This is a genomic window from Nocardia carnea (assembly GCF_029868325.1).
Lineage (GTDB): Bacteria > Actinomycetota > Actinomycetes > Mycobacteriales > Mycobacteriaceae > Nocardia > Nocardia carnea_C.
The window spans coordinates 1-57,671 of the sequence record NZ_JARWNW010000233.1 but is presented as its reverse complement, the minus strand read 5'-3'; the positions used below and the strand labels follow the sequence as shown (position 1 = coordinate 57,671).

50 protein-coding genes are annotated in these 57,671 nt (G+C 67.4%); 25 read left to right on the top strand and 25 right to left on the bottom strand.

Going from position 1 to position 57,671, the window contains the following annotated elements; all coding sequences use genetic code 11:
* The first annotated feature begins 167 nt into the window (after positions 1-167).
* Positions 168-962, top strand: coding sequence for a thioesterase family protein (locus tag QH196_RS19540; protein WP_280417246.1), 795 nt, complete (start codon positions 168-170; stop codon positions 960-962).
* A gap of 270 nt (positions 963-1,232) precedes the next feature.
* On the opposite strand, the gene QH196_RS19535 is transcribed toward QH196_RS19540, so the two are convergent.
* The 5 genes from QH196_RS19535 to QH196_RS19515 all read right to left on the bottom strand — a co-directional run bounded on the left by QH196_RS19535 (position 1,233) and on the right by QH196_RS19515 (position 7,068).
* A complete protein-coding gene (locus QH196_RS19535; protein WP_280417245.1) occupies positions 1,233-3,089 on the bottom strand; it encodes a hypothetical protein in 1,857 nt (618 codons plus the stop codon).
* Between the two features lie 238 nt (positions 3,090-3,327).
* Positions 3,328-4,371, bottom strand: coding sequence for a 4-hydroxy-2-oxovalerate aldolase (gene dmpG / locus QH196_RS19530; RefSeq protein ID WP_280417244.1), 1,044 nt, complete (start codon positions 4,369-4,371; stop codon positions 3,328-3,330).
* A 76-nt stretch (positions 4,372-4,447) separates the two neighbouring features.
* Positions 4,448-5,410, bottom strand: coding sequence for an acetaldehyde dehydrogenase (acetylating) (locus QH196_RS19525; RefSeq protein ID WP_280417243.1), 963 nt, complete (start codon positions 5,408-5,410; stop codon positions 4,448-4,450).
* Positions 5,407-6,270: a 2-keto-4-pentenoate hydratase gene (locus tag QH196_RS19520; protein ID WP_280417242.1), complete on the bottom strand. Its 864-nt coding sequence runs from the start codon at positions 6,268-6,270 to the stop codon at positions 5,407-5,409. The genes QH196_RS19525 and QH196_RS19520 overlap by 4 nt, the downstream gene beginning before the upstream one ends.
* Positions 6,271-6,444: 174 nt before the next feature.
* Entirely contained in the window at positions 6,445-7,068 is a 624-nt protein-coding gene (locus QH196_RS19515; protein ID WP_280417241.1) for a DUF4203 domain-containing protein, read from the bottom strand.
* Between the two features lie 157 nt (positions 7,069-7,225).
* Between QH196_RS19515 and QH196_RS19510 the strand changes: the two genes are divergently transcribed.
* The 5 genes from QH196_RS19510 (at position 7,226) to QH196_RS19490 (ending at position 12,506) form a co-directional block, all read left to right on the top strand.
* Complete coding sequence (locus QH196_RS19510) at positions 7,226-7,993, top strand: IclR family transcriptional regulator (RefSeq protein ID WP_280417240.1); 768 nt, start codon at positions 7,226-7,228, stop codon at positions 7,991-7,993.
* Between the two features lie 17 nt (positions 7,994-8,010).
* Positions 8,011-8,745: an ATP-binding cassette domain-containing protein gene (locus tag QH196_RS19505; RefSeq protein ID WP_280417239.1), complete on the top strand. Its 735-nt coding sequence runs from the start codon at positions 8,011-8,013 to the stop codon at positions 8,743-8,745.
* Between the two features lie 26 nt (positions 8,746-8,771).
* The gene (locus QH196_RS19500; protein ID WP_280417238.1) at positions 8,772-9,401 is read left to right on the top strand and encodes a SagB/ThcOx family dehydrogenase; all 630 of its coding nucleotides are present in this window, start codon (positions 8,772-8,774) and stop codon (positions 9,399-9,401) included.
* Positions 9,402-9,565: 164 nt separating this feature from the next.
* On the top strand, positions 9,566-11,050 hold the full coding sequence (locus tag QH196_RS19495; protein ID WP_280417237.1) for an SDR family oxidoreductase: 1,485 nt from the start codon (positions 9,566-9,568) through the stop codon (positions 11,048-11,050).
* A 94-nt stretch (positions 11,051-11,144) separates the two neighbouring features.
* Positions 11,145-12,506 carry a cryptochrome/photolyase family protein gene (locus tag QH196_RS19490; protein WP_280417236.1) on the top strand — a complete coding sequence of 454 codons (1,362 nt, stop codon included), beginning with the start codon at positions 11,145-11,147 and terminating at the stop codon, positions 12,504-12,506.
* A 112-nt stretch (positions 12,507-12,618) separates the two neighbouring features.
* Here QH196_RS19490 and QH196_RS19485 read toward each other — a convergent pair whose 3' ends face one another.
* The gene (locus QH196_RS19485) at positions 12,619-13,449 is read right to left on the bottom strand and encodes a hypothetical protein (RefSeq protein ID WP_280417235.1); all 831 of its coding nucleotides are present in this window, start codon (positions 13,447-13,449) and stop codon (positions 12,619-12,621) included.
* Between the two features lie 203 nt (positions 13,450-13,652).
* Positions 13,653-14,264, bottom strand: a complete 612-nt coding sequence (locus QH196_RS19480; protein WP_280417234.1) for an NAD(P)H-binding protein — start codon at positions 14,262-14,264, stop codon at positions 13,653-13,655.
* A 400-nt stretch (positions 14,265-14,664) separates the two neighbouring features.
* Between QH196_RS19480 and QH196_RS19475 the strand changes: the two genes are divergently transcribed.
* The 6 genes from QH196_RS19475 (at position 14,665) to QH196_RS19450 (ending at position 20,504) form a co-directional block, all read left to right on the top strand.
* Entirely contained in the window at positions 14,665-15,825 is a 1,161-nt protein-coding gene (locus QH196_RS19475) for a transcription termination factor Rho, short form (protein WP_432279516.1), read from the top strand.
* 49 nt (positions 15,826-15,874) lie between these two features.
* On the top strand, positions 15,875-16,492 hold the full coding sequence (locus QH196_RS19470; protein ID WP_280417269.1) for a TetR/AcrR family transcriptional regulator: 618 nt from the start codon (positions 15,875-15,877) through the stop codon (positions 16,490-16,492).
* A 186-nt stretch (positions 16,493-16,678) separates the two neighbouring features.
* Entirely contained in the window at positions 16,679-18,208 is a 1,530-nt protein-coding gene (locus QH196_RS19465) for a nitric oxide reductase activation protein NorD (protein WP_280417232.1), read from the top strand.
* 140 nt (positions 18,209-18,348) lie between these two features.
* The gene (locus QH196_RS19460) at positions 18,349-19,152 is read left to right on the top strand and encodes a CbbQ/NirQ/NorQ/GpvN family protein (protein ID WP_280417231.1); all 804 of its coding nucleotides are present in this window, start codon (positions 18,349-18,351) and stop codon (positions 19,150-19,152) included.
* Between the two features lie 162 nt (positions 19,153-19,314).
* On the top strand, positions 19,315-20,019 hold the full coding sequence (locus QH196_RS19455) for a hypothetical protein (RefSeq protein ID WP_280417268.1): 705 nt from the start codon (positions 19,315-19,317) through the stop codon (positions 20,017-20,019).
* A gap of 41 nt (positions 20,020-20,060) precedes the next feature.
* A complete protein-coding gene (locus QH196_RS19450; RefSeq protein WP_280417230.1) occupies positions 20,061-20,504 on the top strand; it encodes a hypothetical protein in 444 nt (147 codons plus the stop codon).
* Positions 20,505-20,520: 16 nt separating this feature from the next.
* Here the strand turns inward: QH196_RS19450 and QH196_RS19445 are convergent, their stop codons facing one another.
* The gene (locus QH196_RS19445; protein WP_280417229.1) at positions 20,521-21,375 is read right to left on the bottom strand and encodes a 3-hydroxyacyl-CoA dehydrogenase; all 855 of its coding nucleotides are present in this window, start codon (positions 21,373-21,375) and stop codon (positions 20,521-20,523) included.
* Positions 21,376-21,588: 213 nt separating this feature from the next.
* Between QH196_RS19445 and QH196_RS19440 the strand changes: the two genes are divergently transcribed.
* The 3 genes from QH196_RS19440 (at position 21,589) to QH196_RS19430 (ending at position 23,898) form a co-directional block, all read left to right on the top strand.
* Positions 21,589-22,167: a TetR/AcrR family transcriptional regulator gene (locus QH196_RS19440; protein ID WP_280417228.1), complete on the top strand. Its 579-nt coding sequence runs from the start codon at positions 21,589-21,591 to the stop codon at positions 22,165-22,167.
* A 64-nt stretch (positions 22,168-22,231) separates the two neighbouring features.
* Positions 22,232-23,428, top strand: coding sequence for an NADH:flavin oxidoreductase (locus QH196_RS19435; protein ID WP_280417227.1), 1,197 nt, complete (start codon positions 22,232-22,234; stop codon positions 23,426-23,428).
* 122 nt (positions 23,429-23,550) lie between these two features.
* A complete protein-coding gene (locus tag QH196_RS19430; protein ID WP_280417226.1) occupies positions 23,551-23,898 on the top strand; it encodes a hypothetical protein in 348 nt (115 codons plus the stop codon).
* 90 nt (positions 23,899-23,988) lie between these two features.
* Here the strand turns inward: QH196_RS19430 and QH196_RS19425 are convergent, their stop codons facing one another.
* A complete protein-coding gene (locus QH196_RS19425; protein WP_280417225.1) occupies positions 23,989-25,431 on the bottom strand; it encodes a glutamate decarboxylase in 1,443 nt (480 codons plus the stop codon).
* A 326-nt stretch (positions 25,432-25,757) separates the two neighbouring features.
* Here QH196_RS19425 and QH196_RS19420 point away from each other — a divergent pair, with 326 nt between their 5' ends.
* Positions 25,758-26,180, top strand: a complete 423-nt coding sequence (locus tag QH196_RS19420) for a VOC family protein (protein ID WP_280417224.1) — start codon at positions 25,758-25,760, stop codon at positions 26,178-26,180.
* Between the two features lie 2 nt (positions 26,181-26,182).
* Here the strand turns inward: QH196_RS19420 and QH196_RS19415 are convergent, their stop codons facing one another.
* From QH196_RS19415 to QH196_RS19405, 3 genes are all read right to left on the bottom strand, one after another.
* On the bottom strand, positions 26,183-27,793 hold the full coding sequence (locus tag QH196_RS19415; RefSeq protein WP_280417223.1) for a bifunctional phosphatase PAP2/diacylglycerol kinase family protein: 1,611 nt from the start codon (positions 27,791-27,793) through the stop codon (positions 26,183-26,185).
* A 90-nt stretch (positions 27,794-27,883) separates the two neighbouring features.
* Positions 27,884-28,345, bottom strand: a complete 462-nt coding sequence (gene msrA / locus QH196_RS19410) for a peptide-methionine (S)-S-oxide reductase MsrA (protein ID WP_432278216.1) — start codon at positions 28,343-28,345, stop codon at positions 27,884-27,886.
* 279 nt (positions 28,346-28,624) lie between these two features.
* Entirely contained in the window at positions 28,625-29,440 is an 816-nt protein-coding gene (locus tag QH196_RS19405) for a class I SAM-dependent methyltransferase (protein ID WP_280417221.1), read from the bottom strand.
* A gap of 440 nt (positions 29,441-29,880) precedes the next feature.
* On the opposite strand from QH196_RS19405, the gene QH196_RS19400 reads away from it, so the two are divergent.
* Positions 29,881-31,125 carry a cytochrome P450 gene (locus QH196_RS19400; RefSeq protein ID WP_280417220.1) on the top strand — a complete coding sequence of 415 codons (1,245 nt, stop codon included), beginning with the start codon at positions 29,881-29,883 and terminating at the stop codon, positions 31,123-31,125.
* 97 nt (positions 31,126-31,222) lie between these two features.
* Here QH196_RS19400 and QH196_RS19395 read toward each other — a convergent pair whose 3' ends face one another.
* Positions 31,223-31,573 carry an ectoine synthase gene (locus tag QH196_RS19395; protein ID WP_280417219.1) on the bottom strand — a complete coding sequence of 117 codons (351 nt, stop codon included), beginning with the start codon at positions 31,571-31,573 and terminating at the stop codon, positions 31,223-31,225.
* Positions 31,551-32,510, bottom strand: a complete 960-nt coding sequence (locus tag QH196_RS19390; protein WP_280417218.1) for an alpha/beta hydrolase — start codon at positions 32,508-32,510, stop codon at positions 31,551-31,553. Before QH196_RS19390 ends, QH196_RS19395 begins: the two co-directional genes overlap by 23 nt.
* Before the next feature lie 310 nt (positions 32,511-32,820).
* Between QH196_RS19390 and QH196_RS19385 the strand changes: the two genes are divergently transcribed.
* Both QH196_RS19385 and dhaL read left to right on the top strand, forming a co-directional pair.
* Positions 32,821-33,816, top strand: a complete 996-nt coding sequence (locus QH196_RS19385) for a dihydroxyacetone kinase subunit DhaK (protein ID WP_280417217.1) — start codon at positions 32,821-32,823, stop codon at positions 33,814-33,816.
* Between the two features lie 12 nt (positions 33,817-33,828).
* Entirely contained in the window at positions 33,829-34,506 is a 678-nt protein-coding gene (gene dhaL, locus QH196_RS19380) for a dihydroxyacetone kinase subunit DhaL (RefSeq protein WP_280417216.1), read from the top strand.
* A 211-nt stretch (positions 34,507-34,717) separates the two neighbouring features.
* On the opposite strand, the gene QH196_RS19375 is transcribed toward dhaL, so the two are convergent.
* Positions 34,718-35,389, bottom strand: coding sequence for a DUF3159 domain-containing protein (locus QH196_RS19375; RefSeq protein WP_280417215.1), 672 nt, complete (start codon positions 35,387-35,389; stop codon positions 34,718-34,720).
* A 347-nt stretch (positions 35,390-35,736) separates the two neighbouring features.
* Between QH196_RS19375 and QH196_RS19370 the strand changes: the two genes are divergently transcribed.
* On the top strand, positions 35,737-37,368 hold the full coding sequence (locus QH196_RS19370) for an acyl-CoA dehydrogenase family protein (RefSeq protein ID WP_280417214.1): 1,632 nt from the start codon (positions 35,737-35,739) through the stop codon (positions 37,366-37,368).
* Positions 37,369-37,417: 49 nt separating this feature from the next.
* Here QH196_RS19370 and QH196_RS19365 read toward each other — a convergent pair whose 3' ends face one another.
* On the bottom strand, positions 37,418-38,176 hold the full coding sequence (locus tag QH196_RS19365) for a PaaX family transcriptional regulator C-terminal domain-containing protein (RefSeq protein WP_280417213.1): 759 nt from the start codon (positions 38,174-38,176) through the stop codon (positions 37,418-37,420).
* 143 nt (positions 38,177-38,319) lie between these two features.
* Here QH196_RS19365 and QH196_RS19360 point away from each other — a divergent pair, with 143 nt between their 5' ends.
* The gene (locus QH196_RS19360) at positions 38,320-39,174 is read left to right on the top strand and encodes an oxygenase MpaB family protein (protein WP_280417212.1); all 855 of its coding nucleotides are present in this window, start codon (positions 38,320-38,322) and stop codon (positions 39,172-39,174) included.
* A 215-nt stretch (positions 39,175-39,389) separates the two neighbouring features.
* Here QH196_RS19360 and QH196_RS19355 read toward each other — a convergent pair whose 3' ends face one another.
* Complete coding sequence (locus QH196_RS19355) at positions 39,390-41,696, bottom strand: esterase-like activity of phytase family protein (RefSeq protein ID WP_280417211.1); 2,307 nt, start codon at positions 41,694-41,696, stop codon at positions 39,390-39,392.
* 137 nt (positions 41,697-41,833) lie between these two features.
* On the opposite strand from QH196_RS19355, the gene QH196_RS19350 reads away from it, so the two are divergent.
* Positions 41,834-42,397, top strand: a complete 564-nt coding sequence (locus QH196_RS19350; RefSeq protein WP_280417210.1) for a YdcF family protein — start codon at positions 41,834-41,836, stop codon at positions 42,395-42,397.
* 123 nt (positions 42,398-42,520) lie between these two features.
* Complete coding sequence (locus tag QH196_RS19345; RefSeq protein ID WP_280417209.1) at positions 42,521-42,952, top strand: hypothetical protein; 432 nt, start codon at positions 42,521-42,523, stop codon at positions 42,950-42,952.
* A gap of 64 nt (positions 42,953-43,016) precedes the next feature.
* On the opposite strand, the gene QH196_RS19340 is transcribed toward QH196_RS19345, so the two are convergent.
* Both QH196_RS19340 and QH196_RS19335 read right to left on the bottom strand, forming a co-directional pair.
* The gene (locus QH196_RS19340; RefSeq protein ID WP_280417208.1) at positions 43,017-43,718 is read right to left on the bottom strand and encodes an MspA family porin; all 702 of its coding nucleotides are present in this window, start codon (positions 43,716-43,718) and stop codon (positions 43,017-43,019) included.
* A gap of 273 nt (positions 43,719-43,991) precedes the next feature.
* Positions 43,992-44,972 (bottom strand): alpha/beta hydrolase, encoded by a 981-nt coding sequence (locus tag QH196_RS19335; protein ID WP_432279515.1) that lies wholly within the window; start codon positions 44,970-44,972, stop codon positions 43,992-43,994.
* A gap of 312 nt (positions 44,973-45,284) precedes the next feature.
* Here QH196_RS19335 and QH196_RS19330 point away from each other — a divergent pair, with 312 nt between their 5' ends.
* Complete coding sequence (locus QH196_RS19330; protein WP_280417207.1) at positions 45,285-50,750, top strand: carboxyl transferase domain-containing protein; 5,466 nt, start codon at positions 45,285-45,287, stop codon at positions 50,748-50,750.
* A gap of 172 nt (positions 50,751-50,922) precedes the next feature.
* Here the strand turns inward: QH196_RS19330 and QH196_RS19325 are convergent, their stop codons facing one another.
* The 6 genes from QH196_RS19325 to QH196_RS19300 all read right to left on the bottom strand — a co-directional run bounded on the left by QH196_RS19325 (position 50,923) and on the right by QH196_RS19300 (position 56,332).
* The gene (locus QH196_RS19325; RefSeq protein ID WP_280417206.1) at positions 50,923-51,477 is read right to left on the bottom strand and encodes a hypothetical protein; all 555 of its coding nucleotides are present in this window, start codon (positions 51,475-51,477) and stop codon (positions 50,923-50,925) included.
* Between the two features lie 92 nt (positions 51,478-51,569).
* Positions 51,570-52,163: a hypothetical protein gene (locus tag QH196_RS19320; protein ID WP_280417205.1), complete on the bottom strand. Its 594-nt coding sequence runs from the start codon at positions 52,161-52,163 to the stop codon at positions 51,570-51,572.
* 58 nt (positions 52,164-52,221) lie between these two features.
* Positions 52,222-52,881: a DUF2306 domain-containing protein gene (locus tag QH196_RS19315; RefSeq protein WP_280417266.1), complete on the bottom strand. Its 660-nt coding sequence runs from the start codon at positions 52,879-52,881 to the stop codon at positions 52,222-52,224.
* 291 nt (positions 52,882-53,172) lie between these two features.
* Positions 53,173-54,051 (bottom strand): TIGR03854 family LLM class F420-dependent oxidoreductase, encoded by an 879-nt coding sequence (locus QH196_RS19310; RefSeq protein ID WP_280417204.1) that lies wholly within the window; start codon positions 54,049-54,051, stop codon positions 53,173-53,175.
* A gap of 148 nt (positions 54,052-54,199) precedes the next feature.
* Positions 54,200-55,906: a hypothetical protein gene (locus tag QH196_RS19305; protein ID WP_280417203.1), complete on the bottom strand. Its 1,707-nt coding sequence runs from the start codon at positions 55,904-55,906 to the stop codon at positions 54,200-54,202.
* Positions 55,907-56,065: 159 nt separating this feature from the next.
* A complete protein-coding gene (locus tag QH196_RS19300) occupies positions 56,066-56,332 on the bottom strand; it encodes a metal-sensitive transcriptional regulator (protein ID WP_280417202.1) in 267 nt (88 codons plus the stop codon).
* Between the two features lie 453 nt (positions 56,333-56,785).
* Between QH196_RS19300 and QH196_RS19295 the strand changes: the two genes are divergently transcribed.
* A partial coding sequence (locus QH196_RS19295; RefSeq protein ID WP_280417201.1) for an MBL fold metallo-hydrolase occupies positions 56,786-57,671 on the top strand: 886 nt, incomplete at its 3' end.

Sequence of the window (57,671 nt, the reverse complement as noted above, 5' to 3'; positions counted from 1 at the left end):
ACCGGACAGCGGCCGCGACGTCGTGCGGGGAGGGCGCAGCGCCCCGGCATCCACGGGCCGGTCGGCTCGCCTCCGGGTTTCCGCACCCCGGGAGCGGTCGAAGCGCTGGTACAGGCTCTGGGTAACGTCGGGACCGGTACGACCCAGCGGCGAGAACGGACAACCACGTGAACGAGGCCTTCTACCTGCCCGACCCGGCGGACCCGCGGCGGTTCGTCTCCACCGAGCTCACCCGGGGCCCGTGGTCACCCGACGCCCAGCACGCCGGACCACCGTCCGCCCTCCTCGGCCATGTGATCGAACGGTGCGATCCCCGGCCCGGTTTCCAGGTGGGGCGGGTCGCGGTGGAAATCCTCGGTCCGGTCCCGCTGGCCACGCTCACCGCGGAGGCGCGGGTGATACGGCCGGGCCGCAGTGTCGAGCTGATCGAGGCCACCCTGTCCACCGACCGCGGGCCGGTGATGCGGGCCAACGCCTGGCGGTTCAAACTCGCGGATCCGGATCTGGACCTCCCCGCCCAGTTCCTGCCCAGCGGTTCGCGGCCAGGTCCCGAGCAGGCCCCCGAACCGGAGCGGTTCCCCTCGAACCAGCCGGTGGGCTTCCACACCGGTATCGAATACCGTTTCGCCACCGGCTCGTTCTCGACACCGGGACCGGCCGTGTGCTGGATCCGGCTGAAGTACCCGATCGTCGCGGGCACCACGCCGAGCCCGCTGGAACGCACGCTCGCCGCCGCCGATTCCGGAAACGGGGTCAGTTCCGTCCTGGATTGGAACAGCTACCTGTTCATCAACACCGATCTGACGGTCACCCTGCATCGCCAGCCGGCCGGTGAGTGGGTCTGCCTGGACGCGGTCACCCACCCGCAGCCGCACGGGATCGGCCTGGCCGAATCGGCGCTCTTCGACGAGAAGGGCCCGCTCGGGCGCAGCACCCAGACGCTGTTCCTCGGCCCCCGCTGAGCACGTGCAGGTCCCGCCCCCACGAGAGAACCTGCCGCCACGAAACCCGCCGCCCCGGCCCCACAGGAGGCGGCAGTTCCGTGCCCAGCCAACCCCAAACCGGCGCACCCCACACCCACAGACCACCGCCGCTCCAACCCCAACCACCACAAACCCGCGCACCCCACACCCACAGACCACCGCCGCTCCAACCCCAACCACCACAAATCGGCGCCCCCAGTCCCACAGGACGGCGCTGTTCCGCCCACGTGCCGCGAACCGGTGCGGTTATCACGCCCGCGGGGCCGCCTCCACCGGCAACGCACCGGAGTCGGAGTCGGCGGAGTGCATTTCTTCCGCAGGTACGGATATCCCAGGCGACCGCTGGGATTCGGCCGGGAGCCCGCGGTTCACCGGCGCGAGCGCATAGCCGGCAACCGGTGCGGTCCGACCTGGGTCGGTCCATGGCGTACGGCCCGGGACTGCGGCGACAGGAACCGCGCCGGTCGCGGTGACCGGCGCGGGCCCTGTCGTGGTCGCCGGTCCTGAGGTGGTCGCCGGTCCTGAGGTGGTCGCCGGTCCTGTCGTGGTCGCCGGTCCTGTCGTGGTCGCCGGTCCTGTCGTGGTCGCCGGTCCTGTCGTGGCCGCCGGTCCCGTTGTGGTCGCGGGTATCGAGGCGGGATAGGCGGACGGCGCAACCAGGACTCCGGGTGGCACCGAACCGGCCACCAGCGTGACCGCACTTGTCTCCGGCGACTGCGGATCGGCGGCGCCCGGCTCCCCGGACCGCTCCTCGGGAGGCCGGGTCCACGTTGTCGTCGATACGCCGGACGCGACGATTTCGTCCATACCGGGCGTCGTATACCCGCCCGGTGGCGCCGGCACCGTTCCCGGCGCCTCCTCGCCGGCGGACGTGCCGAGCGGTGGGGAGCCGGGCACCCCTTGCTGATCGGACGGCGTGTCCTCCGGTGTTCCGGAGTTCTGCGGTGGCCCGGAGTCCTGTGGTGTCTCGCCTGGGGTTCCGGGGTATTGCGGTGTCACGCCCGGGGACCCGGGATACGGTGTGGCGCCCGGCGTCCCGGGAGGCGCCGGCACGCCGGGGGGTGCTACCTCCGAGGGGCCGGGTGGCACCGGGACTCCCGGCGTATGTCCGCTCATATGCTCGTCGAACTCCTGCTGCAAAGCGTCGAGCCGCTCGGTGAGCCCTTGGACCGCACCGGAGACCTGCTGGTTCGCGGTAATCGCTTGCGCCAGGATTTCCCGGCCCTGCCCGAAGGCATCGTTCACGATTTCGAGCGCATACGCCGGCACCGACGTATCCGGCGGCAGGGCTTCACCGGCCCGGGCGTTGACGGTGTCGATGAGCGCGCCGACCGCCAGCTGCCCTTCCTCGGAGATCCGGCCCGCACCGTCGGCGATCAGCTGCACGGCTTTGGTGTCGAGCTCGGCGAACCCGGCCATCACGGTGTTGAGCTGCTCCGCCTTCTTCGCGTATTCGGGCACGCCCGCGGTCTCGGTACCGTGTGCCTTTTCCGGTAGTTCCGGTGCGGGCGGGGCGGTTCGCTCACCGTCGCCGAAGCTCTTCCACACCGAGCAGAGATAACCGGGCAGCCCCAGATACATTTCGCCGACGGCACTGGCCCCGGTGAGTTCGGCGGGCATCCGCAGATTCGACATCGCCGCCGGACAGCTACCGTTCCCGATATCGGTGGTGTCGATCGATACGGCCTGCGGGGACTGCGGGGACACCGCGTAGGCGCCGAAACCACCGCCCAGCGCGGCCAGCAGCCCACCCTCCCGTTTGGGCCCGTGCACCAGAACCAACCCCGCCTTATGGTCCACATGCCGTTTGACCGCACCGGCGATCCCGTCGTCGGCGGCCCGGGTAAGCCCCTTTTCCACCCCCTCTTTGACGAGCTTCCCGGCCAGGTTGGCCCCCCAGGCTCCGCCTACACCGCCGATACCGGCGACGACGGCTTCCTCCACCGCATCGCCCATATTCTTGTCGTCGACCAGGATTCCGCCGACGAAGGATCCGGCCATGGCCCCGAGGAATGCGCCCGGCGGCCCGAGGAACCCACCGGCCAAGGCGCCACCGATCAGGCTTCCGGCATCCGCCCCGGTGAAATCCAAGTCGAAAATACCCACCCGGCAAGCTTTTTCGCTATCTCACCGGCGGCTCCGGTTCCTCACAGAACCTTGACGACTATCCCGGGCGACTTTGACAAGCTTTTTCCGGGCCCGGATGCGCCGAGATCCGGATCGTCGGCGTCGAGGAGCTGTGGCAGCCAGGAAGGACGCCGGGGCCCGGCGCGGTCGGCGGAAGAACGCAAAAGGTCGCCGGGGGAACGCGTTACGACGCGCCCCCTCCGGCGACCCCGGCAAATCAGACGGCCTGCTTCTCCCCGTCCCGCTCGGCCACCATCGTCAACGCGATATCGACGATCATGTCCTCCTGGCCGCCCACGAGCCGCCGGCGCCCGGCCTCCATGAGCAGGGTGCGCACGTCGATGCCGTAGCGTTCGCTCGCCGCTTCCGCGTGCCGCAGGAAGCTGGAATAGACACCGGCGTAACCGAGGGTGAGGGTTTCGCGGTCCACCCGCACCGGCCGGTCCTGCAGCGGCCGGACCAGATCGTCGGCGGCGTCCTGCAGGGCGAAGACATCGCAGCCGTGCTTCCAGCCGAGCACATCGGCGACCGCCACGAACGCCTCGATCGGGGTGTTACCTGCGCCCGCACCGTGGCCGGCCAGCGAGGCATCGACCCGGGTGACACCGTTCTCGACGGCCACCACCGAGTTGGCCACCGACAGCGACAGATTCTCGTGCGCGTGGATACCGAGCTCGGTATTCGGATCCAGCACATCGCGGTAGGCGTGGATCCGGTCGCGCACACCGTTCATGGTGAGGCGGCCACCGGAATCGGTGACGTAGACGCAGTGCGCGCCGTAGCTCTCCATGAGTTTCGCCTGCTCGGCCAGTTGGGCCGGTTCGGCCATATGGCTCATCATCAGGAAGCCCGAGACGTCCATCCCGATCTCGCGGGCGGTCGCGATGTGCTGGGCGGCGACATCGGCCTCGGTGCAGTGGGTCGCGACCCGCACCGACCGCACACCCAGACCCCACGCACGCCGCAGATCCTCGGCGGTGCCGACACCGGGCAGCAACAGGCTGGTCAGCCGGGCGTTCTTGATATTCGCGGCGGCGGCCTCGAGCCAGGCCCAGTCGCTGTGCGAACCCGGCCCGTAGTTCACCGAACCACCGGCGATCCCGTCACCGTGCGCGACCTCGATGGCGTCGACACCCGCGGCGTCGAGCGCGGCCACGATCTTGCCCACGTTCTCCGGGGTGATGCGGTGGCGGATGGCGTGCATGCCGTCGCGCAGGGTCACATCCTGAACGAAAACCGAGGGCGTGTCCGTCGAGCTCATCGAGCATTCTCCTTGTCTATTGGCATGAGCGAGGGCCCTGCGTGGTTACGCTCCGCTACCGCCTCCGGGCACTCGCTCATGCGGTCTCCTGGCTGTTCTGCGCGATCCGCTCCGCGACCTGCAGACCGGCCGAGGTCATGATGTCGAGGTTGCCGGCATAGGCGGGCAGGTAGTGGGCCGCGCCCTCGACCTCGAGGAACACCGATACACGGTGGGTCGGGAACAGGGCGTTGTCCTTGGCGAGCAGAGTGTGCACCGGCTGATCCTGCGGGATCGGGTCGATCTGCACTTCCTGCTTGAGGCGGTAACCCGGCACATAGGCCGCCACATCGTCGACCATCTTCAGCACCGACGCCTTGATCTGTGCATGGGAATCCTCGTCGGGGGCGTTGACCAGGCAGAACACCGTATCGCGCATGATCAGCGGCGGTTCGGCCGGATTCAGGATGATCACCGCTTTACCGCGTTCGGCACCGCCCACGGTTTCGATGGCGTGCGCGGTGGTCTCGGTGAACTCGTCGATATTGGCGCGCGTTCCCGGCCCGGCGGATTTCGAGGCGATGGACGCGACGATCTCGGCGTAGGGTACCGGCACGACCCGCGACACCGCGGCCACGATCGGGATGGTGGCCTGGCCACCGCAGGTCACCATGTTCACGTTCTGCGCCCCGAGATGCTCCTCGAGGTTCACCGGCGGCACCACGAACGGGCCGATCGCGGCGGGTGTCAGGTCGATCAGGCGTTTACCCAGGGGGGCCAGCCGGGCGTGGTTCTGCTCGTGCGCCTTCGCCGAGGTGGCGTCGAAGACGATATCGATCTCGTCGAAATTCGGCAGCGCGATCAGGCCTTCGACACCCTCATGGGTGGTCGGGACCTTCATGCGGGCGGCGCGGGCCAGACCGTCGGACGCGGGATCGATACCGACCATCGCGCCCATTTCCAGGAACCGGGAATGCCGCATGACCTTGATCATCAGATCGGTGCCGATATTTCCCGACCCGATGATCGCGACCTTGGTGCGTTTGTTGTTGTCACTCATTGGGAGACCTCCGAAGCGGTGGTGAAGGAAGCCGAAACCGTCCCGAGGCCGGAAATGGCGGCGGTGACGGTGGCGCCGGGGTGCAGCGGCCGCATCGGGCCGAGCGCACCGGAGAGGATCACCTGGCCGGCGCGCAGCGGTTCACCGAAGGTGCGGGCCTGCTGCGCGAGCCAGGACAGGGCGTTGAGCGGGTCGCCGAGGCAGGCAGCGCCGTTACCGGTGGAGACTTCTTCACCATCGATGCTCATGCTCATGGTGACGTCGATGGGATCGAAGTCGTCGAGAGTGCGGCGCTCGGTGCCGAGCACATAGAGCCCGCTCGAGGCGTTGTCGGCGACGGTGTCGGCGAAGGAGATGTTCCAGTCGGTGATCCGGCTGTCGACGATCTCCAGCGCGGCCATCGCCTCGGCGACCGCCGCCCGGCACTGGGCGATATCGAGCGGCCCCTCGGCGAGGTCCGCGCCCAGGAGGAAGGCGACCTCGGCCTCGGCCTTGGGCTGCAGCAGCCGGTCGATCGGGATCACGTCACCGTCGGTATAGGCCATATCGGAGAACAGCACCCCGAAATCGGGCTGGTCCACACCCAGCTGCTGCTGGACGGCCTGCGAGGTGGCACCGATTTTGCGCCCGACCACCGTGACGCCCGCGGTGACCCGGGCGGCATTGAACCGCTCCTGGATCCGGTAGGCCGTGGCGACGTCGTCGGGACTGATCAATCCGTCACGCAGGGGCGCACAGGTTTCGCGGGTCTCCGCGGCGGTGATCAGACGCTGCGCGGCGCGGGCGACGATGGACTCGTCGACACCGGACGCGCTGGTGCTGTCGACAGTGGTTGCCACCACGACCTCCGTTCTCCTCATCGTTGGGTGCTACCAGTGCACACCCTCACGCCGCAGCTGAACAGCGGAATGGTCCACTGACTGGACCACCGGAGCGAGAAAGGGAGATGGCGCCGACAAGCCCGCCGCATCTAGGTCATACGGCACCGGATCGGTCCGACAGCACCGCTGCACTCGCACGATCGCGAGCGCGGATCAACTCGCGGCCGCACCCCCGTCGCGCTGACCCTGGTCTGTTTCGTCCCGGTCGACGACCAGGTGCTGGATCCCCAGCTTCTCGGCGAACAGGTGGCGCTGCGTGACCCAGCCGAGGACCGACAGCGCGATCCAGGCCAGCGTCGAGGTGACCTGCTGCCACCCGGGTTCCGGGTCGCGCAGGAACGCCAGCGAATCGCTCATCCGCGCGACGCCACTGAGCACCATGCCGGCACCGCCGATCGAGGTGAGCCACAGCAGGGCACGAGCCCGGAACTTCTCCGCGAGAAACGCGCCGGCCACGCATACCGCGAGCGCCACAACCATGCTCAGCGCCCAGTTCTTGTCGCCGGGCTGGAGCACCGTCGCCAACTTGGTGCCGATCATCGCGCCGGTGAGGCCACCGATGAAATACGAGGCGAAACGGAAGATCAGCGAGGTCACCACCCACGCCGAGATCGCGCCGATCAACCCCGTCAGCAGTAACCACCAGAAAGAGGCGTTGACCAGGTCGGCGATCAGCCAGCCGATCCCGAATCCGATCGCCAGGATCCCCAGATGGACCGACCGGATGCCGTAGAAGCACAGCAGCGCACCGACCACCGCGACGATGATGCCGTTCACGGGCACTCCTCTCGACTGCCGAGCACAGGCGGGACAGGCGATACTGCCCTCACCCTAGACCTGTCGGGGCCGCACTTCCGGTGGCACGCCAGAACGCCGCGTCGCAGCTCAGCAGTAGAATGGTCCACTGAACGGACCGTCCACGAGGAAGAGCGCCATGCCGGAACGACAGCTCGACGACCGGTCCGTCCTGGGCCGCGCCCTACTGATCCTGGAGGCGTTCGGTGTCGAGGATCAGGCCGTCGGACTGTCCGAGCTCACCCGGCGCACCGGCCTGCCGAAGGCCACCGTGCACCGGATGAGCCGCGATCTGGTCGCGGCCCGCCTGCTCAGCGCCTCCCCCGACGGTTACCGCCTCGGCCGCGGCCTGTTCGAACTGGGTATGCGCGCGGCCACTGAACGCACCCTGCTCGAGGTCGCGGTGCCCTTCCTCCAGGACCTGTTCACCCGGACCAGCGAAACCGTGCACCTCGGTGTCCGCGACGGCGACGAAGTGGTCTACATCAGCAAAATCGGCGGCCACCGCCAGGCCCGCTCCCCCTCCCGCATCGGCGGCCGGATGCCGCTGTACTGCACCGCGATCGGCAAATCCCTCCTCGCCCATTCCGGCCCCGAAACCATCGACCGTATCCTCACGGGTCCGCTGGTCCGCCGTACACCTCGTACCGTGGTGGCCCCGGGGCTGCTGCGCGCCCAATTGGCACAGGCATTGGAATCCGGGGTCACCTTCGAACACGAGGAATCGACCATCGGCATCGCCTGCGTCGCCGCCCCCATCCTCGACGGCAGCGACGAGCCACCCGCGGCGATCTCGGTCACCGGCCCGGTCACCCGCTTCCGCCCGGAAACCCACGCGTCCTCGGTCCAGGCGGCCGCTGCGGGTATCGCCTCTATTCTTGCCCGGCGCGCCCAAACCAACGCTTGAGAACGGAACGCCAGTCCATGACCGCTGAACTACGTTCCTGCACCGTCCACGTCGATACGGGCCGATGGAGCGAAACCGTCCTCACCACGGTGGATCTGCTTGTGCCACGCGGCCTGATCACTGCGCTACTCGGCGGTCCCGGCGCCGGTAAGACGATGGTTGCCTACGCGCTCACCGGCCATTTGCCCGGCACGGCGCAGAGCCGAGGAGAGGTCCTGATCAACGGCGAGGTCGTACCGGGTGACGGCTGGCCGGAATTACGTGGCGGAACCGTCGGCTACGTCCCGCAGGAAGGTGTCACCGCGTTCGACCCCGGCAAGACCGTTGGCGCACAGCTCCGGGAACTGGAACAGCGCCACCGCGCATGGACCGTCCAGCAGGCGTGTGCTGCCGCCCACTACCCGGAATACGCCGCGGACCTGCTCCCGCACGAGAATTCGGGCGGGCAGATCCAGCGAGCCGCACTCGCCGCCGCGCTGATCCCCGCACCTGCCGTTCTCATCGCGGACAGTCCCGCCGCCTCCCTCGACCGGGAAACCGCGTACCACGTGTGGAAATCGCTACGCGACTACGCCGACTCCGGCGCCGCTGTCCTCACCATCAGCAACGATGTACCGATGCTGATCGCCGGCGGATTCGCCGACCGAATGGTGATCATGCACGCTGGACGTGTACTGGCGGCCGGATCACCGGCGCAACTCGCCCGATCGGACGACGCACAGATACGGGCCCTCGTCCGATCCGGTCTGTGAAACATATGCCGTGATCGAATGGGGCGATGACCGAGCATGTGGTTCCGCTGAGAACACCGGGAAAGCAAAGCCCGTTCAGGACATTGTTGTGGCGGCGGCGAAGCACCCGCAGCTTCTCGGCTGGTTCACTGAGCCTCGACGCCCTGGCGTCCATATTGTGGGCGGGCCAGGGGCACACGGCAGACGGACACCGCGTGTGCCCCTCCGCGCATGCGCTGTATCCGCTGACGCTGTCGGTTGTTGCGGGCAACGTCGACGGTCTGGCTGCGGGGGCCTACACCTACGACGCTGAATCCGATCACCTGCATCTGATCGCCGTCGGTGACCATCGTGACATCGTCGCCGAGACCACTCTGGTCGACTACCAATGGCTGAAACAGGCCGCCGCGCTATTGCTTCTGACCGGCGATATCGACTCGGCCAACCACCACTTCACGGACCAGCCGCCGACGGGCCGGCGCGGCGAACGCTATGTGTGGCTGGAAGCCGGTCACGCGAGCCAGAACATCTATTTACAAGCCACCGAGGCCGGGCTCGGTGCCGTCCTCGTAGCCGGGTTCGATGACGACCGTCTCCGAAACCTCGATCCGGCAGTCGTTTCCCCTGGGCACGACCCGCTCGCCATACTGGCCATCGGGCTCGGCTCCGACGAGTGAGAACACGCCCTGGCCGCCTCCACCGTGCGCACAACAGCTGTCCGGATCCCGGCCTGTTCGTGTATCGGAGGACCGCCGCTGGGCAGCCGATTGGTAATGTCCTCAGCAGCACATACCTCTCCACCTCAGAGAATTCCTTCCTCCCGGAAGAACGGTGATCGAATATGCGGTGTGTGGTCTTCGGAGCGACCGGCTACATCGGCGGGCGATTGGTGCCCGAACTGGTGCAGGCCGGGCATCAGGTCCGCGTTGTGGCGCGCACACCGGCGAAGCTCGCGGAGGTCCCGTGGCGTGACCGCGTCGAAGTGGTGCGCGGTGATGTCACCGCCGCCGACGATGTGCAGGCAGCGGTCGCCGACCAGCAGGTCGTCTACTATCTGGTGCATTCGCTGACGCAACACGATTTCACCGATATCGATCAGCGCGCCGCACGGACTGTCGCGGTAGCTGCGCGGTCGGCCGGAGTCCGGCGCATCGTGTATCTCGGTGGCATCGTTCCCGACCACGTCCCGCTGTCGCGCCATCTCGCCTCCCGCGCCGAAGTGGGAACCATCTTCCGTGAGTCCGGAGTGCCCACGGCCGAACTGCGGGCCGCGGTGATCATCGGCTCCGGTTCCGCCAGCTTCGAGATGCTGCGCTACCTCTCCGAACGTCTGCCCGCGATGGTCACCCCGCGATGGGTGCACAACCGGATCCAGCCCATCGCCGTCCGCGATGTGCTCCACTACCTCGTGCGGTCAGCCGAACTACCCGCCGACGTCAACCGCGCCTTCGATATCGGCGGCCCGGATGTGCTGACCTATCTGACGATGATGCGGAAATACGCAATAGTGGCCGGATTGCCACACCGGCTGGTCCTGCCGGTCCCGATACTCACGCCGTGGCTTTCGGCCCAGTGGGTCAACGTGGTCACGCCGGTACCGCGCGCCCTGGCGATCCCGCTGATCGAATCCCTCGTGCACGAAATGGTGTGCCACGAAGACGATATCGCCGACCATATTCCCGAACCGGAAGGCGGGACGACGCGATATGAGCGCGCGGTCGAGCTGGCGTTGGCGCGGACCCGTAATGCACAGGTGCCGACCCGGTGGTCGGATGCCGACAGCGCGGGCGCCCCGTCGGACCCGCTACCCAGCGATCCGGACTGGTCCGGGGGCTCGCTTTACGAAGACATCCGTGAACAGTCCACCATCGCTGAACCGGACACACTGTGGGCGGTCATCGAATCGATCGGAGGGGAAAATGGCTGGTATTCGTTCCCACTTGCGTGGTCGCTGCGTGGCTGGATCGATCGGCTCAGTGGCGGCGTCGGTCTGCGCCGCGGCCGAAAGAACCCACAGCGGCTGCACACCGGCGAGGCCCTCGACTGGTGGCGCGTCGAGCTGATCGACCGTCCGCACCTGCTGCGGCTGCGTGCCGAAATGCAGGTCCCAGGACTGGCATGGCTGGAACTCGGCGTCGAACCGGAACCCGGCGGTGGCGCCCGTTACCGCCAGCGGGCGATCTTCCAGCCGCGTGGGCTGGCCGGACATCTCTACTGGAAGGCGATCACGCCGTTCCACGACATCGTCTTCGGCGGGATGGTCCGCAATATCATCGGCACCGCCGAACATCGGGCACCGGCCGCGACCCCCGGAGACTATCGCTGACAACAAGTCCGCCGCGCAGGTAGGCGACAGGCAGAGGTCGCGCATCGGCTGAGCCGCGCATCCAAACGGCGGACGAGAACAGGGACGGTGGCTCATGGCAGTGGCGATGGCGTTGTTCACACGGGACCTGCGCGTCCACGACAATCCGGTCCTGGCCGCCGCCGCGCAGGCAGCGGAGGTGCTGCCGGTGTTCGTTGTGGACGAAACGATCTGTGCCACAGATTATCTCAGCCCGAACAAGGCCGAGTTCCTGGTGTCCGCCCTGGCCGACCTGAACGAAGCCCTGCGCAGGTCGGGCGGGCAGTTGATGGTGCGCCACGGCGATACGGTGCGCGAAGTGTGCCGATTGACCCGGCAGTACGCGGTCGACGAAGTACATATCGCCCAGGACGTCAGCGCCTACAGCCGCCGCCGCGAAGATCAGCTGCGTACACAGTTGGCCGCGGCGAATTGCGGATTACACGTTCATACCGGCAGCATCACCGTAGCCGCGCCCGGCCGGCTCACCCCCAGCGGCGGCAGAGACCATTTCGCGGTCTTCACTCCCTATCACCGTCACTGGGCTCGGCTTCCTGTTCGCGCCCCGCTTCCGGCACCACACCGCATCCGGTTACCGCACGGCGCCGGAACCGAGCCGGTGCCCGCCGCGACGGACCTCACGACCGGCAGTTCCTCGCCCGAGCTACCGCTGGGCGGCGAAACCACAGGGCGGCGCCTCGCGCGCGACTGGTTTCGCGAAGACATCAACGCCTACGCAGATCGCCACGACGATCTCGCCGGCGACGCGACCTCACGGCTTTCGCCCTATCTGCACTTCGGCTGCCTGTCGGCAACCGAACTGGTGCATCGCAGTGACTTGTCAGCACCCGGCGCCGCCGCTTTCGTGCGGCAGCTGGGCTGGCGCGATTTCCACCATCAAATGCTCGCGGCCCGCCCGGAAACCGCCCACAGCGACTACCGCACCCGCAACGACCGCTGGCACGAAGATTCGGCTTCGTTGGCTGCCTGGCAGACCGGCCGGACCGGTTATCCGATTGTGGACGCCGGTATGCGCCAGCTCGCCGCGCAGGGCTGGATGCACAACCGGGCCCGGATGATCACCGCAAGCTTCCTGACCAAGACCTTGTACCTGGATTGGCGTCGCGGCGCGAAGCATTTCCTGGGACTCCTGGCCGACGGCGACGTGGCCAACAATCAGCTCAACTGGCAGTGGGTGGCGGGCACCGGCGCCGATACCCGGCCGAACCGGGTGCTCAACCCGATTCGGCAGGCAGACCGCTACGACCCCGACGGCGCCTATGTGCGCCGCTGGGTGCCGGAACTCGCGCATTTGCGTGGCGCCGATATCCACCGCCCCTGGCGATGGCAGGCGAACGGGGTTTCCGGTTACCCGGCCCGGATCGTCGATCACGAACAAGCGGCGCGCGACTTTTCGGCAAAACGGCAGACCGAATGAGCAGCGGCCGGATCGGCGAATTCGGTGCCCCGATCCGGTCTCGGCAATCGGCTCTTCCGTCGCATACAATTCGCCACTACCAGCGATATCGATCGAGAGGCGGCCATTCCTGTCAGGCCGATGTCAACCCTGGGGGCCGCCCGATATAATCATCCGGCCCCCAATCCTCACCCGGCCGTACTGTCGACGGCCCGTGGGAATCGGCATATTCTCCATCCCACTCCTTTTCCAGGCGGGAAATATAGATCTCGCTCGGATCGCATTCCATCGTATCTGCCAGCCCGTCACGGGCTTCGTCATGGGACAACTCTCCGTCGAGCACCCGGCGGTAGCGGGCTTCCCCCCTGGTGCCGCCGAGCCCCTCGTCGTTACGAGTGATATCCGGACCGCCACCGTCCAGAATTTCCTTTCGGACCCGGGCAGCGACCAGTTCACTTTCGGCTTCACCCAGATAAAGCTGGCGCATGTTCCGCGCGAGCCATGCGGGGAACCTTTCCCCGGGGCCGGGTGGATCGGTAACCGTTTCGAACTTTCCGGGATATACATGACCCACCTCATGCGCCAGGATGCGGGTCGACTGCAACGAATCGTTCTTCAACCTCTCATCGATGATGATCTGCTTGGCTCGGTGGTCGGCCAGCCCCTGCGCGCCTTCGCCAACCTCTTCGACGACATTCCCGTATTTTATCGTCCATCCGTCGGCATTCAATATTTCCAACTGGTCCAGCAAGAAAGGGGACATACCGACATAGCTCTGCACGTCCGGGCCGAATTCGCCGAGGGTGCCCGCCACCACGCGTTCCAGCCGACTGGGTTCATCGTCGATGATTTGTGTCAGTGCCACGGCGCCGAGGGCGCCGGCCGCGGTCCGCCGGAGGAATTTTCCACGTCCCTCGTCCGCCCTTCGCAGGACTTCGCTTCCGGCATTTACGCCGCCGGTCACACGGCCGTAGTTTCCGTGGACACCGTCCGCGGCGCCTCGAAAGGCCAGAGCCGCTCGCTGCGTGGCTTTCTGCACAGCTTCGACAATCGATCGGGAGACGGGGGCTTCATCTGCGGCCTCCTGCCCGGTCGATCTCGTTATCCGGTCGCCCGGCCTCCTGCGAGAGTCTCACACCCGGGAAAGGATGTCATCCGGTGTGGTTCCTATCGACCCACAGCGGCTCCGGAATGGCGAATTCGGTTGCTGTCCTGCTCGTGGATGAACGCGTCCGGGGCGTCCGGAAGATACTCGTACACCGGCTTGCGGGTTCTGATGCTCTGCACGGCAACGGATCCCGGAATCGGATAGCCGCCGACGAGCGTATGTGCCATCAAGGCGGTGGGACGCAGATACGCCCAGCCGATCCCATGCTTGTCCAGACTGCGCTCGAATGCCGGCCACTGCCAGGTCTCCCCCGATATCTCGTCCTGGAAATCGGAGCCGTGCGAACCGAGGGCGACGACCCGGCCGGAGCCGGCGGTGATCAGCGCGTTGGTCAGGTCGCGCAGCGGGTCGAGGGATTCGCCGACAAGGCCGGCGAGGAACACGCGCTGGGCGCCGGATACTGCCACGGCGAACGCAGCCGGATCGGTGACCTCGCCGATCTGCACAGAAACGCCATCGGGCCAGTCATGGGCTTCGACCGCTGGGGTCAGGACCCACACCTCGCTACCGCGGCGGGTCAACTCCTCGGCGAGAAGCCGGACCAAGGAGCGGTCGGCACGGCGCCCGGGTTCCGGGTCGGCGGCATCGCGGTCAACAGGATCATCGATCACCTCTCGGAACAACTGGGTAAACCGACCCCGACGCTACTGACCTCGCCGGGCAATTCTCTAGTAAAAGTTCGTGGCGAATCCTTCGCGTGCCCTTCCTACCGCCGTCGAAACGGCCGGATCGGCCAGGGAACAATGCGGCACTGTTGCGTGTTGTCGGTAGTGCCCGCTACTGTGGGTGCAGTCTTCAGCTTGTGGATGTAGGTGGACGAGTTCCCTCCCACAAGACTCCGCATTCACCACCTCGGTGTTCGAATGCCGTCGACTCGGCGCAGTCCGGGCCGCACAGATTCCGGCCCGCGACGACACCGCACTTCACCTCCGCGTAGCCGGCGAGTGCAGGATCACCGCACGCAGCCTTCGCGGAACTCGCCTCGCTTTCCGAACCCTCAGGAGAAGTATCATGCAACACAACACTATTCGTGAACAGACTTCCACGACCGAAAGCGGTGAGACATCGGTCGCCGGCATCCTCGACATCACCGACAATCACGGTTCGCTGCGCGTCGACGGCTACCTGCCGGGGCCCCGGGATGCGCATGTCCCGCCCCGGCTGATCCGCGAGTACGGGCTTCGCCGCGGCGATACCCTCACCGGCACGGCCGGGACCGAACGCGGTAACGCCAAGCTGCCGCCGCTGGTCCGGATCGACAGCATCAACGGGTTGCCGCCCGCCAATACGAAATCGCGGCCACACTTCGCCGACCTGGTCCCCATCTACCCCGAGGACCGTTTGCATCTCGAGACCGAGTCGCACGAATTGGACACTCGTGTAACTGATTTGGTTATGCCCATCGGCAAGGGGCAGCGCGCCCTGGTGGTCGCACCCCCCAAGGCGGGTAAGACCTCCGTCCTGCAATCCATGGCGCACGGTATCGCCAAGAACCATCCCGAATGCCAGCTGATGCTGGTACTGGCCGGGGAACGTCCCGAAGAGGTGACCGATCTGTCCCGCGCGGTCCCCGCCGAGGTCGCCGCCGCGACCTTCGATCAACCGGCGCGCGACCATATCACCCTCGCCGAACTCGCCATCGAACGCGCCAAACGCCTCGTCGAAATGGGTCGCGATGTGGTGGTGCTCCTCGATTCGCTGACCCGGCTGGCTCGCGCATACAACCTGGCCGCCACCGGGTCCGGGCGGATTCTCTCCGGCGGTGTCGACGCCGCGGCCCTGGCGCCACCGAAGAAGTTCCTCGGCGCCGCCCGCAATATCGAGAACGGCGGCTCGCTCACCATCATCGCCAGCGCCCTGGTCGAGACCGGTTCGCTCGCCGATACGGTGATCTTCGAGGAGTACAAGGGCACTGGGAACGCCGAACTCAAGCTGGACCGCCACGCCGCCGACCGGCGCCTGTTCCCCGCGATCGATATCAACCGGTCGAGTACGCGCAAAGAAGAACTACTCCTGTCCCCCGATGAGCGCATCGCCACCGGATCACTGCGCAAGACCCTCGCGGGCCGTGACCCGGGGCAGGCATTGGAACTGCTGCTGACGGGCCTGCGGCAAACCGAAACCAATTCCGAATTCCTCGCCCAGATCCGTACCGCAGGGCCAAATCACTGACAATCGTCATTGACAGTTTTTATTGACAATTTTCAGCGAGAACGGTCTCATGGAGGCCGTGAACGCGCCGGCACAGCGGCCCCGAGGCCGGGAAGCACAACGACTGGAGACCCGTAAGCGGGTGTTCGAGGCTGCTGTCACGGAGTTCAAGCGCACCGGTACCGCCGGTGCAGATGTCGGCGCCATCATCGACGCCGCCGGCGTCGCACGCGGCACCTTCTATTTCCATTTCCCCAGCAAAGAGCATGTGCTGCTGGAGCTGGAGCGCCGCGAGGAAGCCCGGGTCGCGAAGGAGTTCGCCCGTTTCGCCGCCCGCCCGCACGACCTCCCGGGCGCCCTCCGGAAGGCAGTCCAGCTGGTGCTGTCGGTCGAACGCCGGGTCGGTGCGATCCTGTTCAAAGATGTACTCGGATTGCATTTCGCCCCGACCCGTCCGCCGGACGACGAATGGACCGACCATCCGCTGATCGTGCTGGTGGTCGAGGAGATCAGCCGGGCCCGCGACAACAGCGAGGCCGCTCGGGAAGTCGATCCGTTCCACAGCGCGGTGTTCTTCCTACTCGGGCTGTATGCCCTGCTCACCACCACCAGCGATTCGAAGTCCGTGCGCGCGGCGATGCTCGACAACTACGTCACCGTCGCGTTGCGCGGGATGGAGCCGAGATGAGCGTCCGCCATCCGGCTATCGGGAACAGAGCACCTCGGAGGTCCCCATGTGGCAAGACATCGTGCGCCTGATCGTCGCCTGGGGCTCCATGGGCGCCGTGATCGGGTTCTGGTACTGGGTGATGCGCAATATCGGGACGTTCTGAGCCACCGGGCCAGATGAGCTACCGAGGCACAGGGGTCGGCCATGGATGTCCGCGAAACCACGAATGTCGCAGCGCTGGAACGTAGTTGCGCGGTTACCGCCGTCGCGTTCTCCGCGCGGCGTCGCAGCGGCGCCCGGCTGATCACCGGTGAACGCCGATCGTTCGGACTGAATTCGGCACAGACCGTCGTGCACGTGCCGTACCCGCCGCTGCCGGGGTGGACCCGGCGCACGGTGACCTGCGGGGTCGCACTGCAATGCGCGCCGTCGAAGGAACGTATCGCCCGGTATGCGCTGCACGAACTCTCCCCGCGGGAACTCGCGAGTCTGGCGGTGGTCGAGGGGACGGTCGCGCTCGGATGGATCGCCGCGTGGTTCCCCGGCCTCGTCCCGGAACTGCGCCGGGTACTGCCGGAACTGGAAATCGGTGATCCCGAACTGGACGGGGTGGCGATACTCGATCAGGCCGTCGCGGCGGCCCGCTCGGCACGATCCCCTGTTCCGGACCCGCTTCTCGGCACTCCCCCACTGACCGTCCCGGCACGCGGCCGGATCTCGGTCGCGGTGCGGCGCATGTACGGGCGGATGCCGTGGACCTCGCCGCGCACCGACTCCTACCGCGCCATGTCGGTACCCGTGGGCGGCGAGGGCGGTGTCCGCAACCCCAACCTCCCGCCGCCGAGCCGGCCGGAGAACGACGATCCCGAGATCGCACCGGACCGCCGTGCGGGTGTCCCGTACCCGGAATGGAATATGTGGACCGGCAGCTTCCTGCCCGGCCATGTCGCCGTCCTGGAACGCCGGCAGCCGCAACCGGCGCACACCCCCGCCCCCGCCGCGGTGGATGTGCGGCGCTGGTTCCGCGAACGCACTCACCGTGCCATGACCGGTGGGCTCGAGGACGGGTCGGATCTCGATACCGACCGCTATATCGGCTACTACGTCGACCTGGCGACGGGCATCGCACCGCAACCACGGGTATTCCGGGAACTACTGCCCGACTCCCGGGATGTGACCACCGCGGTTCTGCTGGACGGTAGTTCGTCTCTCGGCCTGCACCAGGGCCGCGCCTTCCGGCTGGAACTGGCCTGCGCGGACGCCCTGTCGCACGCCATGGCCGTCACCCGTGAACGGCACGGGATCTTCGTTTTCACCGGTAACACCCGGCATCGCGTGGAGGTCCGCTGCCTGAAGGATTTCGACGAGCCGAGTTTCGTCGACCCGGGAGGTCTCGGCCTGCAGACCGGCGGCTACACCCGCCTCGGCGCGCCGATACGGCATCTCACCAGCCGTTTACTCACCCAGCCGACGCAGCGGCGACTGCTGCTGATCATCGGCGACGGACTTATCTCCGACGAAGGTTACGAGGGCCGCTACGCCTGGGCGGATGTCGCACATGCCGTCGAGGAAGCAGAGGAGACGGGCGTCGCCGTGTACTACCTCGGCATCGGGCCCGTGCGGGTCGATCCCCTGCCCACCGTGTTCGGTGATCGGCGTTCCCAGCGGATCCGCCGGGTGGAGGAACTACCCCGCGTACTGGCCCAGGTACATCGCGAACTGGTCGCCGTGTGATGGGCCCAGTGGTAGCCGGCCCGGCGTGGAAGACCACGGCCGCAACGACTCTGGAGGTACTACGAGGTTCCCACCACTCGGCGTTGTGAGCGGTGGTGGGCGTGTCGAAACGCACGCCGGCGAACGGACAAGGGGTGAGGATGAGCGCCGAATACTACTCGACCGGAACCGATATCGAATTGTTCCGCAAAGCATTTCAGCAGCGGATACCGGTGATGCTCACCGGGCCCACGGGCTGCGGTAAGACCCGGTTCGTCGAACATATGGGGCAGCGGCTAGACCGGCCGGTGGTCACTATCAGTTGCCACGACGATCTCACCAGTGCGGATCTGGTGGGCCGGTTCCTGGTGACCGGCGGCGATGTGGTGTGGCGTGACGGCCCGCTCACCACGGCCGTGAAAAACGGGGCCCTCTGCTATCTCGACGAGGTGGTCGAGGCCCGGCACGATTCGCTGGCGGTCCTGCATTCGCTCACCGATCACCGCCGGACGCTCTACCTGGACCGCGCCGGCGAGGTGGTGTCCGCGCCGGAAACCTTCATGCTGGTGTGCTCGTACAACCCGGCGTACCGCAGTTCGCTCAAGGAACTGAAACCGTCGTTCCGGCAGCGGTTCATGACACTGAGCATGGACTACCTGGATGCGGACCGCGAAGCCGCCGTGGTCGTCTCCGAGACCGGTATCGCACCCGAGATCGCCCGGCGCCTGGTGGCGTGTGCCCGCACGATCCGGGAAGCCGACGAGGTCTTCCATTTCGAGCCGCCCTCCACCCGGGTGCTGGTGACCACGGCCCACCTCATCGCGGCCGGCGCCGATGAGTGGGAGGCGACCCTTGCCTGCATTCTCGCGCCGCTGAGCAGTAACGGCGCGATCAGCGAAGGTCTGCGCGAGATCGCGGCGGCCGCCTCGGCCGGCGCGCAAACCTCTGCCGCGCAGTCGTTCTAGAAGGAGAAACAGTATGAACGAACAGGATCGCCGGCGGCGGCGCGCGCTGATCGCCGTCCAGATCTTCGCCTACGGATTCCTGCTGGCGATGTTCCTCATCCAGCTGCACATGTATTCGGTCCGGGATTGGTAGGAGCCCTCGTGAAACTCTCGGCATTCTCCCTGCCCTGGCGTGGTTCCCCCGCGGTCGCCGGAGCCAAGGACGCCTACGACGAACACCACGACGAATCCCGGCGCGCCCAGCGCGAAGCCGACTGGTGGCTCACCGGTGGAACGCTACTGATGGGCACGCTCGTGCTCGGTATCGTCGGGCTGCCGATCTTCCTGCGCGGAGTCTGGTTACAGCGCCGGGCACAGAAGTCGGGACTGTCGGTCCGGCCGATCATCGTCACGCTGATCGGTTATCTGGTGATTCTCGATGCCGCACTCAACAGTCTCGGCTGGGCGCTGGACCTCATCGCCAACCACACCCTGATCAACCGCGTCATCCTCACCGCGTGGGGCAATTTCTTCGACGCGGGCTATTTCTGGCACTACAACGAACTGTGGATCGGCGGGGCCGGTGCGCCGGGTGAGAAGGGCTGGGAGGTGGCCCTCATGCTGACCGTCTTCCCGATGCGTATCGCCGCCGCCATCGCCTTCCTGCAGATGAAACGCTGGGGGCACCAGTGGATGATCGTCACCTGCTGGTTCGGCCTGGTGATCTGGATCGGCTACACGTTCAACATGACCATGTACGCCGATGTGCGCTACGACGGGGTCGTGCTGCCGGTGATCGGCTGGTGGCTCTACGACATCTTCTACATCACGCCGTTCCTGGCGATCCCCTACCTGCACACCGTCAACCGCGAGATCTTCTCCGACTGACCGAACGGTAGCCGAATCCTCTTCCGCTCGAAGGGCTTTCCATGAGCACACCCACCCCCACCACCCCTGAACCCGGTGGATCCGAACTGCCTCCGGGCACCACCGCACCGTTCGCGCGGATGCACAAATGGTTGCGCCGCGCCATCTTCGTCTGCCTGTTCGCACTCGTCATCGAGGGCGCGTTCACGGTGCCGGCGCTCGCCCTCTGGTACGGCTGGCCGACGCTGTCGTTCACCGAGATCTGCAGCGAACTGATGAAGGTCAGGTACTCCGACGACACCCTCGAATGCCGGCACCCCTACCCCTTGTCGGGCCCGCCGTTCGGGGGTGCCCCGGAAGCCGCCGGTCAGCGGACCGCGCAGGACGAATGGGGTATCCAGCCGAAACCCGGCTGGGACCGGATCGGGTTCCGCGAACTGGTGCAGATCCACGAGGACCGGCTGGCCCGCGAGGCCGCACAGGAGAAGGCACCCCCGCCGCGCTGAACACCCGGCGGCGGGTTCAGGTGTATTTGTAGAACCCCTCGCCGGTGGCAACGCCGAGTTTGCCCTTGTCGATGTAGTTCTCCTTCAACCACGCGGCGAGTTCGCGGGTGTCCTCGCCCGCCACGAGAATGTTGTACGGGGTGTTCAGCCCGACCACGTCGAGGATCTGGAACGGGCCCATCGGCGCGCCGGTGGCGATCCGCCAGGTGTTGTCGACGGCTTCCGGTTCGGCGTAGCCGCCGGCGGCGAGTTCGATCGCGGAGTTGAGGAACGGCACCAGCAGCGAGTTCAGGACATAGCCGGCTTTTTCCTTGTGCACCTCGATCGGGACCATGCCGATCGAGGAGGCGAAATCGACCACTGCCCGGAAGACCTGCTTTTCGGTCCGGTCGGTGCCCATGACCTCGGCCGTGTTGAACCTCCAGACGTGGTTGGCGAAATGCAGGGCCAGGAATCGGTCCGGCCGGCCGGTGAACTCGCGCATATCGCTGGGCAGCAGGGTGGAGGAGTTCGTGGCGAAGATCGTGTGGTCGGGGGCCACAGCGGCGAGCTTCTGATAGGTCTGCCGTTTGATCTCGAGTACCTCCGGGACGGCCTCGATCACCAGATCCGCATCCGCGACGGCGGCCGCGAGATCGCTGGTGAGGGTGATACGCGCCCGCGCCTGCTCGGTCTGTTCGGCGGTCGCGCCCATCACCTCGTCGCGATAGGTGGCGGCGAGCCCGGCGAGCCGGTCGGAGGCCGCGTCGAGGGCGGCCTCGCTGATGTCGTAGGCCTGGACCGGGTATCCGTGGTAAGCGGTCTGGAAGGCGATCTGGGAGCCGAGCACCCCGGTGCCCAGGACTGTGACCGCGCGAATCTCGATGGCCATCGTGCTCTCCTTACCGGTCGATCGACGGGCTTTCGGGACGATCACGGGACATACGAGACCAGTAGACCAGGATCGGCCAGGGGGGTGGCGCGTCCGGGCGACCGCAGCGTTTGCGATCGCGTAACGACTGGCGCGATAGGCGACAACCAGGGCTTTCAATCAACAATTCAATCACTGATTGAAATTCGCGCGGCGCGATGGTTCACTACGCGTATGCCCCAGAACGTCTCGGCCGCCACCCGGGAACGCTTGCTCACGGCAGCCGAACGGCTCCTGCTGACCGAACGCTACGACGAGGTCTCGGTACGCCGGATCTGCGCCGAAGCGGGCGCCAACGCTGCGGCCGTCCACTATCACTTCGGCTCCAAAGAGGCCCTGCTCGCGGCCCTGCTGGAAGACCGGCTCGGCGCGCTGTGGGCAGACCGGCTGGCCGAGGCCACCGCCGCACCGCGCGGGGTCGCCGAAATCGTGGACGCGGTCCTCGCCCCCTTCACCGACCTGGCGGCCGATCCGCTGGGCCGGCTGCATCTGCGCCTGCTCGCGCAGTGCGTTATCGGCCGGCAGGTCCTGCACTGGCAGCAGCAGTGGTTCCGTATCGATTCCTGGTCCGGACTGCTGCCGGAGGTGGACGAACGCGAGAGCCGGTACCGCTGGATGCTCGCCTTCGACCTGATCATCATGCGTTTCGGCGCCGCCGCGGCCGAAGACCGGCCGCTCTCCCCGCATACCGCGGCAACCCTGCGCGATTTCGTCGTCGCCGGGCTCACCGCACCGAACGGAGACAACCGATGAGGCGAAACCTCCACCCTCGCCGCGGCCTCCGCACACCACACCTACCAGCCACAAAGGAGTCACGGTGACCGACGTATTCGCACCCACCACCCTGGGCCCACTCACCCTGCGCAACCGGGTGATCAAGGCCGCGACCTTCGAGGGACGCACCCCCGACGCCCTGGTCACCGACGATCTGATCGAATTCCACCGCGAGGTGGCCGCCGGTGGGGTCGCGATGACCACGGTGGCCTACTGCGCGGTCGCTCCCGGCGGCCGCACCGACCGGCACCAGATCTATATGCGCCCCGAAGCCGTCCCCGGCCTGCGCCGGCTCACCGATGCGGTCCATGCCGAGGGCGCGGCGGCCAGTGCGCAGATCGGGCATGCCGGCCCGGTCGCCAATGCCGCTTCCAACCGCGTCCCGGCGGTGGCGCCGAGCCGGTTCTTCAGCCCGCTCGGTATGGCCCCGATGAAGGTGCCGACCATCGGGGAGATCGGTGAACTCGTCGCCGCCCACGCCGATGCGGCGAAACTCGCGGTCGAATCCGGGTTCGACGCGGTGGAAATCCATTTCGGGCACAACTATCTGGCGAGTTCGTTCCTGAGCCCGATCCTGAACCGGCGCAAGGATGTCTACGGCGGTTCGCTCGAGAACCGCGCCCGGTTCGCTCGCGAGATCGCGCGCGCGGTGCGCGAGGCGGTGGGTGACCGGGTCGCGGTGACCGCGAAACTGAATATGGAGGACGGGATCCGGGGCGGTTTCACCCTCCCGGAGTCGCTGCAGGTGGCGTCGTGGCTGGAGGCCGACGACACTCTCGATGCGCTGGAGCTCACTGCGGGCAGTTCGCTGCTGAACCCGATGCTGCTGTTCCACGGCGCGGCGCCGCGTAAGGAGTTCGCGAAAACACTGCCGGCACCGACACGGTGGGGTTTCCGGATGGTGGGCAAGGCGTTCCTGCGCGAATACCCGTACGAGAAGGCGTATTTGCTGGAACGGGCCCGGCAGTTCCGTCGTGAGCTGTCCATGCCGCTGGTGCTGCTGGGTGGGATCACCGATCTGGAGTCGATGCAGCTGGCGATGGCGGAGGGGTTCGAGTTCGTCGCCATGGGCCGGGCGTTGCTGCGGGAACCGGACCTGTTGCGGCGCATCCAGTCCGATGCCGCCACCGAATCGGCCTGTGTGCATTGCAACGAATGTATGCCGACGATCTACAGTCGCACTCGGTGTGTGCTCCGGCTCGATCCGCCGAAGCCGTTGACCGCCGGCAAGACGGATTAACGGACACCTATTGAATGTGCCGTTGTTCAACGGTATGGTTCGGGTTATCGAAATCGTGCTTCCCACAGTGCGATTGCCCGTAGAACACCCGCCGCGGCGGGAAAACGATAGAGGACCGAACCATGCGCCGTAGTTCACGCACCCAACGCTTCGTCACCCGCCTCGCCGCCACCGCCGTCATCGCGGTGGCACCGCTGGCCGTCACCGCCGTCCCGGCCCTGGCCGAACCGGTGGCGGTCACGGCGAGCAGCGAGGCCGACGACGTCAGCCGTCCCGGCCGGCACGGCTACGGCCGGCACGATCACAGCTGGAACGGCCGGCACGACCACGGTGCGGGATGGGACCGCGGTCACCGCCACCGCCACCGCCACGGCCATCCCGGCTGGAACCGCGGCTGGAACCACGGCCACGGCTTCGGCCACGGGCTGCCGCTGCCCTGGTTCCTCCCGCGGACCGGCAGCGCTTTCTGACCCGATCAACGGTTCACCATTCAGCGGACACCTGTGTGGTGGGTGCGGGGCAGCCGGCGATCGGCTCCGCACCCACCGCGCCGGTCGAGCTCAGTGACCCGCATCCGCCGGCGGGTTCGCGCCCTGGACGCCGATATCGGCACCGTGCGAGAACGACGCGGATTCCGCACCCCGCTGCGGCGCCTGCTGAGCGCGGAGCCGCGGTAACGCCCGTTCGAACGCGCCGACGAGCAGATCCGCCAGGTCATGACTGAAACCGTTGCGGACCACGATGCGCAACACCGCCAGATCCTGCCGGTCGGCCGGGAAAGTGTAGGCCGGTACCAGCCAGCCCTGCTCGCGTAATGCCGCGGAGACATCGAATACCGAATATCCCGTCTCCTCCGGCGCCAGCGTGAAGGCGAAAACCGGGAGCTGGCGGCCATCGGTGATCAGCCGGAACGGGCCCAGCTGTGCGATCCGGTCGGCGAGTGCCGCGGCGACTTCCCGGGAGTAGCCCTGCACGCGTTCGTAACCACGACGGCCGAGCCGCAGGAAGGTGTAATACTGCGCCACCACCTGCGCGCCGGGCCGGGAAAAGTTCAGCGCGAAGGTCGGCATCTGGCCACCCAGATAGTTGACCCGGAACACCAGTTCGTCGGGCAGCGCCGCGGCATCCCGCCACAGCACCCAGCCCACCCCCGGATAGACCAGCCCGTATTTGTGTCCCGAAGTGTTGATCGAGGCCACCCGCGGCAGCCGGAAATCCCATTCCAGGTCCGGATCGCAGAACGGGGCGAACATGGCGCCCGACGCGCCGTCCACATGCACCGGCACCTCCCAGCCGCGTTCGTCGCGCAAGCGGTCCAGTGCGGCGCAGATCTCCGCGACCGGCTCGTAACTGCCGTCGAAGGTGGAACCGAGCACCGCCACCACCCCGATGGTGTTCTCGTCGCAGTGCGCCGCCGCCTCATCGGCCGTCAGATGAAACCGCTCCCCCGACATCGGCACGAGCCGCGCCTCGACATCCCAGTACTCGGCGAACTTCTCCCAGCACACCTGGACATTGCTGCCCATCACCAGATTGGGCCGGTCCGCGGGTTGCCCGGCCGCGCGCCGACGCCGCTGCCAGCGTCGTTTCAGCGCCAGCCCGGCGAGCATGCACGCCTCACTCGACCCGGTGGTCGAACAACCGACGGCATGATCGGGATCCTCGGCATGCCAGAGGTCGGCGAGTACCCGCACACACCGCTGCTCGAGTTCCGCGGTGCGCGGATATTCGTCCTTGTCGATCATGTTCTTGTCGAAACATTCACTCATCAGCGTCTGCGCCGCCGGTTCCATCCACGTGGTGACGAACGTCGCCAGGTTGAGCCGGGCGTTACCGTCGAGCAGGAGTTCGTCGTGCACGATCTGGTAGGCGGTATCACTGTCGATCTCGCCGGCCGGTAGCCGGTTACGCGGGACCTCGAGCGGTTCCCGCGTGAAGACCGGGTTCACCGCGAGCCGGTCACGATCATTGTCCGGCGAATCCGCCGGATGCGTCAGCGCCATGGAAACCTCTGGGTTGTCGGCACGCCTCCGGCGCGCGGGGTCCGGCCCCTCCCCTTGGTGCCCTCGGTGGGTATGCCTGGAGTATGCCCTGGTCAAGGGTTTTGCGGGCGGAGCGCCGCTGAGCTCGGCGAGCCCGCCGCACCGCGCGCGTACCGAACCGGAATACATGGGTGCGTTCTGCTGCGGAATCGGCGAGCGGGAGTTAGGTTCGGCAGTGGACCGGCCCCGTACATCATCCGCAGTACCGGTTCGACGGCCCAGACCGTGCCCGGCGCCCGGTCCCGGCGTTCCTCCGATATCCGCATCCGGCCGAGAAGGAGATCCGCATGAAATCCGTCAACCCGTACCTCATGTTCAACGGCAACGCCGAGGAGGCGTTCACCTTCTATCAGTCCGTATTCGGCGGCGACCTCCAGCTGATCCGCTTCGGCGATATGGGTGAGGCCGAAAACCTGCCCGCCGAGGCCAAGAACCTGGTGGCGCATGTGGCGCTGCCGCTCAACGGTGTCGAACAGATCCTGATGGGCTCGGACTGCCCGCCCGGGCAGACCGTCGATATCTCCGCGCGCCCGAACTTCACGGTCTGTCTCGAACTCAGCGATCAGGACGAGGCGCGACGACTGTTCGATGCCCTCGCCGTCGGCGGCACCGTCGATATGCAGCTCGCCAAAACGGAATGGACCGAACTGTTCGGGATGATGACCGACCGGTTCTCCATTCCGTGGATGTTCGATTTCGGTGGGCAGTAGACCTACCCGGAACCGCCGAAACCGCGCATAGCCAGGGCGATCCGGCCGCTCATGGGGACCCGGAACACCTCCGGCAACCACGGGGCCCGGCGATGGTGCGGGCGGCTGCGGTTGGCCCAGAGCGGATTGGATTCGTCCCGCCGGTAGACCGCCAGTTGCCCGGCCACCGTGAAGCGCAGGTGGGTCGCGCTGCCGATCACCTCACCGTCGGCGGCGAGCGCCTCGGGCTCGGGTAGATGCACATGCAACTCGGGCAGCTGGCGTTCGCCGTACACCCGGCTGTGCCCGATCGCGGCCGATACCAGCGCGACCACCGCGCGTGTCCGCGACCAGCGCAGATCGGCGCGCAGCCAGCGCACATCCAGCAGGCCGGAGTCGAGCCGGTCCCGGAACGCGGGCACCGCGCCGTGCGGATGGTAGGGGCCGTTGCCGACGAACAGGAACCACACCCGCTGCCAGCGCCCGTCCAGGAAGATTTCGATGGGTTCGGCGCGGCGCAGGGTGACCACGAGCGCCGCGGCGAAGGCCGGCCATTTACCCCACCGCTTCTGCCACTTCTCCCGCAGCCGGACCAGGTCCGGATAGGAACCGAGGCTGAACGTATTGATCAGATGCCTTGTGCGGGTTTCGTTTTCGTCACCGAATTCGACGGCGGCGATATCCACCGCCACGGCCTCGCCGACACCGGTCGCGTCGATCACTTCACGCAGATCGTAGACACCCAGATCGCGGGCGAAATGGTTGAGTGTGCCGGTCGGGATCACGACCAGTGGAAGGTCCTTGCGCAGCGCGAAGGCGGCCACGGCCGCCACGGTGCCGTCACCGCCGGCCACGCCGACCGCCTGTACCTGCTCCCGCTGCGCGTCCACGGCCTGTTCCAGCTGCACGGCGCAATCCACATCCGGGCGGGTCCGCAGTACCGTCGCCGCAGGCAGCGCGGCGGCGATATCGTCGGTGGGGTCGTAGTTCGCGTCCCCGGAGACCGGGTTGACCATCACGACCAGTCCCTTGCCGTCCGCGAGAACGGGTACTTCGGGGACGATGCCGGCCTGCGCCTCGTCGGATTCGCGCACCGGCCACCAGCGCCGGGTGGCCAAGGCGATCCCGGAGCCGACGGCCGCGCCGACCAGTACATCCGAGCCCCAGTGCACACCGGTGTGCACCCGCGAGTAGGCGACGGCCGCCGCCACCGGCGCCACCAGCAGCGCGGTACGCGGGCTCTCCATCGCCACCGCCGTAGCGAACGCGGCCGCGCTGGCGCTGTGCCCGGAGGGGAACGACGAGGAGGTCGGCGCCGGGACCAGCCGCCGATGCGCGGGCATCAGTTCGGCGGCCGGCCGGCGGCGCGCGAAAACGGATTTGAGCACCACGTTCGTCACGAAACTGGCGCCGGCCACCGAGGCGACCCCCCGCGCCGCGGCCCGCCGTGGCGACCCGCTGCGGGACGCGAGCAGCGCCGCGCAGGCCATCCACAGGACACCGTGATCGGCGCCCGCCGTAAGACGAAGCAGACCCGCATCGGCCTTCGAGGCCGGCAGTGCCGCCACCGTATCGCCCACCGCGCGATCGATCCGGCCGATCCTGCGGAACCTACGGCGCGTCCACCTACTCACCCGACCGACACTACCCAGCGCATGCCCGCCCCCGCGACTCCACGCGGAACCCGCGGATTCACCGGTCTTGCACCGGAACTCGGGCCCCACCTATGCCGAGGTCCGCCGCGGCAGTTTCCAGCCGGGTCGCGGGAAATGGCAGGTGTAGCCGTTCGGGAAAGTCTGCAGGTAGTCCTGGTGCTCGGGTTCGGCCTCCCAGAACTCGGGCGCCGGCGATACCTCGGTGACGACCTTGCCCGGCCACAGCCCGGAATCGTCGACATCGGCGATCGTTTCGAGCGCGACCCGCTTCTGCTCGTCGTCGAGATAGAAGATCTCGGAGCGGTAGCTGGTGCCGATATCGTTGCCCTGGCGATCCTTCGTCGTCGGATCGTGGATCTGGAAGAAGAATTCCAGCAGCGCCCGGTAGTCGGTCTGCGCCGGGTCGTAGACGATCTCCACCGCCTCGGCATGGCCGGGATGGTTGCGGTAGGTGGGATGATCATTCTGCCCGCCGGTGTACCCGACCCGGGTGCCGAGGACCCCCGGTTGCTTACGGATCAGCTCCTGCATACCCCAGAAGCACCCACCGGCCAGGATCGCCTTACGCGTTTCGGTCACGCTTCCTCCTTCGTCCCCCACATTATGCGTTCCGTGTACAACGCCGACGGCACCCGGGAAAGTCCCCGCACCGAGCCGGCGGGCCGTCCCCACCGGTCGGCTGCGCCGTGTCCACCGGATCCACAGCGCCGTGGACGTGTCAGGCCCGCCGCACCGTGTCCATCAGGTTCGCTGTGCTGTGCAGGTAATTACGCTGCGCTGTGACCAGCAGGTGCCGTTGCGCGGTTCCGGTCATGCCCGCCGCGCTGTGACCAGCAGATACTCCCATTCCATCCGCCCACCGCCGAGATCGTGCGCGACCGCGAGATCGGTGAGATCACGGTCCAGCTGCCCGGTGCGTTCCGGATCACCGGCCAAGGACTTGTAGACCGCGATGGTGGGCCCGTAGTTGGTCTTGAAGAAGGTACGGAACGCATCGGCGTCGGCAAAGCAGTCCACGACGGCGTGCTCGCGGCGCATCTCCAGCCCATCGACCCGGTCGCCGAGCAGCGCGGCGACATGCTCCTCCGATCCCCACAGCGGCGGCGGTTGCGCACCCGCGGGCGGCGGCGGGGCGAACGGTTTCATGGCGGCGAACATCTGCCCGATGAACCCGGTGGGCGTCCAGTTCACCAACCCGATCGAACCACCACTTCTGGTAACCCTGACCAGTTCGTCGGCGGCGGCACGGTGGAACGGTGCGAACATGATCCCCACACACGAGATCACCACATCGAATTCGCCGTCGGCATAGGGCAGCGCTTCCGCATCCGCCTGTTCCCAGCGCAGCTGCACCCCGGCTGCCGCGGCGTTGCGGCGGCCGGCCTCGAACAATTCGGGGGTGAGATCACCGGCCACCACGTCTGCCCCCGCCGCGGCGGCCGGTACGGCGGCGTTCCCTGTTCCGGCCGCGATATCCAGCACCTTGGTACCCGGCCCGATCGGTGTGGCGCGGACGAGGCGCTCCCCCAGGCCTGGTATCACGTCGTCGGCGACCCGGGAGTAGTCACCGGACGCCCAGATGGCTCTGTGCTTGGTTTTCAGGTCTCCGGTTGCGGACTGCGTCATCGCCTGCTCCTCACATCGGAACTGCAGATTTCACGGCATGTCGCGCCCTCCGGAGAAACACTTCTCGCGGCCGTCCGTGCGGTTGTCGAAACACCCGGTCGGATCGCTACCGGACCGTCCCATTGTCGGCCTCGATGCGGCGGACCACAATGCCCGCGGCGTGTGGACCACACGGGCCGCGATCGAGGTTTCAGCGCCGCCGGTGGCCGGGCGCAGCCGTCCGCTGCCCGCGCACCGGACATTCACGCCCTCAGCGGTCCGATCGCGCGCCGGGCCGGAGGCATCTGTTCGCCGCCCGGCGAACGTTGTGACGTGGATGCGACATTTCGGGTAAACCCGCTGAGGCGCAACACAATATGTGCATCAATCGCGTAGTGTTCCATATCGGGGCCGGGACACGGGAGACCCCGGCCCACAGCCCGAAACAGTATGGAGCCCTTTTGACAACCCGACAGTTCGATGCCCCCGCCGCCCGCCCAGTACACGGTTCCCCGGTCGCCGACGGTGGCCCCCGGTTCCCGCTGTACGCGCCCGAGTTCGCCGAGAACCCGCACCGGGTGTACGGGCAGATGCGCCGCACGCATCGGTCTATGGTGCCGGTCGATCTGGCTCCCGGTGTGCCCGCGACGCTGGTGATCGAACACGCGGTGGCGGTGCGCATCCTCAACGATCACGAACATTTTCCGGCCGATCCGCGCACCTGGCAGAAGGATATGCCCGCCGACTGCCCGGTCCTGCCGATCATGGAGTGGCGGCCCGTCCCCGCCCGCAGCACCGGCGAGGCGTTCCGGCGCTACCGGTCGGCCAATCTCACGGCTCTCACGGATGTGGATCTGCACGGGCTGCGCACGGCGGTATCCGGCCTCGCGACCCCGTTGATCAACTCCTTCTGCGAAACGGGCAGCGCCGATCTGCTCCTCCAATACGCGTTTCCGTTGACCTTCGGGGTCTGCAATACGTTGCTCGGCTGCCCGCCGGAGATCGGGCAGCGGGTTTCCGCCGGGATGGCCGCCATGTTCGAAGGTGCCGACGCCGGTGAGGCCAACCGGATGATCAATGCGGCCCTGGCCGAACTGGTCGCCTACAAACGCTCGAACCCCGGCGACGATGTGACCACGCGGCTACTACAGCACGAGTCGGGGCTCGACGAAGAAGAGATGGTGCACCAGCTGGCCGGCCTGTACGGCGCGGTCATCGAACTCCAGCAGAACCTGATCGCCAATACCCTGCTGCTGATCCTCACCGAGGATCGTCTGGGCGGCAGCGTGCTGGGCGGCAGCCTGTCCACTCGCGATGCCCTCGACGAGGTCCTGTTCGACAACCCGCCGATGGCGAACTTCCTCATCACCTATCCGCGGCAGCCGATCCTGATCGACGATGTCTGGCTACCCGCCCACCAGCCGGTGGTCATCAGTATCGCTGCCTGCAACCACGATCCGGCGATCCGGTCCGACGATCACCGCGGTAACCGCTCGCATCTTTCCTGGGGGCTGGGCCAGCGCAGTTGCCCCGCGCAGACCCCGGCATATCTGGTGGCCCAGGAGGCGATCGATCAGCTGCTCGACGCCCTGCCGGAGATGGAAGTGGATATGCCCGACGGACCGGACTGGCGCCCGGGCCCCTTCCACCGGTCGCTCACCACATTGCCGGTGAAGTTCCCGCCGTCACCGCCCTTCCCCGCCTGACAGCGCCGATCCCGGCCGGGCAAGTCCGGTGTGCCTCGCGGCTGATGTGCTCCCGACCGGGCCACCGCCACCGGACCGGCCGATCCGATTCGCCGTTTCAGTCGCTGCCGGGCGGTACCGCGGGAGTGAACACGCAGTACATCCGCAACTGGGTGTCGGCGATGATGGTGTGGCGCTCATGCCCGTCGAGCAGGTACATGGTGCCGGGGGCGAGCGTATGGGTAGTTGCGTTGTCCCGGTCGATCAGGTGGCCGTGGCCTTCGATGAGCCAGACGGCTTCGATGTAGTCGGGATAGTGCAGCGGGGTCTCGGTACCCGCGGCGACGGTGGTCTCGTGATACGAGAAGCCGACCTCGTCGTCGGACAGGACGATCCTTTTCGAGGTCCAGTGATCGGTATCGACCTGCCGATCGGTTCCGGTGATGTCACGGGTTGTCCGCACGATCATTGCCGAGTCCTCCTTCGCTGTTCGCCGGGAGTGCGGTGGGCACTGTTCGCAGGAAGTGCAGCAGTTCGCCGGTCGCCTGCCGGGCCTCCGGAATTCGTTTCATGATCCAGTTGTGGAACATCCCGGGGTATTCGTGCAGTTCGACCGGGACTCCGGCCGCATCGCCGAGTTCGGCTACGCGGCGGGCGTCGGGTAACAGGATGTCGCGGTGGCCGATGAAGACGACGGTCGGCGCGAGGCCGGTGAGATCGGCGAATGCCGGACTGATGTGCGGGTCATCCAAGGCCCGGTCCGCCGCGAACCATCGCCCGGCCTGCTTCAAACCGGAGACGCCGAGTTCCGGGTCGCGGTCGTCGATGGCGAGCGACAGCGGGTCGTCGGTGGCCAGATCGATCCACGGGGAGAACAACGCCAGGGCCCGCGGTTGCGGGTGTCCGCGTTCGTACAGGTGGCGGGCCAGAGTGAGGGCGAGCGTGCCGCCGGCCGAATCACCGAAAACGATACGGTTGGCGGGTGCGGTCTCCCGGGTCACCCGATCGTAGGCGCGCTCGACCATCGGAATGATTGTCCGGTAATCGTTCTCGGGCGCCAGCGGATACATCGGCAGGGTGTAGGTGCATCCGGTCCGTGCGACGATCCGGCCCGCGAACCGCCAATGATGCGGTTCGGGCGATTCCACGAAACCACCGCCGTGCATATGGAAGATATGCCAGGGCGAAGTCGGCCCACCGGGTGGTGTGAGGGTATAGACCGGGCGGCCGTCGACTTCCTCGCAGGTCACGTGGTATTTCGCCGTGATACGCCGCGGGGGCCGGGCCCGTTTCGGTTCCTGGTGCCGGGGTAGGCCGTCGCGCATGGCCCCAGGATCGGCGTAGAACCGTTTGTTCCGCCGCAACCACATCCGGGCGAACAGCGCCCGCGCACGCCACGAGATCATGGGCTGCCTGCCCATATACGTGCCCGGACGGGCCGCGGGGGATCGTGGTGAGCGCCGGGTTCAGGCATAGGCGTCCTCCGTCCATCGCGTTCGACGACCGGCGGTACTCGCCCAACCCCAGGCGAGCAGCCACCGGCCCCGTGCCGTCGGCATTACCGCTGAGCCGGCAACTAAACAGCGGGTGCGCCCGGGGACGAGGTCTGCTCGACCCGCCGACGCCCACGCCTGGGCGCCGGCGCAGCCGAACGGCAACAGGTTCGGCCGCTGCCCCTGAACTAGCATCGATCGGAGCCGATCCGAAGGAGCATCCGTGCGCCGACAGATTCTCAACCTGCCCGAAAACGCTCCCGAGGAGGCGTTGGAAGGGCTCGCCCTGACCAATCCCACGCTCATCGCCTACGACCGCGAACGCGGCCTCGTCACCCGGGCCACTCCGGCGCGCGACAAGGTCGGACTCGTATCCGGCGGTGGGTCCGGGCACGAACCGCTGCACGCCGGTTTCGTCGGCAGCGGCATGCTCGACGTGGCCGTACCGGGCGCGGTTTTCGCCAGCCCGACCGCGCTGCAGGTGCACGAGGGCACGGTCGCGGCCGATTCCGGGCGTGGTGTCGTCCAGATCGTGAAGAACTACACCGGCGATGTGCTCAACTTCCGGATCGCCGGTGAACTCGCCGGCGACGATAACGCGGTCGCGACCGAAACCGTGCTGGTGGACGACGATCTGGCGACGCAGAGCGAGGACGGGCCGGGCCGCCGCGGCACCGCGGCCGTTCTCGCGGTCGAGAAGATCTGCGGGGCGAGCGCGGAAGCGGGTGCGGATCTGCACACGGTCGCCGAATACGGCCGCCGCGTCGCACGGAACGCGCGCACCCTGAGTTTCGCGCTGAGCGCGGGCACGCATCCCGGCGAGACGAACCCCGCGTTCACGCTCGATCCCGCCGAAGTCGAACTGGGGGTGGGAATCCACGGCGAGCGCGGTACCGGCCGGGTCCCGTTCGCCGACGCGGATACGCTGCTCGCGCAGCTGGTCGACCCGCTGGTCGCCGAACTCGGCTGCACACGCGGGTCCGCGGTGATCGCGATCGTCAACGGTCTCGGCGGCGCCTACCCCATCGAACTGTCGATCGCGGCCCGCGCGGTGCACCACCGGCTCGCCGGACAGGGCATCGCCGTCGCCCGTTCGCTCGCCGGCAGCTATGTGACCTCGCTCGATATGGTCGGCGTCTCGGTCACCCTGCTGCCCGCCGATGCCGATCTGCTTCCGCTGTGGGATGCGCCCGTGCGCACCCCGGCCCTGACCTGGTGAAGGAGCCCGCCCATGAACGACGCAGCACTGCCGGCCGGATTCGGCGAACGCTGGGTGAACACGATGTTCGCGGCGTTCCTCGACCGCACCGAGGCCCTCGCGGATCTGGATCGCCGCGCCGGTGACGGCGATTTCGGGGCCAATATCGCCGCCGCCCTGCGCCGGGCCCGCACGAATATCGACGCCGAACCACCCGCCTCATATACCGCGTGGCTGACCGCGGTATCCCGGGGTTTCCTCGGCACCGGCGGAACGAGCGGACCGCTGTTCGGCATGTTCTTCCGTGAACTCGCCCGCTGCACAAGCGATTCGGAACCCAGCCCGGTGGAGTTCTCCCGCGGCCTGAGCGCGGGGCTCGCTACGGTGCAGCGGTACGGGAATGCCGAGGTCGGGCACAAGACGATGGTCGACGCCTTGGCCCCGGCCGCCGAAACGCTTGCCGCCCGAGTCGCGGCGGCCGGGGACCCCGGCGAAGCGCTCGCCGCTGCCGCCGACGCCGCGGTACAGGGCGCGGCGGGCACCGCATCCCTGGTCGCCAAACGCGGCCGCGCCAGCTATGTGGGCGAGGTCGCGCGGGGCGTACTGGACCCGGGCGCGGCCGCCGCGGCGCTGATCCTGCAAACCGCTGCCGCCGCCTACGCCGACCGGCCGGGTGATATCGACACCGGATGGCTCGACACACTCACCTGACCGGTCCTCCGGTGCCCCGGGCGTGCTGATCGCCGGCTCGGTGCGGCCGCCGGCCAATGGTTCACGGCTGCGGCGAGGCCGCTGCGCGCCCAGCACCGCAGGGGCCGGCATCGTGCAGGCCTGAGCTGGGTCAGGAGTCGAGGCTCAGTCCCGCATCGAGGCGGACGGTCGAGGGGCCGAAGGCGGACTGGGGAGTCCGAGCGGAGCGCAGTCAGGGCTGTGGGAGGAAACGTTTCGTGGTGCGCCGGAACGCCCAGACGACGACGAGTGCGGCCAGCACGGTCAACGGAGTGCCCATGGCAATCTTCGCGACGGCGAGCCAGGTCGTGGAATCGGTGAGATACAACCATTCCTTCACCACGAACCGGGCGCCGAAGACCAGCGCCGCGGCTGCGGTGGCGATATCGTGCGCCCGCAGCGCGACCTTGTCCTCGCGCCAGGCGTGCTTACCGCCGTGGACGAGATTCCAGACAACGCCGGTCAGCGGGCGGCGGACCAGCAGCGAGGCGGACGCGACCACGAAACCGGCCAGCGCGGCCCAGATCCCGATAACGAAGAAATCCTTCGCCGACCCGGTCCACAGCACGATCCCCACGGCCGCCGCGAGACCGAGCAGCCCACCGATGGCCGAGGAGAACCGCTCCCCGCGCCACATCCGGAACACCGTCAGCGCAAGCGCGACCGCGACCGAAACACCGACCGTCGCCGCCAGTGGAAGTACCGAGTTCGCCGCGACGAAGACGACTACCGGGACGGTCGAGTAGACGAAGCCCAGGGGCCCGCCCATCTGGTCGAGCACTGTCGGCGGTACGGCAGGCCTGTCGGCGGCAGGCGCGGGACCGGTGGGTTCTGCCGCCGCGCGAAGGTCCTTGTGGTCGATCATGATTCCGTCCTCCCGACTGTGCGGACTGTTGCGATGCCTCCAGTGGAACCTGTGCCGTAACGGCATACTCAAGTCGCGGCGGGATATAACCGGCCGGGGATGTTTTCCGGGGTTATGCCTGCCCGGTTATCGGCGTACGGTCGGCCACCCAGCGAGTGACCACCCATCCACCTCCGGACCGAGCAGTACGAGCAGTGTCCGGCAGGCCGGTGATATCCGGGCGATGCCGACAGCAGGCTACGACAGCTCGGCATTGCACAATTTCATCGCGCGCTCCAGAATGGTAATAACGGACGGTGCGCCCAGCCTGCCGCACCGCCTGGTTCCTCGTAGGCGAAGGAGAAGCCGTGCCCACCCATACCGTGACCAACCAGGTCCCCCCGCTGGTCGATTACGACGCCGCCGAGGTGCCCGTCATCCTCGAGGCCCTGGAACGCGCCGGCGCCGGCCATGCCCTCGACGAACTGCACGAGATCGGCCGGGCGGCCGGTAGCGCCCACGCCCAGGAACTCGGCGACCTCGCCGAGGAACACCAGCCGGTGCTGCAGACGCACGATCGCTACGGTCACCGCATCGACGAGGTCCGCTACGACCCCAGCTACCACGAGCTGATGCGGCATGCGGTCCGCTTCGGCCTGCACGGCGCCCCCTGGGCCGATCCCCGGCCCGCACCACATCTGGTGCGGGCGGCGAAGACGAGCGTGTGGTCACAGGTCGACGCCGGGCACGGCTGCCCGATCTCGATGACCTATGCCGTCGTCCCGGCCCTGCGCGCGAACGCCGAACTGTCCGCCCGGTACGAACCACTACTGACCAGCCGGGACTACGACCCCGTTCTGCGCCCGCTCGCCGATAAGCCCGGACTCATCGCCGGCATGTCGATGACCGAGAAACAGGGCGGGTCCGATGTCCGGGCCAACACCACCACCGCGGTCCCGCAGCCCGACGGCACCTACCGGATCACCGGGCACAAATGGTTCACCTCCGCGCCGATGTCGGATTTCTTCCTCGCGCTGGCACAGGCACCCGGCGGGTTGTCCTGCTTCTTCGTGCCCCGTGTGCTGCCCGACGGCACCCGCAACCCCTTCCACCTGCAGCGGCTCAAGGACAAGCTGGGTAATCACTCCAATGCCAGCAGCGAGGTCGAATACGACAACACCGTGGGCTGGCTGGTCGGCGACGAGGGCCGCGGCGTGCCCACGATCATCGAGATGGTCAACCTGACCCGCCTCGACTGCACCCTCGCCTCGGCCACGGGTATGCGCACCGGAACCATCATGGCGATCCACCACGCCCAGCACCGCCGCGCGTTCGGTGCGAACCTCGTGGACCAGCCACTCATGCGCAATGTCCTGGCCGATCTGGCCATCGAGGCCGAGGGCGCGACCACGGCTGCCCTGTGGCTGGCCGAACTCACCGACCGCGCCACCACCGGTGACGAGGCCGCCGACCTGCTGCGCCGCATCAGTCTCGCGGTGAGCAAGTACTACGTGTGCAAACGCGGGCCCATCCACGCGGCCGAAGCCCTGGAATGCCTGGGCGGCAACGGCTATGTCGAGGATTCCCGGATGCCGCGGCTGTACCGGGAGGCGCCCCTGATGTCGGTATGGGAGGGTTCGGGCAATGTCGCCGCGCTGGACGTTCTGCGCGCGCTCGCCAAACAGCCGGCGACACTCACCGCGTTCCTCGACGAGGTCAAACTGGCCGCCGGCGCCGATTCCGCGCTCGATACCGCGATCGGCCGGCTGGAGACCGAGTTCACCGACCTCGACACATTGCCGCATCGTGCCCGCCGGATCGTCGGCGATATGGCCCTGGTGCTACAGGGTTCGCTGCTGGTCCGCTACGGGCATCCCGCTGTCGCCGAAGGTTTCACCCGCTCCCGGCTCGGGGGCGACCGCGGCGACGTCTTCGGCACCCTGCCGGTGGGCCTGGACACCGGCGCGATCATCGAACGGCTGACTCCGAAGGTCGGCTGACCACCGGAGGAGAACTGGTTTCGGGCTGCGACGGGACCGCAGACCGGCCTCACTGCGGCCTTACCGGGTTCTCTTCCACGAGACCATCGGCGAAGGCCTGGAACTCGGCGCGGAACACTTCGTAGCGCGCACGGATGGCCGCGCCGGGCCAATCCTGCGGCAACAGGTCCGGCGGTAGCACCGGATCGTCGAGGAGATGGCGTACGACCGCTGCCGCGACTTCGAAACGGGCCCCGATCGCCTCGGCGCCGTCGAGGGCACCGAGCAATTCCCGGGCGCGGCGGGCCCACCGGTCCGGCGCGAACAGGCGGCCGGCCAGTGCGACGGCCGGTTCCTCCGGTCGCCCGGTGAACAGATCCACTCGCTGCCGGGCCGCTTCGGGGAGGTCGGCGGCGATATTGTCCGGGCGGCACCAGACGCCTTCGCGGAGTTCGCCGAACCGGGCCAGCCGCAAGGTTTCCCGGAATGCGGCGCGATCGGTGGAATCGGTGGCGCCGACGGTCACGACCGCGAGGATCCATCCGCCCTGCCACGCGCGGAGGTCCGGCGAGATCGCCCGGTCCTGCCGCCGCTGGCGTTCGGCCAGCCGTTCGGACAGCCGGTAGGTCGCGTCGGCACCACGTTCGAGATCACCGGCGGCGACCATCCGGGTCAACGCGGCCCGCACCGCGGATTCCTGTAATCCCAGCCCCGCGCCGACCCGGACGATCCAGCCGGCCGGGGCCTGCGCCGGATGCGATCCGAGCAGCACGCTCAGGATCGCCGAACGCGCGGTGAGCGCCCGGACCCGGGCGGGAGACGCAGACATGGGCCGATCGTATCGACCAGGCCACACCCCGGACGTCCACGCAGCGACAGCAGGCGCCGGCCGGCGGCGACGGCTCCGTTGAATCACCCCACCCGATGTGAGAGAATTCAATGGTAATCCTCTCACTCATTCAGGGGGTCGAGATGCCGCGCCCAGCGTCGACGAAGCCGCACACACCGCAATCCGATGCGGAACCACGCCGCAGAAATATGGCCGGCCCGGGCGCACTGCTCGGCGGACCGGCGAATGTCATCATGCAACTGAGCCTGGCCCCGGTCGGCCGCGGCGTGGTCGAGAGCACGGTCGACAGCGGGCGATTCGATCTCCACCCGCGCAAACGCGGGCGCACCACGCTGACCTACCTCGCCGTCGCCATGCTCGGAACCGACGAGGAGCGCGAGGCATACCGTGCCGCGACGAATACGTCCCATCGGCATGTGCGCTCGCGACCCGGCAGTCCGGTGGAATACAACGCGTTCGACCCGGAACTGCAACTGTGGGTCGCGGCCTGCATCTACAAGGGCGTCGTCGATTCGGTGACCTACCTCTTCGGTCCCCTGAGCGACGCGGATGCCGACGAGCTGTACCGCGAATCGGCCCGATTCGGCACCACCCTGCAGATGCGCCCGGACATGTGGCCCGCCGACCGCGCCGCATTCGCCGAATACTGGGAGCGCAAGAGCGCCGAAATCTCACTGGACGACGAGGTCAAAACCTATCTTCTCGGCCAAGTTGTCGATCTGGGCCCCTACGGCCGGCTCGAACAGCTGGCCTTCCGCCGGATCAACAGGTTCTTCACCACCGGATTCCTGCCACAACGTTTCCGCGACGAATTGGGCCTGGACTGGGGCCCGCGGCGCCAGCGCGCCTTCGAGCTGGTCATGCGCGGTATCGGGTTCGTCACGGCGGCCGGCCCCGAACAGTGGCGAATGTACCCGCTGAACCGGCATCTCGCGGATATGAGAAGGCGCCGCGAGCTGGGCAAACCTCTTGTCTGACCTCAGCTGCACCGTGGGGGCGTGTCCGGCAGATCGGACCACGACCGGCCGGAGACATCCGCCGGACCGGTGCGGGGCCGGAATCGGCCGGGTATGCGCCTGCCAGGGCGGGCATACAACGGCCTGCGCCGGCGCGATCCCTCGTGCCGGCCGAGCATCACGCGACTCCCCCTACAGCACAGCCTCTCTCGATGTGGCCCGATCTGGTTCCGCCGTCAGTTCCCGGACGCACCGGCAGGTCCGAGATCCAGGAACACGGTTTCCCCGTTGGCGTCGTCGAGCCCATCGTTATCGGTGACCACGTACAGGTTCCCATTACCGCCGACAGTGAGACCCTCGACTTTTTCCTGAACGAACCCATTGGTGGCCTGTAGATCCGGCAGCAGATCATGCAGCAGCGTCTTCGGCAGCACCTCCGGGACTTCGCCGGCTGTTGCCACACCGCCGCCGGCCGGGATATCGATGCGGTAGATCGCTTTGAGAGCTGCGTCGCGGCCGTTCAACTTATCGCGTTCGAGCACCAGCAATCCGCCGTCGTGCACAGCGATTTCGGAGAGCCCGATCCAATCCCCTTCGGCGTCGGTCTTCTCCAGCCGGTAGCCGAACCATTCCCACTCGCCGCTCGCCGGTGTGTAGCGACCGATCCGGGCGACGCCGTTCGGATCACCCTCGAGTTCGCGCTGCAACACCATCCAGATCGCGTCACCGTCGACCGCGACTCCTTCGAGCCCCTGACCGCCCAGCCCGGCCGCGATATCGGCGGGTAACGCGACCCGTTGCTCGATACTGCCGTCCGCGGCAACAGTGACCAGCTCGTTTCCAGAGCCCTCTTCCCCCTCGACAGCCAGTACGAACCCGCCGTCGGGCCGGGCCGACAACCCTTCGATATCGAGGGCGACCGGTGCTCCGTTCTCGGTGATCGCCAGCTCACGATCGATGACCGCGGGCGAATCCGTGATGTCCACACCGAGTATCCGCGCCGGGCCGTAGGCGTTATCGGTTGCGGTGAACAGCCGGTTCGCATCGGCGGGGTCGGCGGACAAGGCGCCCAGCGCACCCCATCCGATCGGGGTGCCGTCGACCTCGGCCGCGACGATCGACGGGAACGCCGGTGTTCCCGCGCCCGCCGCGAAGGCGTCGCCGAATCCGTAGATGTTCACGGCGGCGCGCACCCGGGCCTCGGCGTCATCGTTCTCCGAGGCGATCACCAGCAGATCTCGCTGCGGGACGGGCACGATCCCTTCCGGGCCCGGGGTGGTCGGCAGGAGCTGGAGAAATTTCGGGGCGGTGACATCGCCGATGTCGTACACAGCGACGAAATTGCTGCGTTCCGCGGCGACCAAGGCGACCGGCCGCCCGCCGACCTCGGTGATCGCGAGTCCCTCCGGCTCCGGGCCCTTGGCTTCGGCACGCCCTTCGGTATGCAGGCCGGTCTGCACGGCGAGCTGTTCGAACGAATTACCGGCGTCCCACACCACCGCACCGGTCGCGGCGTCGAAGATCGACCAGCCGCGGGCGCCGCCCTTCCAGTCCCCCTCGTTGGCGGTGGCCAGATGGTCGTCACCGATCCAGCCGATCGCGTCGGGTTCGCGGGGACTGCCGGGAACCGATCCGGTCTGGTCCAGCACACCGTCTTCCGCAGTATCGACACCGTCCACGGCCACCGACCCGGCATCGAAAATCGAGGTCACCTCGCCCGTGGTTCCGTCGATCACGGCGATCCCGTTGTTCTCCTGCAGCGTCACCGCGACCTGACCGCGGGAGTTGATGCTCACGTATTCGGGTTCGAGATCTTCGGGGGTATCCAGGCCCGCGGCCCGCGCCGCCGCCGTATCGAAATCGACCTTCCGCGCCGTCCACGCATCCGGCGCACCGGTGAGATCGATCAGTTGTACGAATCCGGTCGGCGGCTGCGGCAGATCCCCTTCCTCGCCACCGGCCGGGGTGAATTCCTCGTCGCGCTGATTCTCCATCGCGATGGCGGCAAACGCGCCGTCCGGGCTGATGGCGATCGAATCCGGTTGCCCATCGAGATCGATACTGTGCACGCGACTACGGTCGGCGACCCGCACGATATCGACACGGCCCGAGGGCTTCGCGTAGTCATCGCCGGTGGTGTCGACCACCACCAGCACGAACTCGCCGTGCGCGACCACCGACGTGGGCTGATCGTCCGCATGTCCCAGCTCGGCCACCGAGAGTGTGCCCAGGCCGGCGGGCCGGGCCGGATCGCGGATATCCAGGAATCCGATACGTTTGGCGGTGGCATCGGTGTAGATGACGGTATTGCCGTCCGGCGTGACCGTGGATATCTCCGCGACCGTCTCGGTATCGGCAGCTTCCCCGGCCGGGCGGTTCAGGTACACGGGATACGTGGCCGCCCGGTGGTAACGCTCGGCGTCCGGCAGTCGCCACGCGGTCGACGAACCGGCTCCGTCGTGCTCGTCGCCCGAGCAGGCGGCGGCCAACAGTGTTACGGCGGCGGCTACTGCCACCACTCGGCTCGTCTTCGACGTCGTCATAGGTCCTCATTCAGCTCTGCCAGGTAGTCGCGTGAGCTTGACGCGACCAGATGAGCCGTTCGAGACGCTTCGGTGAAGACGCGGAGACGGTCAAGCGTCCAACAAGATGGCGCACTGCGACGTGCTTGACTGGAAGGGTGCGGAAACGGACTCGGATCGCCATCGCCGCCACGCTGCTGTTCCTGCTCTGGGGCGAGTGGACGAACTGGCGCGCCTCCCGCAGGTTCACCGGGACCGCTACCGGTGGCGCCGAAGCCGTCCTCGTTCTCGGCTACCGGAACAGCGGCACCCGCGCCAACGCCATGAACCGCTGGCGCGTACGAGCGGGCCTGCGATCCCTCGATCCGGCGGCTGCCGGCAGCACGCTCGTCCTTTCGGGCGGAGCCTGCGCGGGACCGCGGTCCGAGGCCGCGCTCATGGCCGATTACGCAATCGATATCCGGGGGTACCGCGGCGAGCCGGTACTCGAGGAGAAGAGCCGCAGCACCTGGCAGAACGTCGCGTTCGCGATTCCGTACCTGGAGGACGCAGACCGGATCAAAATCGTGTCACTGCCCGTCCACGCCGAGAAAGCCCGGCGGTATCTGGCGGACCGCCTGGCCCGGGGTTCGGAGTATCGGTTCGCGGAGTGGATCCCGTTGAAGCCGCTGGTGACCCTCTACGCGCTCGCGAAGCACCGCCGCGTCAGCACCCGCATGTAAATTGCTGGCCCCCAGGCGTTTACGTCATTCAATCGATCATCTCGCGGTGACGCCGCGCTGAGATCACCTCCGGCCGCGTGACACACTCGAAGGGTCCGACCATATGACGAGAAAGGTCAATGTATGCGTAAATCCATCCGGCTGTTCGGCTCTACCGCGGCTCTCGGTATCGCCGGTCTCGTAACGGTACTGGCTGCGCCGGGAGCCGGTGCGGAGGTCACCGAGGTGAAAGTCGCGGCCGGACCGGAAGGTCTGCGGGTGGGTTGCAGTTATACGGTGACGGCTGCGGTCGACGCGCCACCCTCCGAGGCGGGCGAGGTCACGATCATCAACAGTGGGGGCGGAGTACCGGGCGGTGGTGTGCGTCTCGGCCAGGCCACCTACCACCCCGAGAACGGGACGGCGACGTTCGCATGGACGCCCGAGCACACGGGTCGCCAGAACATCACCGCCCAGCAGTTCACTCCCGGGCAGTACACCTCCGCGAAATACATCGAGGTCGATGTGACCGGATACGGCGTCGGCGCCGGCAGTACCTGTCTGCCGCTCCCCTGACCCCGAGCGGACCGGCCGCACGCAGCGAGGCCGGTCCGCTCGGGCCGGCGAACCGGCCGATGGGTCAGAACTGGAAAGCGGTTCCGTAGCCGGTGGTTTGGGCAGCGCCGCCCGGGGTTCGGGCGTCGACGGTGACGAAGGGCATGGCCGAGGCCGGGGAGAGGCACCCGTCGATATTCAACGGGGTGTCGGCGTGCGCGAAGGTGAACGGGAAGGTCGTCTCCGGCGTCAGCTCGGTTTCGCCGACGACCACCGGCGCCACCGTCCCCGGCGCCAGATTGACCCCCACTTCGCCGGCGAGCGCCGATTCGACTCCGACGCTGGGCTCCACACCGACGAGCGGCGCGACCGTGACAACAGGTGCGGCGCCCTCCTCGAAGGTCGTGGCGACCTCGAGTTCCGTATAGGGCGCGATCGAAGCGCCGCCACCGATTTCCGGGACGATCGCAATCGACATGCCCTCGGAGACATCCACCGCGCAACCCACCAGATATCCCACCACGATCCGGCCTCCCTGCAGCGCCGGTGTTCCGTCCAGGGCGACCGAGAAGTTCCCGGAAACCTTGGTCGCGTGGCTGAACGGGACACCCGCCGCGATATCGCCGGCGGGGACCGAATTCGCCGAATCCACCGATGCGACCAGGTGCATTCCGCCGACATCGACCTGGCCGGGCGCGGCACGGGCCGGGGTGCCGAGCACGGCAGCGGCCGCGGCCACTGACGCTATGGTGATCGCTGCCGCGGTACGGGAATGCTTGCGGTTCATCGCGCTCCAGTCGAGTGGGCACAACAACGGAACTTGGCAAACGGACCGGCATCAGCGAGTCGAGCCCGGGTACGGTGCCTCCGCCGGCGCTCCGGCGTCCGCACCGGTAGGCGAGCCGATCTCCGTCTCACTCATGCCCGATGAGCAGCGCACACGGGCGACAGTGCCCGGCGTGTGCAGACCGGAAGGATACCGGCTGCGCAGCGCAGCGGGTGGGGTCGCTGCGGCGAGTCGCCGACAAATCCTGACCGGCGCGGTCCCGCCGGGCCCTCGTCAGTGGGCGCCGAGCGCATCCAGGATCATCGGGCGGGCGGTGGTGATGGCCCGCTCCCAGTAGGGCCAGGTGTGGGTGCCGTTGCCGATATCGACTCGCGCCGGGATACCCAGGGACGCGACGCGGTCGGCGAAGATCCGGGCGGCGGTCATGGCCATCGCCTCCAACCCCATCGCGTTCAGGGTGTTCCCCGCCCCGTACGGCACATCGGGAAGCCCGGGAACGCCGTTGCCGGCCGACACGTATATCGGCAGGCCGCGCAACAATTCGGCCTGCACGGTCGGATCATGGCGACGCCATGCGGGATCACTCGGCGGCCCCCACATGGCGTCCACATCGAACCGGCCCTCGTCCCACATCGCGGCGCGCACCGCCTCGTTCCACATCGGGAAGGTCGGATTCACGAAACCGGAGAAGGAGCCCGCGAACCGGAACTGGTCGCGATGGTGCGCGGCCAGCGTCAGCGCTGCCCCGCCACCCATGGAGGCGCCCACGACGGCGTTGTTCGTGCGCGAAACCCCGTACCGCGCCAGATAGGCAGGGAGTTCCTCGGTGAGGAAGGTTTCCCATTTGTACGTGGTGGTCTGCCCGTTGGTACCGCTGGGCCGATACCAGTCGGCGTAGAAACTGGAATGCCCGCCGACCGGGAAGACCAGCGTCACATCGTCGCCGGCGAACCGTTTCAGGACATCGGTATCGCTGACCCATTGGCTGTGATCCTGCGGCGCCCGCAGGCCGTCGAGCACATAGAGCGCCGAACTACCGCCCCGCGCCGCCCATTGCACCTGCACCTCGATCGGCCCCATACCGGACGGCACCACGAGCTCCTGATATCCGCCGGCCGGTGCCCGCAGCACCGGAGCGCGAACCGGCGCCGCGGCAACCACCGCACCACCGACCCACGTCGTCAGCAGTATCGCCGCGACAACCGCACCGAATTTCCGCAGCCACCCCCGCGCAACCGGATTACTCGCTCGCACTCCGTACCCCGTATTCAGTCTCGTTCGGTGCTCGCCGGAAACGCTACCCGAACCGGCGGCGATACACCTGCGAGCGGCACATGCACGACATGGCGAACCGGCTCACAGGCCTATCGGGTTCGGAGCGGATCACGTCGCCGGCCCGGCGGTTCGGCCGTGTCCGGCGAGCGCGACCGGACCGGCTCCGCAAAAATACGTGCGAGTAGCTCCCACACGCTGTGCATTTTCGCGTCGTGACGAGGCAGACTGACCCAAACGGAACCCGCAACCCCGCCCGACCGGGCTCGTGCTTGCGCAGGAAGGAGTCGGCGAGTGTTCAACCGCATCGCCATCGTTAACCGTGGAGAGTCCGCCATGCGGCTCATCCACGCCGCCCGGGATCTGTCCGCGGAAACCGGACAACCCATCGAAACGATCGCCCTGTACACCGACGTCGACCGGAACGCGACGTTCGTACGGGAAGCCGATGTGACCTACGACCTCGGCCCGGCGTCTGCCCGCCCGTACCTGGACCTGAAGGTCCTGCGCAAGGCACTGCTGGCGACGAAGGCGGAGGCCGCGTGGGTCGGCTGGGGCTTCGTCGCCGAGGATCCGGCGTTCGCGGAACTGTGCGAAGAGATCGGCGTGACCTTCGTCGGCCCCAGCCCGGACGCCATGCGCAAACTCGGCGACAAGATCGGCGCGAAGCTGATCGCCGAGGAGGTCGGCGTACCGGTGGCGCCGTGGAGCCGCGGCGCGGTCGAATCCCTCGACGATGCGCTGGCCGCCGCGAGCGATATCGGTTACCCGCTGATGCTGAAGGCGACCGCCGGTGGTGGCGGCCGCGGTATCCGCGTGATCACGAACGAGTCGGAGCTCGCCGACGCCTACGAACGCACCCGGCAGGAGGCCGTGCGCGCGTTCGGCAGCGGCGTGGTGTTCCTGGAACGGCTGGTCACCGGCGCCCGGCACGTCGAGGTCCAGGTGATCGCGGACGGCCAGGGCACCGCGTGGGCGCTCGGTGTGCGCGACTGCTCGGTGCAGCGGCGCAACCAGAAGATCATCGAGGAATCGGCCTCGCCGGTGCTGAGCCCCGAGCAGACGGCCGAGCTGAAGGCCTCCGCCGAGCGGCTCGCGATCGCGGTCGACTACCGCGGCGCGGCGACCGTCGAATTCCTCTACCACCCCGGTGAGCAGCTGTTCGCGTTCCTGGAGGTCAATACGCGGCTGCAGGTCGAGCATCCGATCACCGAATACACCACCGGTTTCGATCTCGTGCGGGCTCAGCTGCATGTCGCCTCCGGGGGCAAGCTGGAAGGTGAGCCGCCGGCCGAACGCGGTCACGCCATCGAGGCCCGGCTCAACGCCGAGGATCCCGACCGTGATTTCGCGCCGGCCCCCGGCCGTATCGCGCACCTCGACCTGCCCGCCGGACCCGGTATCCGCGTCGATACCGGCGTCAGCGAGGGCGATACCATCCCGGCCGATTTCGATTCCATGATCGCCAAGATCATCGCCTTCGGCAGCAACCGTGAGCAGGCGCTGGGCCGGCTACGCCGCGCCGTCGCGCAGACCCGGGTGATCATCGAGGGCGGTGCCACCAACAAGAGCTTCGTCCTCGACCTGCTGGACCAGCCCGAGGTCATCGACGCCGGCGCCGATACCGGCTGGATCGACCGGGTGCGCGCCGAAGGCCGGCTGGTCTCGCACCGTCACTCCAGTGTCGCCCTGGCCGCCGCCGCCATCGACGCCTACGAAGAAGAGGAGCAGGTCGAACAGCACCGGCTGCTGTCCACCGCCGCCGGCGGCCGCCCCCAGGTGCAGCACGACAGCGGCCGGCCGCTCGACCTGAAGTTGCGCGGCGCGAGCTACCGGGTGCGGGTCGCACGGATCGGTGCGCACCGGTTCCGGGTCGGGATCGAGGCGGGCACCGATACCCGCACCGCCGACGTCGACCTCGAACGTTTCGACCGGCACACCGGGCAGGTCGTGGTCAACGGTGTGCGGTATCGCCTGATCACCGGCACACACGGCCCGGTTCACCTGGTCGATATCGACGGCGTGACCCACCGCATCAGCCGGGACGAAGGCGGCGTCGTCCGCTCCCCCGCCCCGGCGCTGGTGGTGGCGACCCCGCTGGAAGCCGGTGCCGAGGTCGAAGCCGGGGCCCCGGTGCTGGTGCTGGAGAGCATGAAGATGGAAACGGTGCTGCGCGCACCGTTCCGTGGCCGGGTGAAGGAGATCGGTGTCTCCGTCGGCACCCAGGTGGAGACGGGTGCGCCGCTGCTGCGCCTGGAACCGCTCGCCGAGGACGACGCCGCCGGGGATACCGCGGCCACCGTATCGGTCGAGCTGGACCTGCCCGCCGAATCCGCCCAGGTCCTGCCGCATGAGCAGATGGCCCGCGGCCGGCAGGATCTGCGCAGCCTGCTGCTGGGATTCGATGTCGACCCGCACGACGATCGCCGCGTCCTCGACGACTACCTCACCGCGCGCCGCGCGGCCGTCGCCGATAATCACCGGCCGCTCGCCGAGGAACTCGAGCTGATGCAGGTGTTCGCCGATCTGGCCGAACTCAGCCACAACCGGTCGTTCGACGACGACGGCGGTGGCCGCAGCCATGTCCACAGCGCCCGCGAATACTTCCACACCTATCTGCAGAGCCTCGATGTCGAGCGGGCCGGGCTGCCGGAATCGTATCGGGCCAAGCTCTCCGCGGCCCTCGGCCACTACGGCGTCACCGAACTGGACCGCACTCCCGCCCTCGAGGCGGCGGTCTTCCGGATCTTCCTCGCCCAGCAGCGTCCCGCCGATACCGTCGAGGTCATCTCGACCCTGCTGCGCGAATGGCTGCGCGAACCGATGCCCGACGGGGTGCTGCGCGAACCGGTCGGTCTCGCCCTGGAACGGCTGGTGGCGGCGACCCAGGTGCGGTTCCCGGTCATTGCCGACCTCACCCGCGGCCTGGTCTTCGCCTGGTACGGCCAGCCGGTGCTGCGCCGCAACCGGGCCCGGGTCTACACCGACACCCGCAAGAACCTCAGCTACCTCGACGCCAACCCGGACGCGGCCGACCGCAGCGAACGGATCGCCCAGATGGTGAGCGCCACCGAACCGCTGGTGCGGTTGCTGGGGCAGCGGCTCTCGCGTGGTTCCGCCGACAATACGGCGATGCTGGAGGTACTGACCCGCCGCTACTACGGCAACAAGGACCTCACCGATGTCCGCACCCGGCAGGCCGGCGGCTGCACCTTCGTCGTCGCCGAACGTAAGGGCGTGAACCTGGTCTCGACCGCGGTGAGCTTCGATTCCCTCGCCGATACGGTGCGCGGGCTGGCCGAACTGGCCACCGGAACCGCCTCCATCGAAGCCGATATCTACCTGTCCTGGGAGAACCAGCCCGAGGACTTCGAGAGTATGGCGGCCGCGCTGCACGAGGTGCTGAATGCGCAGCCACTGCCCAATCTGGTGCATCGGATCACCGCCACCGTCGCCGGCAGCGATAACGCGGTCATGCACCACCACTTCACCTTCCGCCCGTCGGCCACCGGCCTGGACGAGGAACACCTCATCCGCGGCCTGCACCCGTATATCGCGCAGCGGATGCAGATGAAGCGGCTGCACAAGTTCGATCTCACCCAGCTGCCGTCCTCGGACAACGAGGAGGTGTACCTGTTCCGGTGTGTGGCCAAGGAAAACCCGGCCGACGAGCGTCTCGTCGCATTCGCCCAGGTACGCGACCTCACCGCGCTGCGTGATCACGACGGCCGGCTGATCACCCTGCCGACCGCCGAAAGCACCATCGCCACCTGCCTCGATTCGATCCGGCGGGCGCAGGCCGGGCGGCCGGCGGCCAAACGGCTGCAGACCAACCGCATCGTGATGTACATCTGGCCCACGATCGACGTCACCCGCGGCGAGCTGGAGAAGATCGTCGAGCGGGTGCGCCCGACCACGGTCGGCGCCGGGCTGGAGGAAATCCTGCTCATCGCCCGCCAGCCCGATCCAAAAACCGGTGAACTGGTCAAACTGGCGTTGCGGATCACCTTCGACGCGATCGGCGGCACCCAGGTCGTCGTCGGTGAGCGTTCCGACGAACCGGTGGAGCCGCTGGACGAGTACCGCCAGAAGGTGCTGCGCGCCGCGGGCCGCAACGCGGTGTACCCGTACGAGCTGACCGATCAGCTCGGCGCTTTCACCGAATACGATCTCGACGCCGACCACACGCTCGTCCCGGTCGACCGGCCGAAGGGCCGCAATACCGCCGCGATCGTCGCCGGTGTGGTGACCACCCCGACCGACCGGTACCCCGAGGGCATCACCCGCGTGGTGCTGCTCGGCGATCCCACGAAATCGCTGGGCGCGCTGTCGGAACCGGAATGCCGCCGCATCATCGGCGCGCTCGATCTGGCCGACCGGATGCAGGTTCCGCTCGAGTGGTACGCACTCTCCTCCGGCGCCCGGATCTCGATGAGCTCCGGGACCGAGAACATGGACTGGGTGGCGGCGGCGCTCAAACGCATCGTCGAGTTCACCCAGGACGGCCGCGAGATCAATATCGTGGTCGCGGGTATCAACGTCGGCGCCCAGCCGTACTGGAACGCCGAAGCCACCATGCTCATGCACACCAAGGGCATCCTGGTGATGACACCGGATTCGGCCATGGTGCTCACCGGTAAACAGTCGCTGGACTTCTCCGGCGGCGTCTCCGCCGAGGACAACTTCGGTATCGGCGGCTACGACCGGGTGATGGGCCCGAACGGCCAGGCCCAGTACTGGGCGCCGAACCTCGCCGCCGCCCGCGGCGTCCTGATGTCGCATTACGATCACACCTACGTCGCCCCCGGTGAACAGGCCCCGCGGCGGGCCACCACCACCGACCCGGTGGATCGCGATATCTCCGATTTCCCGCATGTCCTGGCGGACAGCGGTTTCACCACCGTCGGCGAAATCTTCTCCACCACCGCCAACCCGGACCGCAAGAAGCCGTTCGATATCCGCACCGTTATGCGGGCACTGTCCGACCAGGACCACGATGTGCTCGAACGCTGGGCCGGTATGGCCGACGCCGAAACCGCCGTCGTCCAGGACGTCCATCTGGGCGGTATCCCGGTATGCCTGCTGGGTATCGAATCCCAGAGCATTCCGCGGCGCGGTTTCCCGGCGACCGACGGCCCCGACACCTACACCGCGGGCACCCTGTTCCCGCAGTCGTCGAAGAAGGCCGCCCGCGCGATCAACGCGGCCAGCGGTAACCGCCCGCTGGTGGTCCTGGCGAACCTGTCCGGGTTCGACGGTTCACCGGAATCGATGCGCAAACTGCAACTCGAATACGGTGCCGAAATCGGCCGCGCCATCGTCAATTTCGACGGGCCGATCGTATTCTGCGTGATCTCCCGCTACCACGGCGGCGCATTCGTGGTGTTCTCGAAGGCCCTGAACCCGAATATGACGGTCCTGGCCATCGAAGGCTCCTTCGCCTCGGTCCTCGGCGGCGCCCCCGCCGCGGCCGTCGTATTCGCCGGCGAGGTGGGCAAACGCACCGCCACCGACGCCCGCGTCCGGGACCTGGAACAGCGCGCGGCGAACGCGGGCGGCACCGAACGCGCCGCCCTCACCGCGGAACTCGACGAACTCCGCTCCTCGGTCCGCGCCGAGAAGCTGGGTGAGGTCGCTGCGGAATTCGACGGCGTGCACAGCATCCAGCGCGCCGTCGAGGTCGGGTCGGTGGACGCCATCATCCGCGCCGCCGAACTCCGCCCCCGCATCATCGAAGCCATCGAGGCGCGGCTCCGGTGATCTGATCGAGCGGTGCACGCGGCAACCGGTGCACCGCTGAAGTCCCGCTGATGCCCTCGCCGACTCGGGTCGGCGAGGGCATCTCTCTCATCGAGGTACCGATGCCACACGCCTGCGCTCAGCGGCACCGCATGCCGGGGCTCGGTTCAGACGAACCGCCAGGCAGGCTCGATTACCGAGGCGGCAGAATCCCCTGGCCGTTCATCACCAGGCCGCCGTTGACAATGGCACCGACGAGGCAACCGGGCAGGGCACCCACGATCAGAAGGACGAGCCCGATCAGGGCGCCGATCCCGCACCCGATAGCCGCGCCCAGGATGAGCGTTTCGTTGCTGGCGATATCCTTCAGCGGCGCCGCCGGCACCGGCCCACCGTTCGCGGCCGCTGCGGGACGGTCGATGGTCAGGGAGGTTCCGGCCGCGTCCACTTGCGCATCGAGACGGACCTCTTGGCCCGCGACCTGATACACCAGCGGTACCTCTTCCAGCACTCGGCCGTCGGCCGCGACGACCTCGACCGAATCCGCGGTGACCTCGAAATTACCCGATGTCAGGGTGGTGGTCGCGCTGGAGCGGTCCGGCGACCACGCCATCGAGTACCCCACATTCCCGCCCACTTGCCCGGCTACCGGATGCGCCATATTCGCCTCACCGTGTGCCGTACCGGCCATGACGCCGACGGCCGCGGTGGAAAGCAACGCCGTTGCGGCGATTTTGGCGAATTTCATCGTGTTTGCCCTATCTGTGTTCGAAGCGCTGATCGATCGTGTGGATGATCGCATACCCGAACGGATTCATTACCGAAATCCCCTCCACCGCTTCATGATTTGCGTATACGAGACATCCTGTACCGCTGGCGCACACCTCGGCGGAAGCCGGGCTGCACCGATTCGATGATGACCAGATCTGGGTTTCGCCTGTGTAATTCGGCGGCGATATCGTCCAGCGATATCGGGCGCAGCAAGTTTTCCGGCATGGTCACCGGATGGCCGGTGACGAGCTTGTTGATCGGGCCGTGGATCCATCTGGGCCAACGCCTTTCGGCGAGCTTCGGGTTGGGCTCGACCAGTTCGATGGACAGGTATCTCATGTTCGGGTCGATCTTCGCCGTGGTCACATGCACCCGCGATATCGCAGACCAAGGGATACGGCCGAACGGCCTGAGCACCAGCCCATCATCGTCGACCGCCACAGCGGGCGAAGGCCTGATGTAGTAGCTCAGTCCCATCAGAAGCCAGAGCGCACCCAGGACAATCGGAAACACCACAGGGAACGTCAGCGACGGGCCGGCGGACATAGTCGCGTGCAGTAACGAGCCGGTCGCGATCCCGATCAGGCCCAGCACCATCATCGACACTTGGACGCCCGGCGAAACTCGAAATACTTTCGGCGGTGCTGAATCCTGCTGATTCACGCCTTCGACTGTAGTGTTCACTGTCCGGGAAAGTCGGTCACTTGGAAATCGGGCTGCTTCACCGCGCATAATCGGGTGCTCTATGAGCCTCACCCCTCGCGGCGGTACCCGCGTTGACCGCCGAGTTTCCGCGCTCGAGCCACCACTGCGCGATCAGCAGCGGTATCGTCCAGCCCAGCCACGCCACGGTCCCGCCGACGGCTTGGCCGAACAATTCTTCGCTGCCGCGGAAAGTGGTGACGAGCTGCGGTTCCAGCGCGATACCGACCAGCACTCCCCACACTCGGTTGGTGATGATCGATACGGTGAGCGCAAAGCTGCGGATCATCCACCGGCGGTGGTCGGCGAAACGGCGCCGGCGGGCTGCGCGGAAGCCCTGCAGGGTGCAGCCGAGCCAGATGACGGCGAGCAGCAGGTTGCTCGCCATGGCGACCGGACCGAACGGAGTCGTGGCACCGAGGACGAGTGCCGCTGCGCCGGCGGGCAGCACACCCGCCAGAACGTAGATGCGCCCGGCATACCGGTGTACTGACGGATACTTCCGGCGGAACCGTGGCCATACCTGGATACAGCAGGTGAGCATGGCGATCGACCCGAAGATCACGTGCGCCACCAGGAATGGGTAGTGCACGGCCACGCCGGGTTGCTGAACTCTGGACAGAGCAGGGTCGAGAGTCAGATACCGGGGTAGCGAGATCGCGACGAACAACACCGCCACAGCCGCCAACGGGAGAATCCAGGGGCGGCGCCACCAGCGGGGACCGGTTGGTGGTACCGAACGGTGTCGGCGCACTTCGCTTAACGTGTCGTCGGTAGTCACGAATCGACGGTAGGAATCCCGGGCGCGGACGCACATCACTCCCGGGAGCGGTCCGGGGCGCCGCAATGCGATACCGCAGTCCTACTCAGAGCTACCGGTTATCTACCAAGACAACATCCTGGTCGCGACCTCGTTCAGCGATTGGTTTCCAGCCTGCGCCGTGATCAGCACCGCGGGTACAGGCCCGGATCAGTTTTCGCGCGGCAGCAGCTCGGTAGCGAAGCGATCGAGGAAACCGTCCGACACCGCACCACCCGCAGGTACCACGACGAACTTGCTGAGCCCGGCCGCCAGGTAGCCGTCGATCAACCGGTGCAGATCCGGCCAACCGCCCGCCACCAGGTCCGTCGGATCGGTCTCCGGCCGCTGCTGCCGGAGCTGCGCTGCCAACCGGTCCGGGATGCCGTCTTCCGTGATCAGCAGGGTGATGCCGAAATGGTCTGCCTCGATCTCCCGGGCTGCCGCGGCCGCCGCTGTATTGATCGCGGACACTCCGGCGGCGGCTTCGGCCGGGGTCAGGAAGCTGCCCAGCCAGCCGTCGCCGTGGCGGCCGATACGGCGGAACGCCGCCGGTGCGCGTCCACCGAGCCAGATATCGGGTGGGCGGGCGGGTCGTTTTCCGATCCCGGCGCCGCGCACCGAGAAGTGTTCACCGTCGAAATCCACTTCGTCGGCACGCAACACCGCACGCAGCAACTCCAGCGATTCGTCGAAAACGCTGCCGCGCCGGCCCATGACCGGGAACAGATCGAGCTCGTTCGGCTGCGCCGGTTTCAACCCGAACACCGGCAGCACCCGTTTCGGGGCGAGCAATGCCAGCGAGGCCAGCTGCTTGGCGACGAGCACCGGATGGCGGCCCGGCAGAATCGCCACCGACGTGCCGACCTTCAGACGTTCGGTCCGTGCGAGCGCGACCGCCATACCGACGAAAGGGTCGACGGCCTGGGAATGGACGAGTTCGGAGAACCACAGCGAATCGACACCCGCGCCTTCCAGCCGATCCACCAGGGCCGGTAGGTCCGCTGGGCCGGTATCCGAGCCGGTCCCGATACCGAAGCGGATCTTCACCTGGCTCTCCTTCGTCAGCGGATACGTTCCTGGCACAACACACGCTCGGGGGTAGGAATTCCGGCCGGGTTCCGACGGGCACGGAACACGGCAGCAGTCCCGGGAGCGGCCCGCAGGCGCCGACGGTTCCCGCGCCCGTAGAAGCAGATCAGCCGGCGAGGGTCTGGCCCGGTTGCAGCGCCGGTCCGCAGCCCTCCGTCTGCTGCTTCTCTACCAGCGGCGGGATTGCCGTAGCCGCGTAGTCGCGAAGTTGCCCGAGTTGGTGCTGACTGTGCACGACGTCTTTGCGGACCCAGTCCTCATCCGGCACGGTGGGATCCTGGGAGCGTTGCAACACGTAGTAGTCGCGGTTGACGCGGGCGTCGCTGGTGATGTTGTTCTCCAGCCACGGCCCGTGCGTATGGATGAAAGTGGGCCGCAGCTCCTCGAATACATAGTCACCGAAGGTGGTGCGGTCGTTGCCGGCGATGATGTCGGCCATCCGGGTGTGGGTGAGCCCTGCCATATCGATCAGCTGCAACCGTGAGGTCAGCGCACTTCCACCCATATCGGGGGTGAGCAGGGTGCCGTGCTGGATCCGCAGGATATCCGCGTAGCCGTTGAACAGGCGGCCGAACCGGAGGGCGATCCAGCACACGGGCACATCCTCGTCGGCACTGTATGCCGCGGATTGTCCGGCGAACGCACAGCCGGACGGGATCGCGGCAGCGATCAGTCCCAGCGCGACCAGTGCGCGCCCGTGTTTACGCAGCTGCGCTGCCAACTGATCTACGGAAAGCACGAGAACGACCGCGCCGAGGGTCCACGCCGGGGTGGCGAACCGGAATTGCGCCATCCAGTCCGGTTCCAGCACGCAGTAGGCGATCACCGCCAGAATCAGCGGCACCAGCAGCGCGACAGCACCGTCACGCCACCTGCCCGGCGGCCACAGCGCGAGCCCGCCCACGACAATGGCCGCCGCGACCGCGGGAACACTTACGTACTGCACCAGCTCCCCCACTCTGGCCAGGTCGTATACGGAGGGCAGGGATTGATGTTTGGCGACAGCGGTATTCGGAACCAGCCTGCCGAACTCGACGATGCGCCACAGCAGGTAGCCCCCGAAGGGGATCGCGAAAGCGAGACCGGAATACAGTCCGCACCGGAGCGCCGCGGGCCAGGTAGCGCGGCGCATCAGGATCACCGAAATCAGCGGATACGCGGCCAGGTAGATCAGGCCGTCCGGGCGGGTCAACGCGGCGAACGCGGCCAGCGCACCGGCCGCCACCGCCACCGCGGGTGTCCACAACCGACCGTCGAGCACGGCCAGGAAAAGGTGGACAGCCAGGACACATACCGTCAGTGCGAACAACGCGTTCTCGAGGCCCGAAAAGCACCAGATCACGAAGGACGGGATCGCGGCCAGGACAGCGCCTGCCGCAAAGGTCGCCAGTGCGGGCCACCGGGATACCCGGCGGGCGGCGGCATAGCACGCGGCGAGGATCCCCATACAGCAGAGGAGCGCGACAGCCTTCGGATAGAGGGCGTAATCGGGGATGCCGAAAATGGCACCGCGGTCGAAGAGACCACACCATTTGCCCACCGTCAGCACGAAAAGCCAGGCCGGGTTGGAGAACCCTTCCACCGGCGCGGCGCCGGGCTGCAACACCGGCCCGAACCCCTCGGCCACACTGCGCGCATACGCGAAAGTGATGCCCGCATCGTCGACGATCCAGCTGCCGTACTCGGCCGCCCGCCATCCCAGCAGCACAGCACCGCCCAGCACGGCGGCCAGCGGAGCCGGCCACGACCGGCCACGGCGCTGCGGCGCTTCCTCCGAGATCTCTACTGCACCGGGTAATTCCGCCGTCAGCACTACAACACCCCTCCGCTTGCCCGTGCTCGCCCGGCCATGAGAAGGCCGACGCCGCACGATGGGCCACCTTGCCGATTCCGGCAGCGGATAGCAAGCGGGAGGGGGAATTTCCTGACGCGCTCGATGGACGGCCGCGCTACCACGGGCGACGGTTGAGGGTCAGGCGAGAGCCAAGAACAGTTTCTCCAGTTCGGCTTCGGTCATCGCGCCGTCTTCGGCCGACTCTCCACTCAGGCATTCGCGCAACCCGGTGGCGACAATCTTGAATCCGGCCTTGTCCAATGCGCGGGAAACGGCCGCCAATTGAGTGACGACATCTTTGCAGTCCCGGCCTTGCTCGACCATCGAGATCACTCCAGCGAGCTGGCCGTGCGCGCGGCGCAGCCGGTTGAGTACCAAAGCAATGGTGTCTTCGTCGCCGACCATGACTGTTCCTTCCTCGAACTCCAGCTCGAACTATACCCCTAGCGGTATACCCGCCCGGGGTGCTGCCGCTCCGACGAGCCGCCGCGTTTCGTGTCGACCGACTCGCGTTTTCCGTTTGCGCCTTACCGAGCGCACACCGAGGTCAGCGGCCGAAGAGTGACGCGAAGAACCCCGTTTTCCCGGAGGGGGCGGAGTTCCCGGCGCACTCACACCTATCAGAGGGGGCAACAGATCGCATCACGCTGTCGACGTGTGAGCCGCAACCACCCCAGGTGGTCTTCGAGCAGGTCGAGCACTTCACGGGGTAACACATGGCAGTCCTCCAAAGGTCGCTGACGGTTTTCCATACACCCGCCGGTTATATACCCCGGGGGGTACTTGACATACCCTAGGGGGTATATGCCACGCTGTCCACAACGCGCTCTGGGAAATCGACCATACGGAGGAAACGCGATGATTCTCGAGCAGTACTACCTCGAGTGCCTGTCACATGCTTCGTACCTGATCGGCGACGAGAGCACCGGTCGCGCCATCGTGGTCGACCCGCGCCGGGACGTCACCGAATACCTCGACGACGCACAGCGCCTGGGCCTGACGATCGAAGGTGTGATCAACACCCACTTTCATGCCGACTTCGTTTCCGGGCACTTGGAACTGCTCGAGGCGACCGGCGCGTGGATCGGGTTCGGTGCAGCCGCCGAGACCGACTACCCCATCCGCCGCCTCGCCGACGGTGAGCACCTTCGCCTCGGTGAGACAGACCTCGAAATCCTGTCCACCCCCGGGCATACCTGGGAATCGATCAGCGTGCTGGTGCGTGAGCGTCCCGGCGCCACCCCCACCGCGGTTCTCACCGGAGATTCGCTGTTCATCGGGGATGTGGGCAGGCCGGACCTGGTGAACATCGGTGACAGCTCCAGCTCGGATCTGGCCAAGGCGATGTACCGCACCGTCCACGAGAAGTTGCTGACCCTGCCCGATGTGGTGACGGTCATGCCGGCGCACGGCGCCGGTTCGTCGTGCGGAAAGAATCTGTCCGCGGAACTGACCTCCACCATCGGCGAGCAGCGCGCGACGAACCCCTCGGTACAGCCGATGAGCGAGGAATCCTTCGTGGCGTTGATGACCGACGGTCAGCCCGCGGCGCCGGCGTACTTCGCTGTCGACGCGGGGCTGAACAAGACGACGCATCCATTGCTCGATCGATCCCGCCGCATTCCGGAACAGACCCCCGATCAGGTCCGGGCCGAGCTCGCGGCGGGCACCCGGGTGGGGGGCCCCCCCCCCCGGACGGCGCGAGGACCCCCGCCCCCCCCCCGCGCCGGGGGGGGGGGGCGGG

Bases quoted from the DNA above. Each gene is read 5' to 3' on its own strand.
- QH196_RS19465 (WP_280417232.1), top strand. From the start codon at position 16,679: ATGGATGTCCGCGAAACCACGAATGTCGCAGCGCTGGAACGTAGTTGC.
- QH196_RS19500 (WP_280417238.1), top strand. From the start codon at position 8,772: ATGACCGAGCATGTGGTTCCGCTGAGAACACCGGGAAAGCAAAGCCCG.
- QH196_RS19325 (WP_280417206.1), bottom strand. From the start codon at position 51,477: ATGAAATTCGCCAAAATCGCCGCAACGGCGTTGCTTTCCACCGCGGCC.
- QH196_RS19470 (WP_280417269.1), top strand. From the start codon at position 15,875: ATGGAGGCCGTGAACGCGCCGGCACAGCGGCCCCGAGGCCGGGAAGCA.
- QH196_RS19460 (WP_280417231.1), top strand. From the start codon at position 18,349: ATGAGCGCCGAATACTACTCGACCGGAACCGATATCGAATTGTTCCGC.
- QH196_RS19430 (WP_280417226.1), top strand. From the start codon at position 23,551: ATGCGCCGTAGTTCACGCACCCAACGCTTCGTCACCCGCCTCGCCGCC.
- QH196_RS19405 (WP_280417221.1), bottom strand. From the start codon at position 29,440: ATGACGCAGTCCGCAACCGGAGACCTGAAAACCAAGCACAGAGCCATC.
- QH196_RS19450 (WP_280417230.1), top strand. From the start codon at position 20,061: ATGAGCACACCCACCCCCACCACCCCTGAACCCGGTGGATCCGAACTG.
- QH196_RS19425 (WP_280417225.1), bottom strand. From the start codon at position 25,431: ATGGCGCTGACGCATCCGGCGGATTCGCCGGACAATGATCGTGACCGG.
- QH196_RS19355 (WP_280417211.1), bottom strand. From the start codon at position 41,696: ATGACGACGTCGAAGACGAGCCGAGTGGTGGCAGTAGCCGCCGCCGTA.
- QH196_RS19440 (WP_280417228.1), top strand. From the start codon at position 21,589: ATGCCCCAGAACGTCTCGGCCGCCACCCGGGAACGCTTGCTCACGGCA.
- QH196_RS19300 (WP_280417202.1), bottom strand. From the start codon at position 56,332: ATGGTCGGCGACGAAGACACCATTGCTTTGGTACTCAACCGGCTGCGC.
- QH196_RS19510 (WP_280417240.1), top strand. From the start codon at position 7,226: ATGCCGGAACGACAGCTCGACGACCGGTCCGTCCTGGGCCGCGCCCTA.
- QH196_RS19495 (WP_280417237.1), top strand. From the start codon at position 9,566: ATGCGGTGTGTGGTCTTCGGAGCGACCGGCTACATCGGCGGGCGATTG.
- QH196_RS19365 (WP_280417213.1), bottom strand. From the start codon at position 38,176: ATGTCTGCGTCTCCCGCCCGGGTCCGGGCGCTCACCGCGCGTTCGGCG.
- QH196_RS19445 (WP_280417229.1), bottom strand. From the start codon at position 21,375: ATGGCCATCGAGATTCGCGCGGTCACAGTCCTGGGCACCGGGGTGCTC.
- dhaL (WP_280417216.1), top strand. From the start codon at position 33,829: ATGAACGACGCAGCACTGCCGGCCGGATTCGGCGAACGCTGGGTGAAC.
- QH196_RS19525 (WP_280417243.1), bottom strand. From the start codon at position 5,410: ATGAGTGACAACAACAAACGCACCAAGGTCGCGATCATCGGGTCGGGA.
- QH196_RS19340 (WP_280417208.1), bottom strand. From the start codon at position 43,718: ATGAACCGCAAGCATTCCCGTACCGCGGCAGCGATCACCATAGCGTCA.
- QH196_RS19490 (WP_280417236.1), top strand. From the start codon at position 11,145: ATGGCAGTGGCGATGGCGTTGTTCACACGGGACCTGCGCGTCCACGAC.
- QH196_RS19475 (WP_432279516.1), top strand. From the start codon at position 14,665: ATGCAACACAACACTATTCGTGAACAGACTTCCACGACCGAAAGCGGT.
- QH196_RS19390 (WP_280417218.1), bottom strand. From the start codon at position 32,510: ATGATCTCGTGGCGTGCGCGGGCGCTGTTCGCCCGGATGTGGTTGCGG.
- QH196_RS19375 (WP_280417215.1), bottom strand. From the start codon at position 35,389: ATGATCGACCACAAGGACCTTCGCGCGGCGGCAGAACCCACCGGTCCC.
- QH196_RS19345 (WP_280417209.1), top strand. From the start codon at position 42,521: ATGCGTAAATCCATCCGGCTGTTCGGCTCTACCGCGGCTCTCGGTATC.
- QH196_RS19360 (WP_280417212.1), top strand. From the start codon at position 38,320: ATGCCGCGCCCAGCGTCGACGAAGCCGCACACACCGCAATCCGATGCG.
- QH196_RS19395 (WP_280417219.1), bottom strand. From the start codon at position 31,573: ATGATCGTGCGGACAACCCGTGACATCACCGGAACCGATCGGCAGGTC.
- msrA (WP_432278216.1), bottom strand. From the start codon at position 28,345: ATGCAGGAGCTGATCCGTAAGCAACCGGGGGTCCTCGGCACCCGGGTC.
- QH196_RS19505 (WP_280417239.1), top strand. From the start codon at position 8,011: ATGACCGCTGAACTACGTTCCTGCACCGTCCACGTCGATACGGGCCGA.
- QH196_RS19420 (WP_280417224.1), top strand. From the start codon at position 25,758: ATGAAATCCGTCAACCCGTACCTCATGTTCAACGGCAACGCCGAGGAG.
- QH196_RS19520 (WP_280417242.1), bottom strand. From the start codon at position 6,270: ATGAGGAGAACGGAGGTCGTGGTGGCAACCACTGTCGACAGCACCAGC.
- dmpG (WP_280417244.1), bottom strand. From the start codon at position 4,371: ATGAGCTCGACGGACACGCCCTCGGTTTTCGTTCAGGATGTGACCCTG.